The sequence below is a fragment of the Hahella sp. NBU794 genome (assembly GCF_050749805.1).
GTDB lineage: Bacteria > Pseudomonadota > Gammaproteobacteria > Pseudomonadales > Oleiphilaceae > Hahella.
In genome coordinates, this window is record NZ_CP192738.1 from 2,878,954 (window position 1) to 2,936,624 (window position 57,671).

Genomic DNA, 57,671 nt, shown 5'->3' on the forward strand with positions numbered 1-57,671 from the left:
GCAGCGCCCGGTCAAACCAAAGAGGAATCACCGGGTTGAACTGCATGGCGGAGCGATAGCGCAGACGATCATAATCAAAACGGGAGCGACATTCGTTGATGGGGTCGCCGTAGGGCAGTTCGCCCGTGAACATTTCGTAGGCGATGGTCGCCAGGGCGTAGAGATCGCCTCGTGCGCCGGTGTTTTGCCCCAGCAGATACAGCGGGTCTGAATAGGAGGCGGTGCCCAGCGCGGCGACATGCTCCAGGGGACGGAAAACCTCGGCGACTCCCGCCACATAAACGGAGCCGAAGTCGATGATCGTCGCCCGGTTATCGGCGCTGACGATGATATTGGCGGGTTTCAGGTCCTGATGAATCGTGTCCTGGTTATGCAGCGCGGACAATCCGTTGGCGATCTGCTCGATCAGCGCAAAGGCGACTTTGGGTTTGGGGAAGGGATGTTCCTTGATCCATTGTTGCAGCGTGATTCCCTCCACGTGCTCCATCAAATAGTAGAGACAGGTCCGCGGCTGCGGCTGCTCAATAATGCGCACCACATGCGGATTGTCGATGCGCTTGCCGATCCACTCTTCCTGAATGAAACGGTCGATATAGCTGACGTCCCCCAAATAGTTCCGCGAAGGCGTCTTCATTACCCAGCGCTCGCCACTGTCCTGATCTTTCACCAGGTACAGCTGACTGCGCGAAGAAGCAAAGATCTCTTTTTCGACGACAAGCCCGTCCAGCGTCATGCCGGGCTCCAGCTCTGGGGGAAAGGGCAGGCGGGTTAACTGGTTGCTGTAATCTTCCAGCGTGGTGTCCGGCAAATCATCCACCGCCAACACGATAGCGCTGAGGTTGTCATTGCTCCCGGCATGTAGCGACTGTTGCAGCAACTCATCCACCGCTTCCTGTGCGGTAGGCGCATGATCGACGATGTCCTTGATCCGATCGTCATCGAGAAAATCATGCACGCCGTCGGAAGTAAGGATCAGAATATCGCCAATTTCCAGCGGGGTTTTGCCGTAATCAATGGGCAGGTTGTTGTCCATGCCCACTGCGCGTGCGAGCATCTTTCTACCGCCGCCCAGGCTGACGATATGGTCCCGGGTCAGACGGGTCAGTTCGCCATGACGCAGCAGATAGATGCGGCTGTCGCCCACGTGAAAAATATGCGCGGTGCGGGACTTGATAATCAAGGCGGAAAAGGTGCACAGATAACCCTTGGCCTCATGCACGAATTCCTGGCTTTTGCGATACAGCCTGAGGTTGAGGGAGGAGAGTATCTTCTGGCCTGCGTGACTGACAGCCCAGGTGTCCGGCGTCTTCAGATAGTCGGCGATAAACAGGTCCACTGCGGTGGCGCTGGCTTCCTTGCCGGCTTCCGCGGAGCTGACGCCGTCCGCCAGCGTGGCGACGACGCCTTTACTGTGCAGGCGTCGTTCTTCAGAGGGGACGCACACCGCCACTGCGTCTTCATTGAGGGCTTTGACGCCGGCGGTGGTGATAGAGCCGTGGTGGACGCTCAGAGGCATGTTTGACTCATGTCGTTTTAGCTCACATCGATCATATGCACGCTGCCGTCAGGCATGACTTCCGCAATCTGTCCGCTGGGCTCGTCCAGGAACCAGCAGGCGACGAACACCACGGCCGCAGAGGCGGCTATCACCTGGAAGAAAGTGCTGTAATCGACGAATGAGAGCACAGTGAGGTAGGCGACCCCGCCCACGTTGCCGTAAGCGCCGGCCATGCCTGCAATCTGTCCGGTCATGCGACGTTTCACCAGGGGTACGATGGCGAACACTGCGCCTTCGCCCGCCTGTACGAAGAAAGAACAGCACATGGTGGCGGCGACCGCGAGAGGCAACCACCAGCCGCCGTCGATCATGCTGAGCACGAAGTAGCCGCCGGCCAGTCCGCCGATCAGCAGCATCAGGCTTTTGCGGCGACCGATCTTATCGCTGAAGTGTCCTCCAGTGGGACGGGCCACCAGGTTCATGAATGCGAAACCGGAGGCCAGCAGACCTGCTTTGACCGGGTCCAGGCCATCGAAGGTCTCAAGGAAGAACAGCGGCAGCATGGACACCACCGCCAGTTCTGAACCAAAGGTCACAAAGTAAGCCAGATCCAGCAGCGCCACCTGTTTGAACTTGTAGCGCTCATACTCCGGCGCGCCGTGAGTCAGGTTTTCCTTGTTGACCTTCCAGATCTGGCTGGTCTGGAACAGGAACAGTATCCCCAGTGCAATCCAAAGAATGTACATGGTGTTGTCGGTGAGCAGGGCGACGCCGGCGGGAGACAGTTTCCAGGCCAGCACCGCCAGAGCCAGATACATGGGCACGTTCATCACCAGGTAGAAGATAAAGTCGCCTTTGCTGGTGACCTCCAGGCCGCCGGATTTTTTCGGTTTGAAGTAGGTTGAACCTTTAGGCGTGTTGCGGGCTACTTTGTAGTAAATGATGCCGTAGAGAAAAGTGAAGACGCCGGTCAGGCCCAGAGCATAGCGCCAGCCGTCATCGCCGCCGAACAGCAGGGCGAGAGTGGGTAGCGTCATTGCCCCGGCGGCGGAGCCGAAGTTTCCCCAGCCGCCGTAAATGCCTTCAGCGATGCCGACCTGTTTGGCCGGAAACCATTCGCCCACCATGCGAATGCCGATCACGAAGCCCGCGCCGACGAAGCCGAGCAGGAAGCGGAACAAGGCCAGGGATTCATAGGTGTCCGCCATGGCGAATCCGGCGCAGATAAAAGAAGAGGAGATCAGCAAGCCGCTATAAACCAGTCGGGGTCCGTATTTGTCGACCAGAATGCCGATCAGAATCCGTGCTGGAATCGTCAGCGCGACATTGAGAATCAGCAGGGCTTTAACCTGCTGGCTGCTCAGGTTCAGCGCTTCCTTAATGAACACCATCAACGGCGCGTGGCTGAACCACACCACAAAGGTCAGAAAGAACGCAAACCAAGTGACATGGAGCGTCTTTATCTTGCCGTCGCTGAAGTTGAATAAATTGAGTTTGCTGTCGGTACTCATACATCTCCCCTTCGCATAGGGTTGGAAAAGACATGGGAAAGCATTGGCTTTCGTTAGGGACCATGGATGACTGCAATATTTCACCTGTGCGGTCCAACTGAATTGACCAGTATCAAATTGCTTCAGCGGCCGATTCGGTCGTGGCTAAGGGCGCTACCTCCAAAGAGATAGCGCCCGTGAGAACTTGGATTGCGGTGTCCATGGGGTATGCAGAGAAGACCTACCTATAAGTAGGTAGCCAAACGCTGGCGTAGGAGAAGCCGTGGCTTATTTGGGTAAGAAGGGTCTTCTTGGCGTTTTTAACCAGTATTCTTGCAACAAAGGCCGATACAACTCGGCGCAAACCGCTGCATGGGGAAGAACGCCAATGCTCTACACCGAAAAACTGGGACAACGCGCGCTCGTCGCGGCGACGCTGGCGTTCGCCGCCAACTTCTCGGTATGGACGCTATATGCGGTGCTGGGGCTGCGTATTCGAGAGCAACTGGATCTCAGCATTCTCCAGTTCGGGTTGTTGCTGGCGGCGCCGATGTTCAGCGGCGCGCTGCTGCGCTTTCCTGCAGGCGTGCTAAGCGAGGTGATGTCCTGTCGCAAGTTGTTTATCTGGCAGATGGCGTTGCTGCCGCCAGCGCTGTTTTTATTGCCGCTGATATCCAGCTATCAAGGATATCTGCTGGCGGGACTATGGCTGGGCGTCTCCGGTGTATCTTTTACGATTGGCATTCGTTACGTCACCGCCTGGTTTGAAAGTCGCCGTCAGGGCTTCGCCATGGGTGTATTCGGCGCAGGCAACGCCGGCGCGGCGGTGACCCTGGCGCTGGCGCCGGTCATCGAACGGGTGTGGAGCGCGGAGATTATCGGGCCCGCTTATGGCGTGGGGATGCTGGTTATTCTGGTGCTGTTCTGGGCGCTGGCGCCGGAGGATACCCGCTATATGCAAATCCGGCGGCGGGCGGATCTGGCGTATCATCTACAGCCGCTGAAAGAGCCCCAGGTGTGGCGTTTCAGCCTGTATTACTACTTCGTATTCGGCAGCTTCCTAGCGTTGCTGATGTGGTTGCCGCACTACTATGTCAATGCATATGGATTGTCATTACAGAACGCCATGCTGCTGACGCTGCTGTTTGTCACCACCTCCAGCATGGTGCGGGCGCTGGGAGGCTGGTTCGCGGACCGATATGGAGGCAGGGCGGTGAACTGGAGCGTGTTCTGGATATGCCTGGTTTGTCTATTCTTTCTGAGTTATCCGCCCACCAGCATGACCATTCATGGGGTCGATCGTGACGTACAACTGGAAATTCGCGTCAACGTGTGGGTGTTTACTCTACTTATGCTGATTATCGGCGTGGCGCAAGGCTTCGGCCGCGCTTCCGTCTACAAAATCATCCATGACTACTTCCCAGACCATATGGGCAGCGTCGGCGGAACCGTGGCCACACTCGGCGCCGCCGGCGGTTTCACCCTGCCCATCGCCTTCGCCCTGGCGGTGCAAGCGCTAGGCGTCCACTCCGCCAGCTTCATGGTCCTCTACGGCGTACTGGCAGCCTGCATGGTGGCCATGTACGCAGCCATCCGCAATGAACGCAGCCGACGCCGGGTGCGGGAAGCGAGGGAGCATAACTTTTTATTGGATGATTGAGATTGGAGGGAATTGAACTGCAAATTTGCGGTATTCTTGGAGGGGGAGTGAACGCGTGGATCGCTAGCCCTGCTTGGGATGTCTGGTTGCAGGGAGGTCGGAACTGGGCTTAACAGAATTTGGGACGCCAAACCCAGGCGAGTTTGAATAGCCTTTTGTAGACAGTCGAGATGAAGAAAAAAATCTCAATTACAATCATACTTATATTTGCTTTAAGCTTGCTTCCATGTGTCAGCAGAACCTGGAAGTTGGCGTCGGACGCATATGGTTTGGTTATACTTGCCACTCTCAATCCGAATGAAATGACATATAATCCGTATAGCAAAGACGGACTGTTTATTAATCCAGAAATCGCCTTGCACTTACTGGAAAAATTCGAGTATCCCTACAGACGGTGCTCGAGCAGTTCTGAAATAATAGAAATTTGTAATACCTCTCTAATTACCTGGGTTGGTCGTGCACTGGATATGCATGGACCTGTGCAAACAGAGCGTGGTTATCGCCTGTTGAGCTATTTTATCTCGCGTGGTGAAGACGTTAATAAGCTAACCGATGGTATGGCTCCGGTGCATGAGGCGATTCTCTTTCGTAATGCAAAGTATTTAAAAGTATTACTGGACGCCGGCGCGAGCCTTGATATAAAGATTGAGCGCTCTGGAAGAGAATACGATGGATTTAATGCACTACAGTATCTTGAATTACTCGAATCAAAGAAAGACACGAAATTTAATGAAATTCGCAAAATTATTCAGCAAGTTAAGGCTTAGCAAGGCATCGTTAGGAAGCTGCGCTGCAATTCGACATTGGGCGCGCTGTGTATGAATCTAAAGCAGGTATGTGAAACACTCTTAGACAACGCTGATATGCGTATTGACTTGAGCGCCTTCCCAAAAGTTACCCTGGACATACTGGTCTATGGAACCATGGAGGATAAGTATTGGAAGGCTGTTTTTGAATGTGGCCAGGTCGTTTACATGGATGCAGAGCTTGACGATGACTCATCAAGCAATGACTTATTTGTGGTCTTGGAAACCCGTGTGAAAGAAACAACCAAAAGTAAAGTAACGCCTTCAGTTCAACATAGAATGAATGATCTACAAGATGACGATCCTGTTTGGGAAGTGCATCTGTATGGCGGTATGTCGCTCACACTGATTACGACAAAGTTTGACTGGAAGCTCGTAGAGCTCGCTGAAAGTGAGTACAACTTGGCTTGCGCCTGACAGGTCAAAGCATGAGAGTTTTGTAAATGAAAATAAAAGAGTTATATCTCAAAAATATGCACAATATGAATTGTATTAGAGGCCGTATTTATTCGTACTAATAGAGAAAATCGGAACGAGGCGAGCAATTCGCTTAATTTTGTGAGTTTCTCTCTAGGCTGATGGTTTAAGGTCAGGCATGGCGCTTTATCTCCGGCTCCCATAATATATTGAAATATAATCTCTTTGAAAAATAAGGTGTAAATGAAAAAACTTATTTTTGTGTTAGTTTGTATTGCTATTTTTGGCTGTACTTCAGATACGGCGAGTTTTGCTTCAGAGTATGAACAGTGTAATGATCCTGGTTTTACAAGTTGCTTGGGGGTTGACACTGTCATGTGTGATGCTGAATTTTCAGAAGCAGAGGCATCGTGTAGGATTAAGTTGGAGAAAAGCCCTTTGGTATCGAATATGAACGAATATATGAAAAGAGGAAGTTTGGTTGGATGCATGTTGCAAAGTGTATCGCTATCTATTAATAAGCAAATGTACGAAATTGCGCAATGTGCGAAGTGATTTACAGCGCTACGCTATAGACTTTGTACTGGTTTTTGTGGCGTGGATTTCATATTTAAAAAATATATGGGTGAATTCTGGATGGTCCTGATATCTGTATTGACTATGAAACACGTGTGCACGGAAAAGGTATAATAACGCCTTCCGTTCGGCCTGGGGTTGTCAGAGAAAGAGCATGAGACGGTCTACCCATGACGAAAAAAGGCGCACGGAGCTTGGTGGATTTATCTTCCATTATTTTAATGAGTCACTAAACGTCTGTTTGATGGCTTTAGTATCGTATACATTGAAACTTAATGAAAGGTGCTAAAAGATTAATGCCTAAAAGATGGGTATGGGACCCAAAAGAAAATCCTAAGATTGTTGAATTGATAGATAGCAATGATGAGTCTGTAAATTGGTGTGATGCTCTAGATCGCGCAAAAAATTGCTCGATAGGTATTACTCTTGCTGTCTGTGCTTCTCTCTCAATTGTTAAAAGGGTAATTGCGTGTTCGGATGGGTTAGATAGCTTTCCGGGCGACGAATACGCGATTAAAGTACTTGAAGCTTGGATTGATGAACCAACAGAGAAGAATTTTTCCTTAGTTTTTAGCCTATTATATGGAGACGAAGATATTGACCAAGGGGCTCAGAATATTAGTCCATACACTAAAGGGGCGTTAAGGTGCGCAATTTCTCACCCTGATGGTTGTGGTGAGATTACATGGGCTTTGGAATCTTTCTGCGAGGATCTGGTAGGTATTGGGTATGACCCAGCTTGGATACGAGAAGTCGGGCTAAGGGGAGTAAAAGCACGCATGAGGCCAATAATTTATCTTGTCCAAAGTCGCAATGAAAGTTGAGTTTGAGTCAAAACCACTAGCTTGGTGGATGAAAAACTTTCATGAGATGTCTCGTGAAATTTGGCTATGGATACCAAGCGAAACTAAAACACTTACACCAGAAACCATTTGCTATATCGTAGATGAGGATATTGATTTACTAATCCGAAACAAAGTAGGCGAACACAGAAATAGTCTATATTCAAGCATGTCATGGACCCGACTTTAGATAAACAGAGTGGATGCTATGCCCTCAAATGATGGAAGAAAGCTTGATCATAAAACACTAGAAGTCATTCGCATTCGCGCAGTACAGCAAGTCCAGGCAGGAGAAAGCCCGGAGGCAGTTATACGGGCGCTAGGCTTCAGCCGGCCGCGTATTTATGAATGGCTGGCGGCTTATCGGGAAGGCGGCTATGACGCACTTAAAGCGAAACGCCTATATGGCCGTCCCCGCAAATTAAATGGTCGACAGCTACGCCAGATCTATACCTGGGTGGTGGGATATCAGCCACAGCAGTTTAAGTTTGAATATGCATTGTGGACTCGCGGACTGGTGCGGGACCTGATCAAGCGGAAATTTCGGGTTAGCCTGTCTGATGTATCGGTGGGACGACTCCTGAGGGCAATGGGGCTGACGCCGCAGAAGCCGCTTTTTCGCGCTTACCAGCAAGATCCAGATAGGGTTGCTCGCTGGAAACAAGAAGAATACCCACGCATTCGCCAGTTGGCGAAAGCAGCGAACGCGGAGATTCTCTTCGCGGACGAGGCGAGCATTCGTTCGGACTATCACAGCGGAACGACGTGGTCGATCAAAGGGTTGACTCCGGAAGTGAAGACGACAGGGGCGCGCTTTGGGCTTAACCTAATTTCCGCAGTGTCGGCCAGAGGCGAGTTTCATTTCAAGGTGATAGAAGGCAAGCTCAACGCGGAGAGCTTTATCGGATTTTTAGAGGACTTGACGTATAAGTCTGAACGACCAGTCTTTCTAATCGTCGATGGACACCCAGCCCATCAAACCAGGAAGGTAAAGGAATATCTCGCCACCCAGGAAGGCAGGTTGCAGCTATTCTTCCTGCCGCCTTACTCCCCTGAACTCAATCCAGATGAGTCCGTGTGGAGCTACTTGAAACATCAGCGACTGGGAAAGATGAAGATTGCAGGTCCAGACCAATTAAGAAAGATGGCTTTAAAAATCCTTCGGAGCATGAAAAGAACGCCATCATTGATTCAAAGTTTATTTAGGCATCCAGAACTTAAATATATTATGGCTTAGTGATCGGATACTTATTTACGGGTTAGTAAGTGTTGAAGAGCAGGATCAACGAGATGTGCTTCTAGAGGAAAGTGGCTTGTCTTGTCTCTTTTGTAAAGATCAGTTGGAAGACATCTTGTTAAATCTAGAGACGCAGAAAACGGATTACGCTGATAATGAGTTATATTTTGCGCTGAATTTCTATTGGAATCGGGATGCTTTTATTAATCTTGATAACGTATAAAAGATCAGCAGAATTGGCGTGATTTTGTGCTGGTCCTAACTTTAATAAAACGATATATGTTGTATAAAAGTAAGTGATTTGAAGTATGGTGGGAGAGTTTGAGTACCGGTTATTTTTCTTCTATTTTGACCTTTTCATACTTGATGAAAACGGCATATGGAGTAAAGGGAAATATTATTGCTGGGAAGAGATTAAAGACTTGCGAGAGAAAGAGGGAACTGCTGTCTTAACTTTTAGTGATGGCAGGAGCCGCATGTTCCAGTCTCAGCGTTTTAAGCAAAAAAATAAAAAATTAACTCTGACTCTATTTGGAAGAAATGAGACTTACGAGCAATTTCAAAGATTTATTTTTAAAAAAATTAGGGAGAATAACGAGCACCCCGATCTCAAGAGGCTTAGAAAGCTAGTTGCGAGCATCAGTGAGAGAATTGAATTCTCCAATTCTGAACGAGAGCTTTTAGCTTTACGAAGGGACTTAAAGGTGACTGTATCTCAGTTGGCTTCGCTAGAAAGAAGAGAATTTTTGAAGGATATGGAAAAGTGCCGGACGTCTATTCGTAATGATATTATATTTCTTCTTTTTTTGGCTTCATTGATGATCTTTAGTCTTGTGTGAATTTATATTATGTTTAAATTGTTAGGAATACTCTGGAAAATTAGAAATGTTCGAATATCACGGTTGGGTTACTGTTTGGGAAGGCGCTTGCGAGGTTGAAGACGATTTAGCTCTTCGCGAGAAAAACTGCCGTGAAATTCAGCTATTGGCTGAAAAATATAGAGATAATATGTCAAGGGTTGAATTCTATCACCAAAATGGTTCGCCCTATGTAAGGTTTGACGGTGATAGAAACCATTATCAAGCATGGGTGCTCGAATTGTTTATACGCATTGGCGAAATTGCCAAAGGCTCGCATGGGCTTTTGTATGTCAGAGATCAAGAAAATCCAGATTACGGCAACGAGTTTCAAGTGTGGCGAATGGCGAAAGGCAAGATTACTAAAATGAAGGATACCCTCTTGTCTCCATGTGATCCTACTATTGAAACGTATGGTTTAATAGGATGCTGTGCCAGGCAAATCGCACCATGTGGTGAATAATTGACCATATTTTTCCCGTGAGAGGTGAAAATGGCACTCAATATCTCAAATTCGTCACTTTACTCGCTATGTCATGGTTTCCGGGGATTCTCTGCTGCAGAGTATTTCCTTAAAATCGTACTTTTAGCAATTTCCTGCCACTTTAGTAAAAATTCAAGCAAGAAACGAAGTGCGATTCCCCTGGATGCTGTGCGGATAGTTGAGGTGTATACAATGGAGGGTGTATGAGTTTCCTTGAGGAGTCATGGGAAGAAAGGGAGGAAATTTTGTATAAGGAGATATTTGGGAATATTGGACCAGGGATATACCCGTTGTCTGTAGAGATATTTAATGGGCTGAACGCTAATAGTGTTGATCCACGATGGCTCTCTCATGGAGTTTTTAAGTGTCCGCCAGCACGAGATAGAGATACGTGGGCTTATGTTACCTCGGGAATGTCTAACCCTTGGGAGACAGATAAACGAGAAGAATACTCAGGGCTTGGCGTAGAGTTTCTAATGGAAACGGAAAATGAAGAGCAATGGGCAGTTGAAGTTCTCCAAACACTAATGGGCTATAACCTACTGCTTGCCGCTGGTCGAATGGGGGATTTTCCACCGCTGTACTACGGAGACCGAGTGCCGTTGGTTTTGTCTGAATCAGTTAAAACGATGATGTTTATCCAACCTGTGCACTTTCCCTGCCGCTTTTCCATAAAATCGGGCAATGTCGATTTGATACAGGTTGTCGGTATCACTCCGTCAGAATTGCAGGCCGCTAAGCAGTTATCATCCGAAGAAATCAAAGAAAAGTTAATTAGCAATACAGGCCGTCTGGTTACCTGCAAGGAACGAGAGAGTGTGGCGTAAATCACCTAGCAAACGCAATGTTAGATTGCCTCACTGTAGCGCCTCAACTTTGCAGCAGAGCTTGGCGTGTTAGCTTACTCCATTGACCCCGAAACTCAGCACAACAACCACTCACAAACATACATTTTTCAAAGTTTCACACTTCAGTCTGTCTTCTAAAGCCCGATAAACAGGGTGTTCCCCGAGTTTTTTAGCGATTAAACGGCGACATTGGTCGTAGTTTTCGCCAAAAAATGGAGGATTTTATCGAGTTGATGCCTGTGTAGCATCAACTAGCTTCATTTTGCGCCTGTCAGCGAAATTGCAATAAACACGTATATACAGCAAAATTCCCACCCTGCCTAAAGCCTGTTTTCGTCACTCGATCAGCGACTTGAATTCGGTGTCATTTTCATGGGGAACCCGGACTCGGCGCGCAGGTTGGCTCTGTGTATAAATCTAATGCAGAAATTATAAAACTCAGGTGTTTAACTGGACTATTCATTCAATCTTTCGAGACTCCAATATAAAAATAAAAGAGGGTTGAGATGTTGGATTTCCTGACTCAATTGATATGGGGTAAGGTGCTTGTCGCCGTCCTCATCGCGCTGGGATTATTGCTCACCATTACCTCGCGCTTCGTACAGTTCCGCTATTTCGGTCGGATGTTTCGTCTCGTCCGCCGTTCGATGAAAGAATCTCCCGATCAGATCAACTCATTTCAGGCGTTATCCCTGACGCTCGCCGGTCGAGTGGGGGCGGGCAACATCGCTGGCGTCGCCATTGCTATCGCCCTGGGTGGCCCGGGCGCGGTGTTCTGGATGTGGCTGATTGGTTTGATCGGCATGGGGCTGAGCTTTTTTGAATGCTCTCTGGCGCAGCTGTTCAAGCGCAAAGATTCTGATGGCAGCTTCCGCGGCGGTCCCGCCTATTACATTCATCGTGGTCTGGGTCTTAAATGGCTCGCCGTTCTTTTTTCCGTACTGTTGCTGGTGACGTTCGGTTTTGCCTTTAACGCTTTGCAGGCGCATACCGTCGCGTCCACGCTTAAACATACTTTCGGCATCGCCACGCCGATTACCGGCTCTGTGCTGGTGGTGTTTATCGGGCTGATTATTTTTGGCGGCGTGCGTCGTATCGCCGAGGTGGCGGAAGTGATTGTGCCTATTATGGTGCTGGCGTATTTCGGCATTGGCCTGTATGTCATCGGCATAAACTATCATGCAGCGCCAGCGACTTTCCTGCTGATATTCAAGAGCGCCTTTGCGTTGGAGCCTGCGTTTTCCGGCTTGATTGGCACCGCCATCATGATGGGAGTGAAGCAGGGTATGTTCTCTAACGAGGCGGGTTTGGGCAGCGCGCCTAACGTATCTGCGGCGGCTAAAGTAGGGCACCCGGCGGACCAGGGTATTGTGCAGGCGTTCAGCGTGTTCATGGATACCATGGTGCTGTGCACCTGCACCGCGATGATCATTCTGATGTCCAACTCTCTGGATCTGGGCGGCGTTTTGAACGGCGTTGAGTTGACCCAGTTGGCGCTGGCCAAGCAGATGGGAGAGCTGGGACGTGGACTGATCAGTCTGGCGCTGATGTTGTTCGCTTTCACCTCCATCATTTACAACTACTATCTGGGGGAAAACAGCCTCAGATATCTGAACTCCTCTAATGAGAAAGCTGTCGCCATATACCGTATGTTCACGCTCGGATTGGTGATGTGGGGCGCCTTGCAGAACCTGGCGGCGGTGTTTGCGTTCGCCGACATCACTATGGGCCTGCTGGCGCTGGTGAATCTGGTGGCGCTGTTTATGCTGCTGAAAGTCGGGTTGCGCCTGCTGCGTGACTATGACGAGCAGATTCAATCCGGGGTGAAGAGTCCGGTATTCGATCCAGACAAGTTCGCTGACCTGGATATTGATCATTCCGCCTGGACGCCCTCCACGCGAGACGAGAGCGAAGAGCAGAATGAAGAGCTTTCTGTGTCGCCAAGAGTAGGCGCTCCGGTTATTCCCAGCTAAAATTAGCGGTTATATCAATATATTAAGAACCGTTTTGATCGTTTCGCCGGCGTCATGTTGAGATTCATGACGCGGGTGGGCGACGAACGGGAACCGCTAGGAATAACATGACCGAGGACTTCTGCAGCAACTTGAAGTTGCTGTGCAGCCACTATAAATCCACCGCCGAAGTCTGTCGGCGCATGGAAATCCACCGCGCCCAATTCAATAAATACCTGAACGGGACCAGCCAGCCTTCTCGCTTTGTTTTACGTAAAATCTGTGACTTCTTTGGCGTAGAGCCCCATGAGCTGGCTCTGCCGCATGATCGCTTCATGCAATTGGCTCAATCCCGCGTTACCAATGAAAGGCGCGTGAGTCCGTCGGAAAAGCCTTATGCGGAGAAACTGGAGCGTTTACAGAAGCAGTCGGAAGGGCGGCTGGATAAGTATCTGGGCTACTACTACGAATACCACTTTTCCATGACCTTTCCGGATCAGATTATTCGCAGCCTGCTGCAGATTGATATGAGCGGGAGCGATTATTACTTCCGTCGCCTGGAGCGCATGCGTCCGCCCAACAAGGAGGAGAAATACAAGTCCCGCTATGAAGGGACGGCCATGTTTCTCTCCGAGCGCATCTTTCTGGTGGGATACGAAACCCTGACCCACAATGAGATTGCACAGACGATTCTATACCCAACCTATAAGAGCAGGGTGAGTTACTTGTCTGGCCTGAAGCTGGGAGTTTCCGCCAGCGACAGGCGCGAGCCGGTGTGCGTGAAGGTCGTGTTGGAATACCTGGGGCGCTCCATTGGCAAACGGGAGGCCTTGCAGAAATGCGGTTTATTCAATCCGGCGACAGACGCTGTGGCGCGACATATCAAAGAGAAAATCGCTGACGCCACCGGGTATCGCGGCGCCAGTTTGTTGGCGACGCCGTTGTAAACAGGTTTAATCATTCGAATTGGGGGAGTTATGACGCAATCCGATCAATTACTGGATGCCTTGCTAGAGGCGTATAAAGAAGCGTTCGCTGAGAACTTCAGTGAGAATGTTATTTTGCGCTGGGGTAAAACGGATCGGGAATTGGGGCTGATTCTGCCTGAATTTGACGGCGCTGAGGCGGATGAAGCGATGCAGACGCCAGCCATATTTTCCGCCCGCGGCTTACAGATCATCATTGAAAATGCAGGAACCCTCTACGCCGGCAATCTGACGCCAGTGGATGCTGTAGCGGAATCAGCGGATGACGCCGAGCGCGCCTTCGCGGCTTTGGGACGAAAACTGGGGTTTCCCTGCTTCAGAAAACTGGCGGAAGTCGACGACGAGACCTATTTCTGGATCGGTTACGATGAAGAAAAGTCTTTCCCCGATTCGGACGCGCCCTGGGTGAGTGCGGAGCGCGCGGAGGCCAAGGCGGTTGAATACTGTATTCGTTATCTGGAGGTCTACTTCAATCAGCAGAAGGAAATCTTAAATTCGCACAGCGATAGCAGGCTGACGCACTTCAACTTTTGGATGGGCAGCTTTCCGGGAATCATTCTTAACGAACACTATGACGACGGCTTCACTACCAGCCTGGGGCAACTGCACTCTTCATTTTTGGGCGAATATGAGGAGGTGGAACAGACGGCTATCCTGAACCGCGTATTGCTGACCCTGGAAAATCATCCAGACGCACTGAAGCATGCTGTTGGCGGCTGTCAGTTTGAAATGGCCAATGTCGTCGAAGAATGCCGTCAGTTCGATGAACTCGCCAGACAATATGTCGGACGCCCTATGAATGAATATATGGATGCGGTAGTGAAAATGGCGCAGCAGAACATGGACGATGACGACGAGGACTATTAATCAGGCAGACAAATAGATTCCTTCTATTTGTCGCAACGACAGGGCCTACCAATAAATAGGTACCACCAATGCCCTTGCGGTGCGGCGAGGGCATTTGACGAGGGTCAAGGGATCGCGGGCGGCAAGCCTCCTACAATGAGGCTGTCTGATCACTGACCGAGGTAAGCCGTTTTGAACCGCCGCACCGATCTCCCCCTGATTTACGCCTGCTCCGGCTGCTCTAACGTTGCGCAGTTGGCCAACAATGCCGCTGTGGCGATGGACCGTCGGGGCTTAGCGGAAATGTCCTGTATCTCCGGCGTTGGCGGCGGCGTGAAATCTCTGGTTAAAGTTGCCTGTAGCGGACGTCCGATCATCGCTGTAGACGGCTGTCTGCTCGGCTGCGTCAAGCAATGTCTGAACAACGTGAATGTGACGCCAAAGGTCTATGTGCGCCTGGATGAGCAGGGTTATCGGAAACGCTACGGCGAGGATTGCTCTGAGGGTGATCTGGAGGACGTCGTCGAACAGATTCAGGTCGCCATCGCGCAAGCCGGGCTGGACGCACAATGAACGCCTCCGCCTCTTTCAAAGACCGTCTTCACGTCACGCCTGTGAAGGACCCGCTGCAAGTCTCCAAGCAGGACGACTCTGTATTGCAGGACAGGTTTGGGCGGCGATTGCGCTATTTGCGTCTGTCCATCACCGACATCTGTAACTTTCGCTGTAATTACTGTTTGCCGGATGGATACCAATGCAAGACGGAAACGTTGCCGTTGTCTCTTGGCGAGATTCAGACTCTCACTACCGCCTTCGCCGCCTTGGGAACCCGCAAGGTGCGCATCACGGGTGGTGAGCCAGCCATTCGCCGCGACTTGCCGCAGATCATCCACGCCTGTGCGCAGACGGATGGGGTTCGCAAAGTCGCCCTGACCACCAATGGCTATAACCTGCGTAAGCAAGTCGATACATGGGCGCACGCCGGATTGAGCGCATTGAACGTCAGCGTGGACAGTTTGGACCCGCAACGGTTTCACGCCATCACCGGCCATGACCGTTTGCATGCGGTGCTCAACGGCGTGGATCGTGCGCTGGAATTGGGGACGATGCAGGTTAAGCTCAACTCCGTGCTGCTGCGGGACTACAATGGCGACCAATTGACGCCGTTTCTTGATTGGGTGAAGGACAAGCCTGTGGCGGTGCGTTTCATTGAACTAATGCAAACGGGCGACAACGCTGTATTCTTTCGCGCCAACCATATATCGGGCGCGGAAATCGCTGAGCGACTGGAGCAACAGGGCTGGTCATTGGTCCCCAAAGACATTGACGCCGGTCCCGCTCAGGAATATCAACACCCGGACTATCGCGGCCGCATTGGCCTGATCATGCCCTACAGCAAAGACTTCTGCGCCACCTGCAATCGGCTGCGCATCTCCTCTCAAGGCAAACTCCACCTCTGCCTGTTCGCGGAAGCTGGCGTCAATCTCCGCGATCACCTCCGCAACGGCGACGTAGTAGGAACCGTCGCCGCCATTCGCCGCGCGGTAGAAGGCAAACTGCCGGGCCACTCTCTGCATGAAGGCTTTACCGGCGCGATGTCTCATCTGGCGATGTTGGGTGGGTGAGGGGACGGACTCATTACGAATATATCTGTCCCAGTATTCGGGTTGCCAAATCGGGAGCGCGGGCGGCTCGCCCGCAGCACGGAGGCTATCTTTTTAGCGGTATAGGATTTCCACCCATGAACAATGCTCGATAGCGTCATACCGTCAAATATGCGTATCAAGACATGGGTGTGGTTAGGCATGACAACATAAGCGATTAACTCATATCGCTGACTATCGAAGTGACGAAAATTATCGACGATAAGTCTGGCGATTTCCGGGCGCTCCAGCCAACAGCGTCCGTATCCCGCATCTAGAGCGTTTTCAAATTCCAATCGCTGCTTTTTCTCTGGTATTTCTCGCAGGCTGGTTATTACCTCTCTGGGCAGTGCATCATTGAGGCGATAGGTGATCATCTGATACTCCGCACCTTCGAAGTGAGGTAAGTAACCTCGGCTGTGTGGATGTATAGATAGAGATGTAGGCCTCTTCATCTTCATATATTCGCGCACGATTGACCCCGGGGCGCCTACGCTTCTGGAGAATATAGGCGGCTGAATGCAAGAAATATCTATTCCGTATATTTCAAAACCAAAACCGGATTGCCAACAATAAAACCACGAAGCATTTCCTTCATATCTTCATCAAACTCATCGCGATAGATTTGATCCAGAGTGTCGATCAGTTTTTGTATGGCGTTGTCGTCGAGCGGTTTGGTTTTCAGGAATGCAAGGTAGGAGGCGCCGAGTCCGATCAGTTGGTATCCGAAATGGTCTTCCAGGTGTTTGGCGAGGATGGCGTTTTCGAATGGATTCAGGTCGCTGGTGAAGTAGCCGTTGGGAAAGGCGAAGTGCGTTTCGTGGCTGGCGGTGATTGGGACTTTCAGCAAGTAAGTTTCTGCGTCGAGGATGGATAACGGGTCTGCATTAACGTCTGCAATGTCTTCGGGGGCGTCTTCATTCAGGCTCACGCCTTTGGCGATGACGTCGGCAAGGGTGTGTTCTTTGAGCTTGGCTTCCATGTTGCGTCGGCGAATCGGAAACTCGTCTTTGTGGCTCAGATAGCCCTTGTGCTCACCCTCCTCGAAACATTCCGGCGGGAGTTTGGATAAATCAAAGCCATCCATATTGTCCAGATTATGAGACAGCTTTGAATGCATGGAGGTGTAGCAGGCTTGTCCGAGGTCATCCAGCGTTAGCAGGAAGCGGTGATCTGGGTGGCTGGCCGACAACTCACGATACGCAGTGAGCAGTTCTTCGAAGCTGTTGATGTCAGTGACGCGGTAGCGTTCGCACAGGAAGTCTTCGCTAGGGCTATCGATGTATTCCAGATTCATGACGGTCGCCTTTATATGCTGTGCACCCACACCAAGGGTGTGAGCGTGGAAAGTCTCAATTGGAATTGGGGCCAAGGCTACTGCTTACAGTCCCTGATAAATTTCAGGCTTCCAAACCTGCATCAGGATGTCCGGATTCGGTACTTGGGTGAAACCAAACTGGGAGTAGAGACCATGGGCGTCTCGCGTCGCCAGCATCATGCGCCTCAATCCCTGCAGATCGGGGTGGTCCATGATCTGGGTCATCAGGAGTTTGCTCAAGCCTTTGCCGCGGTGGGCGTCCAGTATGAAAACGTCCGCAAGATAAGCAAAAGTGGCTTTGTCGGTGATCAGGCGGGCGAAGCCAACCTGTTTGCCTTCCGGATCAAAAACGCCGAAGCAGAGAGAATTGGCGATGGCTTTGCCCAATAGCTCTTTGGGAATGCCGCTGGCCCAATAACTGGTGGAGATAAAGCTGTGGATGACATCCAAATCCATCTCATCCAGATTCGTACTGATTCTGTAGCCCTGCATGTGCGCTCCTTGAGCCGTATTTTGACTGACATTGATCGTTAAAAAATGGGCCAGTGAAATGTATCAGTAGTCAGTGGCGTCCGGGAAGTGCCTGCAGGGTAGGAGAGTTAACAAAGTTTGCAGCCAGGCGTTAGTAGCCTATCCAATGTGCACGCCTCCCTGATTACTGCGGGCGAAGGCGGCTGCTTTTCTAAAGTTGTTTAGTCGATGCAGAATGCTATCTGTATTTTCGTCCGACTTTTCGTAATGCGAGATAAGCATCTCTATCTCGGAGAGAAATAAGTCCAGCTCATGAAATTCAATATAGACATCGTGCGTCGCCAACTGCGGTAGAAATGTCGCTCCAAGCGCTCTTACCGTCGCACTGGACCAGACCGTTCGTCTCCATGACTCTGGGCCAGCCAAATCCTCTCCTAGATTTGGATATGGATCAAATATGGCTTCGTCGGTGTTCGGGTCGCGTTTGTAGGTCGATACGGACAGGGTCATGCTGAGGGTGCACTCTGTGTGGAATAGATCAAAGTATACTTATGACCCAAGAGTGGGAAAACCTGTTAAAAAGGATGGTAATACGCTCAGCGGCATTGGCTTTTCCGATATGCCGCCGAGCGTAAGAGCTAAGGTTAGTACCTGGAGCCCGTCGTCGAGCCCATTGGCAGTTTTGCGTTGATCAGGTCTACGTCTTCCGCATCCAGTTGCAGGGATGCGGCGGCGAGGTTTTCCTGTAAGCGGCTCAGGCGGCTGCTGCCGGGAATGGGGATGATGTCTTCGCCCTGGCGCAGCAGCCAGGCCAATGCGATTTGCGCGGCGGTGGCGTTATGGCGCTGGGCGATGGCGGCCAGTACATCCACAAACTTCTTGTTGGCCTCAATGGCTTCGTCGCTGAAACGGGGGTTGTTGATGCGCCAGTCTTCTTCGCTCAGCGCGTTGCCTGTCGCGATTTTTCCAGTCAGGAAGCCTCGGCCGAGAGGGCTGTAGGGCACGAGGGCCACACCTAGTTCCCGACAGGCGGGCAGGGCGTCCGCTTCCGGTTCGCGGCTCCACAACGAATACTCGTTTTGTACGGCGGCGATCGGGTGCACGGCGTGAGCGCGGCGGATTTGCTCTCCGGTCGCTTCACTGATGCCCAGATGACGCACTTTGCCTTCTTTGACGAGTTCCGCCATAGCGCCAAGGGTGTCTTCCAGAGGCGTTTCCGGGTCGATGCGGTGGTAGTAGTAGAGATCGATAACATCTACGCCCAATCTGCGCAGACTGTCTTCACAGCATTGGCGCACATACTCTGGGCGTCCGTTAATGCCGCGAGTCTGAGTGGCTTCATCCCAGGTGATGCCGAACTTGGTGGCGATGACGGCCTGTTCGCGCACGGGCTTTAATGCGCGACCTACGAGTGATTCGTTGCGGCCCGCGGCATAGAAGTCTGAGGTGTCGAAGAAGTTCATGCCCATTTCCAGCGCCTGACGCAGAAAGTGTTCGGATTCCTTTTCATCGTGCGCGCCAGAGCCGTCAAACGGCCGGTAGAAGGCGTTCAGTCCCATACATCCTAATCCCAGGCGGGAAACAAACAGGTTGCTGGAACCTAACTGGACCTTGCCTAATCGTGATGAATCGTTCATATCTGTCTCCCTGTGCGGTTGTTCACTCATGGATGGGGCGTCGTCGCTAAAGAGCCCGTTTAGCCGACGGCGTATATTCATGCTAGGAGATGGGAGGAGTAAACTGAATGCACGATTCTACGGCGTCCTTGCCTGATTCTGGCGTATGTTGTGATCAACAGGAGCGCAGACCCTTCGGGCCTGATAGAATTTTCATACCGAATTCAACGATGGCGCATCCCGGAGGATGGCATGGGAGAGATGGCGATGAGCGATAAAATCATTTTCAACCGTGAGTCGAAACCCAGCATCGAAGCGTGTCTGGACGCCCATAACAAGAGCCTGTTCGTCGAGCTGCTGGATCAGCACGCCACGCAGGTCGGCGTGAATCAGACCCCGCTGCCGGAAGTCTCCAGCTTCAGAGTCGTTAAGCCGTCGCCACGGCAGCCTGTAGTGTACGAGCCGGCGATCGTCATCGTGGGGCAGGGCGGTAAGCGCGGTTATGTGGGCGAGCAGACATACACTTATGACGCCTATAACTATCTGGTGCTGTCCGTACCGCTGCCGTTTGAGTGCGAAATCTATGATGCTTCGCCGGAGTCGCCATTGCTGGGACTGCGCATCTTGGTGGACGCTCTGGCGCTGAATGATCTGTTAATCGATATGGGCGAGCCGCCCTCCCGAACCTCCGGCGACATCCCCAAAAGTATTTACTCGACGCCCCTCAACGATACCTTGATTGAAGCCTGTATCCGTCTGGTGAAAGTGCTCTCGGACCCGGCGGAAGCCAAGATCCTGGGGCCGCAGATTCTGCGTGAGATCTATTACCGGGTATTATGCGGCGATCGCGGTGAGACGCTGCGCGCGGCGGCCAATCACAACAGCCGCGTGGCCCAGATCGCCAAAGTGCTGAACATGATCCATCAGCAATACGACCAGCCTTTGGACATCGATACGATGGCGCGTGCGGCCAATATGAGTCCCTCCACTTTGCACCATAACTTCAAGGCGGTGACGGACTGTTCGCCGTTGCAGTATCTGAAGAGCATTCGCCTGCATCAGGCCCGTAACCTGTTGGCGAGAGGCGGCATTAACGCCAGTACGGCGGCGATGAAGGTGGGCTATGTGAGCCCGTCGCAGTTCAGCAGGGAGTTTAAGCGTCTGTTTGGCGCGCCGCCCCGGGATAGAAATCTGGGGGCGGTGATGGAAGTCTAGCGCGGAAGCCGTCTAGATGGTGGTGCGCACCAGCGCCGCGTCAGGCAGCGATTCTGGCGCATTCTGATCTGGCGCCGGCAGCGCTTCTGTCTGAGATGATTCCGTGCTCGTCTCTTCATTGGCCTCTACCGGCGGCGCAAACAGAACCATATTGATCATCTGCTCCTGCTGCAACCGGGCGTCGGCGCGGCACGGTAGCGTCACCACGAATTTGTGCTTGGCCACGTCCGTCGTGGTGAAGCGGAATTTCGGAATCACGTCCTGCAATATCAAGCGTCGACTGCGAATCAAAGGAATGAAATCCTTGTTTTCTTTTTGAAACTCGCTCCAGTATTTGTCCAGCGCTTCCTTCATTCGCAATGAGTATTCATAGGAGCGCTGGAAATCCGGCTCTGTGGTGATGCAGAAACTATGGATCACATAGGGACGCAGCACCGAGTGGTTCTTGATGGCCGAACTCAGATACAGGCTGTTCGGGATGACTACGGTCTTCCCTGTGCTGGAGTAAAAGTCCCGGTTCAGCTCTTTCAGCGTGGTGGTGATCAGGTTCTGATCCACCACGTAGCCCAGATAATCGCCGGCTTCGATAATATCCCCCACGGCGAACTGACGGTTGCCCGCTCGCAGCAGCGTGCCGCTGACGCACAGAATCAACTCCTTGGTGGCGATGACAATGGCCACGGCGAAGGCGGTCAGCGACAGGGCGAAGGTCTGAATCTGCGGCGCCCAGATCAGAATCAGGCCGATGATCAGAATCAGGTAAGTAGAGTTTTTGAGGATGTTGGACCAGCGCAGCTTGAAGTCTTCGGACAGCGAGTTATTGCGCTTGATCTGACGGTGAATCACCCATCGCAACAACGCTAACGCAATCAGCAGCGTTACCGTGGCGGGGACTCCTCGTGTGGACGCAATATCGATCAGACTTTTGAAACTTTCCAGCATTTTGCGGCTCTTTATCCTCTCTATTTTTAACGCTGATGTTGATCTGGGTGAAAGCTCACAGCCTGCAACATTTTCTCGCGAATTAATATTAGGGTATTCATCAATAATTCATTTTAAATACAGGGGCATAAGCGCCAACGGCGTTAATCGCCTGGGTCTTCTTTGCGACTAGACAACGCTGGAGGTCGCCGGGCGCCGCTTCAGAAACCGCTACGATACTTATAGTTTGGCCCGTTAACGTAATTTCGCCAGACGCCAATCAGACTAGGCCCGTGGCGGAACTGGAAAAAGACGGCGGAATAAGCGGATTATTAGGAAAGTTTAATGCGCGTTAACACACTGATTGGCGCTGAAAAAGGCGGCGCTGAGCTAGGAGGCGAGGAGTGAGCCCGGCGCTGAACAGCCGGGCTGGGTTAAAAGAAAGGGCGACGTAAAAACCTCTCTGGGTTAGTAGTCCAGATCTATGGACACCAACTTGGATGGCTCCTGCAAGGTGAACTTGCTCTTGTCGAAACTGGGCGGGCCCATAAAGCCTTTCGCGTTGTTGGAAACGCCGACGCCTTCTTTGGGGATACCCAGAAAGTTAGCGTCGCAGTCGTCATTGCTGTTGGCGTCGTGACACACCGCCACTGCATAGACGCCATAAGGCACATCGGCGAAAGTGGCGTGAGCGCCGGCGTCCGTGGGTTTCACATATAGCTTGATGGAGGCCTTGGCCGGCGTGTCGGGAAAGCCGTCGGCGTTGTTATATAAATGCACCATCAAGCCGCCCTCGTTATTCTGCAAATGTTGCAGCTGCACTTCGATCGAGCCGGTGGGCGTATCCGCCGCCTGGGCTGTTGTGATGCTTAGCGTCGCCAGACAGCCTGCTACGACGAGTTGCGCAAAGAGTCTGGCTTGCTTCCATGTTGGGATGCGCATGATTTGTCCCTCCTTATTTCCTGCAGATCAATAGCGATCTTCTAGTGTGTTCGCAGCAGCGTTAGCGTCATCGCCGCATCAATGAGCGGTTGCATTCTTGGGCGCAGGGGACGCTGCCGGCTCCGACTGCGCTGATGCGCCGGCATAGAAACGGCGGGCCATCTCCAAGACATCGTCTACGGACCACTGATCGTATGCATGGACGCCGTATTTGCTGGCGACCACGGAGCCATCCGGCGCGATCAGGAAATCCGCCGGCAATCCCAGCGGACTTTCACCTTTATCCGGGTTGGCGGTTTTCATCTTGCGCGCGCCGCCTTTGATCGCGGCGGCGATGGCGCGTGGGTCCATCAGGGCGCGTAAGGACTTCTCCACGCCAAACTCCTGATAAAGCTTCTTCTCAGGATCGGAAATGACGTCAAATGGCGCGTCTCCCTGGAATGGCTGCATGGAGGCTTCGCTGGAGTGAAAGATGACGATTTCCCGGATCCCTGCGGCGACCAGCTCCGCATGCCTTAACGTCATGGCGCGCATATGCATGTTGCAAAAGGGGCAGCCGGCGAAGCGGCGGAACTGTAAATGAACCAGTTGGTCCGGGTCCGGCCATTGCGTGGGCTGGCCTTTGATGGTGGTTAAGGTTTTGGGGGCGACGAGATCGCCCGCCTGGATTTTGTTTTTTAATCCTGGTTTCACGGCGGTGTGTTCCTTATTGTCCGACATGCTGTGGAATCAGGCGGCCTGGGACAGATGCGGCCAGGGGTAGCCTTGTTCCTTGAGTTCCGCGAGCGCTTCGCTCACTGCGACGCGCCAGTCTTTTTGTGGCGTATAGCCAATTTTTTTATGGGCGTAGTCGGTGGGGCACAGCCAGTCTTCCGCCACGTGCACCAGAGAACGGGTGAGGAACGGGGAAGAGCCTGGCAGAATGGGCAGCAGCGTCTCCATCAACCAGCCAAAGGCGTAGCCTGCAAAATACGGCACGCTATAAATCGGCTTGGGCGAGTTGGTTTCTTTGCAGATAAATTCAAACACTTCCCGGGTGGTAGGGAAGTCCTTGCCGCAGATATTGAAAGACTCATAGTTGTCCAACCCCTGCGCTACGGAAGCCAGGGCGAAGGATTCGCCGAGATCCGTATCCGCCACCAGCGCCATACGGCTGCGTCCGCCGGATAACCAGGGCACCATGTAGGTACGCAGACGCGGCACCAGGGCTGGAACCATGCCGAGGTGGTTGCCCTTGCCGACAAAGTGGCCCAGACGCATATTGACCATCTGCGTGCCGCGCTGGCTGTTTTCGCGCATGTAATTATCCACGTCGATCAGTTTGTCGACATGCGGCCAGTAGCCGGTGTAGCGGGGTTCGGAAAAATCGTCCTGGGGTTTGCCGTCCTTGCGAATGCCTGCGATGGCGACAGTGCTGGCGAGCAGAAAGCGCTTCACGCCGGCGTTGATGCATTGGTCAACGATGTCCACTGCAGGTTCGAAAAAGTGGGTGCGCTCCAGGGCTGCGTGTCCCCAGAAGGCTCCCCAGGTGCCGGTGTGGCAGACCACATCGACGTCCTGCACCATGGCTTTGCGGTAGGACGCATCCAGCAGGTCGCCGCTGCGTATCTCGCCTTTGAATTGGGGAACCAGTTTTGACGGGGTGCGACAGGCCGCGATGGGCTCAACATCCGGGCGAGCCATCAGCGCCTTGATAACGTTGCTTCCCAAAAAGCCAGTCGCGCCGGTAACCAGCACCCGCGTTTTTGGTCCTGTGTCCATGACAGTCTCCTTGTTTGCTATGACGCCCCGCCGAATCGCCACGCGCCTCTTGTCGTCGAGGAGAGTGACTATCCGGCGGGGCTGCGTTGTTGTCCTGACCGCTCATTTCCCGAACTACAGTTCGATCATACGCCTCTGTCGGGACTTGGACTATGTCGTTTTTTGAGCAGGAAATGAATTACCGGCTCATTTCTATTCGTTAATCCACTGCTACTTAATTTTTTCTAAAGCAAAGCGTTGCAGGCACATACGCTGGAACTCGATGGAGGTTCCCGGCAAGTCGACGGTCAGCGTCTGCACGTTTTGCTTGAGGTTAAGCGACATGCTGCGGCCGCCGCGGGCGATAAATCCGTCTGCGAACACCGGTCCGGCATGAATGGTCGCCCCCTGGGCGGGTACGTCGATGACGCAGTTGAACGCCACCGAGATACGGTTCTGCGCTTTCAGCTCGTAAGTGCCCTCGCAGTAGGGCGAAAAGCCGTCCTGAATCGGCATGGCGCCGACGCTGAGATTGCCCTTGTTCATCTCGGAAGCGAAGCCCTGTTCGAGAGTCATGGTGCCGTCCTTACTGAACGTCATGACGCCGGTTCCGCTCATGTCGACCACCTGGGCGTCCACCAGCAACTGACGGGTATCCGGATCAATGGATACGGTGCCCGGCGCCTGCGGCAAACTGCGCACGCAGGTCTGGTCGGTGGTGAAGCCGAACTCCGCTTCAAAGTAACGATGACGATGACGTTCACCGTAGGAGTCGGAGTCTGCGTAAACATTAGCTGCGCCCGCGCTCAACCCGGCCAACAGCATGAAACTCATGCCTGCCTGGCGTTTCACTTTATCGAACATAAATACTCCTCGTATTTTAATTTCAGGTTAAGGAAACACTGGTTAACCGGGTGTTTATGCCGTCCATGCCCGGGCGACGAAGGCGTCGTTTCCGGTAGTGGCTCAACATTCTGTTTGACGTCAGATTGGTTTAAAAAATTACCGGCTCGATATGTCGAAAGCAATGTGAAAACAGGGGTTTATTGTCCCGTATATGGGAAACAGAATCGCTCAAACAAAGCTTGGCGCGCGGGAGGCGCTAACGCTTGGGCTCGGCGCCGTGTAACGGCAAAATTAAATACCAGTAACGGTCGTTTTATGATCTAAATGCATACCAAAAGCATGCCAATAGCATAATGCGATTTTATTAGTCCTTTAGTTTTAGAGGCTTACAAATATGAGGTAAATAGCCGATATTGCGCAAAATATACGCGTAATAAAATCCCCGCTCTTCCTTGAAGAAAGGACTATACCAATTGATAATAAGGGGAGCTCTAATATGAACCGAGCACATACCAAGAAACTCGTTCTTGGGTGTCTGGTAACTTTGCCTTTCATCGCCCAAAACGTTCTCGCGCACGGCTACATCTCCAAGCCGGCGTCCCGTTCCTACCAATGTAAACTGGGGGAAAACCTTAACTGCGGCGCTATTCAGTGGGAGCCGCAGAGTGTCGAAGGTCCCGACCGCTATCCGGAAGGCGGCCCTGCCGACGGCAAGATCGCCAGCGCAGGGGTGTCCCATTTTTCCGAGTTGGATGAGCAGTCCGTCAACCGCTGGAAGAAAACGCCGATCCAGGCCGGCTCCAATACCTTTATGTGGCGCTTCACCGCCAATCACGCCACCCGCGATTGGCGTTACTACATCACCAAAGAGGGCTGGAATCCCAATGCGCCGCTGACCCGCAACTCGTTCGAAGCGCAGCCGTTCTGTAGCTACGACGGCAATAACCAGCGTCCGCCCACGGAATTGTCCCATGAATGTAACGTACCCAGCCGCAGCGGTTATCAGGTCATCCTGGGCGTATGGGATGTGGGGGATACCGTCAACAGTTTCTATCAAGTCATCGACGTTGATTTCGGCGGTGGCGGCGGTGATCCGTCAGAACCGCAAGAATGGCGCGACATTGGCGACATCAACCCGTCTATCGATCTGCAGACTGGCGATCAAGTGAAAACCCGCGTTTTCGATCGCAACGGCGAGAATCCCGGACTGCAAACCGTGCTGAATATCAACTCTGCGGATGACGGCAAGAAAGACAAATGGCCGTTCCTGCTGGCCACCGCCATCAACAAAGAGTCCGACGCGCTGCGCGCTGGTAAGATGAACGCCAAAGGCGACATCGTTCCGGCCTATGGACGCAATGACGTATTCGGCAAGGCGGACAGCGACGTTGACCGCGTTGAGATTGAAATCGTCAAAGGCGATGATGGCCCCGTTGATCCGGCTGTCGAGCTGAGCGGATTGCAGGGCGAGTACATGATCGAAAATGGTATGGCTACCATCGACTTCACCGTGTCCACCAACGCGGCGATGAACGTAAGCAGCTATGTGTATGCGCCTGACGGTTCCGCCGCCGGCTTCGGTGAAGCCAAGGTGGATAACACGTCTCATAACTTCCGTATCGATATCGACAAAGCCGAAGCCGGCGCTTATTCCCTGGTGGTCAAAGGGGAAAGCGAAGACGGTAAAGTGGTGCAGAAAACCCAGGGCTTCCTGTTGAAGGAAGATGGCGGCGATACGCCTCCGAGCGGTGATTACGATTACGTCTTCCCGGAAAGCCTGAGCGCGTACAAGGCGGGAACCACCGTTCTGGCCAAAGACGGCAAGATCTATCGTTGTAAACCATTCCCGTACAGCGGCTGGTGCACCGTATACAGCGACAACGCCAATCACTATGAGCCTGGCGTGGGCGCTTACTGGAGCGACGCCTGGGAGTTGGTGAAGTAATCGACTAAGGAAATTCCGATTCCTGATTTCAAGCCCCGGTTGCTGCGTGCGCCGGGGCTTTTTTTATCAGCGAATTGACGGCTATTTTAGAAGGAAGGGGCTCGCCTGCGCCCCATGGAAAGCGGGAGCTTAAGGCTGACCCGTGTAGTTAGACGTGACGTAATTACCATTGTCGTCAAGGAAGATAAAAAACGTCTGCTTGACCGCGTCGGCGGCGCTGGAGTTTTTATAACTCACCCGCCACAGATGCTCTTCTCCTTTGTCCATATACAGAGTCTCGACTCTTTCCGCATGGGTCCAGCTTGCGTCCAGACGTTTGGCGCCGACCATCTTCTTCATGACGAAATCTCCGCGATCCTGAGCGGTTTCCTCAGGGATTGCCTGCAGCCTGTCGTGGTTGGGGTGAGCATGCGCCTGAAGGGCGGAGAAGGCCAGAGGGAGGCTTAGCAGAAGCGCTTTGGTTTTGGTCATAGTGATTGCCGTGTCTATATGAATCCGGTTGTGAGTTCCATTTACCGCAAAGCCTGCGCCAGGAGTCGGGGAGATCAATGCGAAGACAATATTCTAGTCGGGCGGGATAGTCTGCGCTTCGGCCAAATGGTCGGTTTTAGGGGGCGTGAAAATGGACGATTTGACAGGAATCAGAACTGCGTCAATTATTGTTGCAAATGATAATAATTATCATTTAGGATTTTGCAAAAAGACGGAGGCTTTCACACCCATGCGTTTTCTATGTCCCACACATGAAGAATGGTATTCGCTGCAACCTGAAGAGGAGCTGGTGAATAACTGGATGCACTGGATGCATTTGTCCGGCTGCTATTATCAAAACTCACAATGGAACCGGGCCTTACCCTATATCGGCAGCTCTTTCGATCTGGCCCGGCTGCTGCTGTCGCGACAAGGCGAAGAGCGCAAGACGGCGATTACGTTGCTGACCTTATCCGGTATTTATCTGTCCAATGTGTTTCACCACATGGGCGATGAAGTGGAGTCCAACAAAGTGCTGAACATCGCCTGCGAATATTTGGCGCGCTTCAGTGAGCCCGCCACCAACTCCAGCGTGATGCAGTGCATGAGCTGTCTCTCTGACACCCGCGCCCATGACATGTTCGTGGCGCATCATCTGAACATGCCGCTGGCGCGCCGCAGCAGCTCCCAGGCGACCCATTAGTCGCCTGGCGCTCGCCCAGGGCGTAATGACGAGTAACGTTTAAGACGCTGTAACGCTGCAAGCGTTTGTAATATTACAAATAGTCCGGCAGATGTCCCCGGATGTCCTTGACCGGGTGCACGGTGAGATTTTTATCGACCTCCGCCGCCACGCAATGACGCACGTTGGCGTTCATCTGACGTCTTAACACGCCCAGAAAGGTGGGTTCGGAGAGAATGTACAACTTGTCGTACTGCTTTTTGTTGAGCCCTTCATTCAGGCGCTCGTTGACGCGCTTGGCGAATCTCTCCACTTCTTCATGCTTTTTACGATCCGCTTCGCCGTAGGAGTGATTGCCTGAGCCGTTCATCATCCCGCCGTTGCGGTCTGAGACGATTTCCTGTTCCATCAGTCGGTTGATCGGGTGGGTGAGGGTTTCCAGTTCCTGTAATGCGCCTTTCGGGGTGTCGCAGGAAAACAGTCTGGCGTGGGTGGTGTCCGCCGCTAGTACCCATGTAGTCATAAAAACTCCTCTGGTTAACGGTTTTAGTAAGCAATCGCTGGTGCGGCATTCCGCCGCAAGTACCGCCACACACTGCTTGAGTGTAACCCATACTTTGGAGAATCGCCTGAAACGGCGATAAGCAGTACGAAAGACATCCTGGGTTCACCTGTCACAATATTTCGCTATCCTGTCACAATATTCCGCTATAATGTCGCGTCGGCGCTCAACGCCGAATGATGGCGGATAACAACTCAGTGCGGTTCGCTCCGCTAAAAATCAAGTATCGGACAGCCGGTTCAACCGGAAAAATATTGGGAAACACCAAAGACGATTTCGATTTTTCGACCTCTTTCTTTTCTTCCACCTCCTCAACGACTTCATCCGAAGTCACCTTGCAACAAGCCGCCGAGATCGCGGCGAATCCTGCGACTCAGGAATACCTGTCAGGCCTGTTATGGGATCTGGACGGCGTGCGGCAACCATTGCGTTATCACCCTGAAGAAGATGCCCTCTATCACTCGCTGCAAGTGTTCGAACTGGCGTACGCTGAAACCCGGGACCCGGAGCTTTGGGCGGCGGCGCTCTTTCACGACCTGGGCAAAAGCGTGGACCAGAAAGATCACTGCGCAGTCGGCGCCGCCATGGTGCGGGGCGTGCTGCCCAGCCGGGTGGAGTGGCTGATCGCTCATCATCTGGACCTGCTGCTGGCCCCGCAACGCACGCGCCGACGCTTGGGCGAATCTACGCGTCTGCAGGACTTAATCTCTCTGCGGCGCTGGGACCTGGGCGGACGCTCGCTCACCGCAAAAGTGCGCAACCCGGAGCAGGCGCTGCAGTTGACGCTGGATGCTTTGATCGCCGCTGGCGCACAGCAACCCTGATCCTGTGGCGTATCGCCGCGCAGGCGCTTTGATGCGCCGATTTATTTAGATATCAATCTGACTTTCACGGCGCAGATCCGCGCCGGTCCATTTATGAAAAGTAAACGTAATAACCGCATTCGCCGCCTATTGGTGATTGAGGCGGCGCGCCTGATGTATGAAGAAGGCGTGGACCAATACCTGGACGCCAAACGTAAGGCGGCGAAACGACTGGTGGGCGGCGACACGCTGCATTTGCCCTCCAATGGTGAAATATCCGAGGAAATATATCGCATGGCGCGTTTTGAGGAACCGGATGCGGTGACACAGCGCTTATTTGATATGCGGGTCCTGGCGATGGATGTGATGGAGCAACTGACGCCGTTTAATCCGCGACTGATCGGCTCAGTCAGCAGCGGTCGCATTCGCGCCAGCAGTGATATTGATCTGCATGTTTTCGTCGATATGCCGGAGACGTTGTTTGTCTACCTTGATGACATGGGGTGGCCCTATGAAACCAAGAGCATCTGCATACGCAAAGAGGGCCGTTTTATGGAGTTCACCCATGTCTATCTGGATATGGAGTTTCCCGTGGAGTTATCGGTGTATCCCACGCAGGACTTGCGGATAAGGGGGCGCAGCAGCACCGACGGCAAGCCTATTGATCGGCTTTCTGTGGGACGTTTGCGGACGCTGATCATGCATGAACATCCTGAGCAATGGGAGGCGTTGATATATGGCGGCGGGGGCGATGAGGCCTGCGTTGAGGCGCTTGCGGACTGAACTTACGGCGAGATGACCAAAGGTTAATTCAGGGCGTGGCGAGGACTTCCGCCCTTGTGACTGATGGTTAAAGTAAGTATGGTCAATAAATGATCGGCGCCAGGCGCCGGTTAAACATACAAAGGGTGTCGCGTGTTCGGGAGGAGCCGGTTTGGCTCTTCGTCTTTATCGACAATGAGGTTTTCAGGCGATAAATAACCGACGCGACGCCTTATGGAAAAGGGAGGATTGCAATGGCGCGGTATCAGACGATAACCGTACAAAGCAACCAAACTGCAGGATGTCGGGCGTGTGAGCGTCTGCTGTGGAACGGCGCGTCAAACCCAATCTGATGTGACTGGGACCGCAATGACGCGCGGATTGTCTTTAAAAACTTCGATGATTCTGGGAATTGTCGGGGTTACCGTGATCGTCGCGTTGCTGTACGCCTTCGACGTACACCGCGATATCGTGAGCTTATTGGAGTGGATGAGCCGGCAGGGTCCGGCGGCGGGAGCGATCTTCGTCGCGCTGATGGCCGCTGCGGTAGTTTTGTTGGCTCCTGGCGTGTTTTTCACTACTGGAGCGGGTTTCGTCTTCGGAGTCGTCACCGGCTCCATCTACGTGATCGTCGGCACGGCGTTGGGCTCCATCGCCGCATTTGTCATCGCTCGGCGCGGCTTTGGTGAAAAGGCGACGGCTTATGTGCGCTCCCATGCCAAAATCAGACTGGTCGACGCGGAAGTCAGCCACCAGGGCTGGAAACTGGTGATGTTGACCCGGCTTGTGCCTCTCTTTCCTTTCAAAGTGTCCAATTATCTGTTCGGTCTCAGCCGGTTCTCCCTCAAGGACTTCGCCATCGGCAACACCATCGGAATCATCCCGTACTCCGTGCATAACGTGTATGTCGGCTCGCTGGCGGCGGACGCGCTCAGTGTCTCCGTGGGCGCCGCGCAGCGCAGTCCCTGGCAATGGGCGATATATCTAGGCGGTTTCGCGGCGTTGGCGGTGTTTCTTGTCTATCTGAATCGCATGGCCAAACGGATTCTGGCGACTTATGAGCTGGAGCAGCGGGATGCGCCGCATATCCCGCGCGCAGCGCAGGAGTCGCCTGTGAATGAAGGAGAAGAACGATGCCGTGGATGAAATGGTTGCCCTGGCGTTACATCATTAGCCGCTTCGCCCGCGCACACGGGTTCCTGGACCCGGTGGCGGTGCTGTCGCATTTACACCGGTTTTCCCAGCCCTCGGAGGTGACGGAGCCAATTGAACTGCTGCGGGCGGGAGCGGTTTTTCACGCCCGGGGATTCATTAACAGCCGGGTTATTCAGCACAACCTGGACTGGGTGTGGCCGTATTGGATCACCCGTCAGTTTGACCCGGCGGACCCGTCTTTCGTGCCCCGTGCGTTCAGTCTCACTCACGTTAACCTGACCCACCGCAACTGGACTGCCGTGGGGTTGCCGGATTTGCAGGAAACGCCGCTGGTCGATCCCCGCGGGTTGTTGACGCCGCTGTGGGACGGCTGGTCACTGGACGCCTGGATTGTCACCGCCGATGGCGACATTCTGGCGCCCTCACGCTCGACAGAGACCCGTCAGGCGCTGCACACCGAAGGCTTAAGCGTGGTGACCGAAACGAAAGAACTGGACATGCGCTTGCGCGTCGAGGCGCAAGTGGTCATGCGCGACGGCGCCCCGGTGTGCCTGTTGGACATGACCGGGAATGCCGGTCGCGACGCCTGGCTGGTGTTGGCGTTGCGTCCGTACAACCCGGAAGGCGTGCGCTTTATTCATGAAGTGACGTTGAACCCGCAGCGCAATGGCTGGACGGTGGATAATGAGCGCCAGGTGGCGTTCAGCGAACCCGTCGATCGCCATCACGTCTCCGACTATCGGCAAGGAGATGTCTATATTCATCTGCGCGACGCCAAAGACCAGGAGTCCGGGGAATGCGATATTGGCATGGTCACCGCCGCCGCCATGTTCGCGATTCCCGCAGGCGGCGCCCGCAATATGCAGGCGCGGATTCCGCTGCCGGAATCGGGAGATGAGAAACCGGGCGACTGGCGGGAAAGTCTGAGCGAATGCTGCCAGCTGCAAACCTCGGATGAACAGGTGCAGTTTCTCTACGACGCCGCTGTGCGGACCCTGACTCTGTTGTCTCCCGGGGAAGTGTACGCCGGCCCCTATACCTACAAGCGTTTCTGGTTCCGGGATGCGGCGTTCATCATTCACGGCCTGCTGAGCCTGGGGCTGACCCAGCGAGCGGAGCGGGCAATAGATCGTTTCCCCAAACTGCAGGATCTCAACGGCTATTTTCATTCCCAGGCGGGAGAGTGGGATTCCAATGGCGAAGCGATCTGGATCATGCAGCGCTTCTGCGAGCTGACCGGAACCCAACCAAAAAACACCTGGCGCGACGCCGCCCGCTCTGGCGCGCGCTGGATTCTGCGCAAACGCGAACCCAACGACGGCGCGCCTCACGCTGGACTATTGCCAGCCGGATTCAGCGCGGAACATCTGGGACCCAATGACTATTATTATTGGGATGACTTTTGGGGCGTGGCTGGTTTACGCGCCGCAGCGCGCATGATGGATGGCTATGACAAATTGGCGGCGGAAGAATTCGAACGTGAGGCGGAAGTCTTTCGGCAGGCCATCGACATCAGTCTGCATCGCGCCTCGGAGCGACTGGGTCGACCGGGCATGCCGGCGTCGCCGTATCGACGTTTGGACGCGGGGGCTATTGGATCGGTAGCCGCTGGGTATCCATTACAGCTTTGCGCGGCGGACGATCCCCGCCTGCTGGATACGGTGGAGTTCCTGCTGGCCAACTGTTTTTACAAGGGCGGGTTCTTTCAGGACGTGATTCACTCCGGCGTGAATATTTACCTGACCCTGCATGTGGCGCAGGTGTTGCTGCGCGCTGGAGATTCCCGCTACGAGGCGCTGATGCAGGCGGCGGCGGACCTGACCTCGCCCACCGGACAATGGCCGGAGGCCGTGCACCCGTCCACCGGCGGAGGTTGCATGGGGGACGGACAACACGCCTGGGCGGCGGTGGAATGGATTTTGTTGCTGCGCAACTGTTTCGTGCGGGAAGAAGAGGACAGGCTGATTTTGGTGTCCGGCGTGCCTCTGCGCTGGCTGGAGGACGATCAACCCGTCACCTTCGGGCCTACGCCGACCCGGTTTGGCCCGATCAGTCTCAATCTGATCGGCGAGGGCGTCAGCGGCGGCGCGGGCATGGTGCGGGTCAGTTGGGAGGCGGAGTGGTTTGACGCAGCGCCGCTGATGGAAGTGAGACTTCCGGGCGTTTCAACTATTGAAGCGCCTCAGGAACGTAATTTCGTTGATATCAATTTGGAGGATTCTCGATGAATATCGTCATGGTCACCAACACGTATCTGCCTCATGTGGGCGGCGTGGCCCGGTCGGTGGAGAGCTTTACGCGGGAATATCGGCGACGCGGTCATAAGGTGTTGGTGATCGCGCCGGAGTTTCCCAATCAGCCTCAGGAAGAAGAGGGCGTTATCAGAGTGCCCGCCATTCAGAACTTCAATGGCAGTGACTTTTCCATGGTGCTGCCCATTCCCGGCCTGCTGGGGGAAGCTCTGGACGCCTTTCAGCCGGATATCGTGCATTCGCACCATCCCTATCTGCTGGGGATGACCGCGCTACGAGTCGCCCGGTATCGGGAGACGCCGCTGGTGTTCACTCATCACACGCTGTATGAGGAGTACACCCATTACGTGCCCGCGGACAGGCCGCTGTTCAAACGTTTCGTGGTCGAGCTGGCCACCATCTACGCCAACATGACCGACCGTGTGTTCGCCCCCAGCGACAGTGTCGCCAGCCTGATTCGGGAGCGCGGCGTGCGCATGCCCATCAGTATCGTTCCCACGGGCGTGAAATTAATGGACTTTCAACGTGGCGAGGGCGGTCTGTTTCGTCATTCCGTGGGCGTCTCCCAGGAGGCCTATGTGATTGGTCACGTGGGGCGGCTGGCGCCGGAGAAGAATTTGAAGTTCCTGGCGGAAGCGGTAGCGGCCTTTATGTTGCTCAACCGCTATGCGCACTTTCTGGTGGTGGGAGAAGGGCCCTCGGAAGCCGAAATGCGCGATGTCTTTCAACGCTACGGTCTCGCCGATCGACTGCATTTCGCCGGGCAGCTACAACTGCCTGACCTGGCTGACGCCTATCACGCCATGGATGTGTTTGCGTTCAGCTCGCAAAGTGAAACCCAGGGCATGGTGCTTACTGAGGCGATGGCGGCGGGAGTTCCGGTGGTCGCCCTCGACGGCGCAGGGGTGCGGGAGGTGGTGATAGATCAGGAAAACGGCTATCTGATTAAAGATCCGTCTATCGTGGACTTTATTGGCGCGTTGCAACATTTCGGCGCGCAGAGTCGGGTAGAGCGTCGGCGTATGCAGGAATGCGCGCGGCTGACGGCGGAGAGCTTTTGTCTGAGCGCCACCGCCGAAGCCGCCTTGCGGCATTACGAGAGTTTGCAGCGGCTGTCCCATATCTCCGAGCCGGAGACCGAAGAACAATGGGAGCGTGTTCTTAATCTCATCAAAGCGGAATGGAATATTGTCAAAGGCATGGCGGGCGCCGCCGGCGCGGCCATTGCCGGCGGCGGCGTGAGTTCCCAGGAGTGCGAGCAGGACAGAGGCTGAGCCTGTCTTGAAGCTCTGCCAGCGACCTCATTCGCCCTGTTAATAACAGGGCGCAACCCTCTGTCGCCAAAGGATAAAAAACGTCTAAACTTTTCGTTTCGCTATGTTATTCTTAGTCCCTTTCATTCTCCGCTCCTAAGCGCCTGCGGCTGAAATTTCCGTTCATCGCGTGTGAATCATGGCGATGTCCGGGTGACTCTCGAAAGCGAGATGGGACGCTCGTTTTGATCAGCGCAAGGCTTCGCCAGTGAGGGCCGCAATACTAATTCGGAGCGACGCATCCCGTTATCCCGTAAGGATAAAGCCGATATGAAGCTGATTAAAAAGGCCAGCCTGCATTTTCAGGAAGGAAACTCCAACAAAGTTTACGAGGTTGAGCTGAGTGAAGTCGCCAGCCGCAAGGACGACCGCTTCCTCGTCAATTTCCGTTATGGCCGCCAGGGCGGCGCGCTGCGAGAAGGCACAAAAACGCCTGCGCCGGTGACGCTGGAAGAGGCGGAACGGCTGTTCGACAGTGTCGTTGTCTCCAAAACCAACAAAGGCTATTACGACGTCAATCGCGGTGCGCCAGCGGCCTCAACGAACGACGCCCAGGTCAAACCCGCCATGCCGGAAGGACCGACCAGTCTGTTGGTGAAGTTACTGGAAAAGCTGCGTCAGGAGTGGGATAACGGCAAGCGCGCCCGTCTGATATGGCGTTTGGGAGAATTGGGGCGCTCTGAAGCCGGGCAAGAATTGGCGGCGTGCGTCGGCAAAGGGGACTGGCTGCAGGATTTTGCGGTGGCCTGGGCGCTGGGCCGCATTCGCGCGACAGATTACATGGAAGATCTGCATCGTTTGCAGAACTCGAAAAACAGCACCGTCAGCGCCATGGCGTTTGAGTCGATCCTGGCCCTGACTGACCCCTCGCAAAGAATGACTCTGCTGCAAACGCAATGGAATCAGATGCCGTCGCCCTTGCAACAGGCGCTGACTTCCGGCGACGACGTGGGCGTGCGTCTGCAATTGGAAAACGGCTTGAACGCCGCGCCCGCCGGCGCCAATGATCTATTGAAAAACGCTTATCTGCTGGCGTTGCATTATCCTGCGCTCTATCAGGCGCTGTACGGCTGGCTCAGTCAGTGCAAACTGGCGCCTGGCGTATTCAGTGGCGTACGTTATATCTACAAAGCCGCCGAGTTCCGTCTGGACGCTCCGATGTTCGCCCTGTTGGCGCGTCGTTTTGAAACCAGTCGTGAATTCTTCCAATACCAATGGGACTGGGCCTGGTTGCCGGGCGTGGGCAGTTTCAAACCAAAAAGCGAGCTGAAAAAGCCCGACCCCAAAGTCGCCTACTCGAATAAGACCCGCAATTACCTGCGTCGTCGTAGCTGGCGCAGCATCAAGCGCATCGGGCAGGTGGGCGATTTACGCTATGTCGACATGGCCACGGAAATGCTGCTTACCGTTTCGGATGCGGACGCGGGAGAAACCCGCAAAGCGGATATCTATCGCTGGGAGCGTAATGGCCGGCGTTATGAGCACAAGCTGGTCGCGCGTAATTTCTATGATCATTACGCGGGCCTGATTGCGTTTAATCACATTCTACGAGGCGATAGCGCGCAGTATAAATTGGCCCCCAGCGGACGAGCCTGGTTGAAAGTTTCCGATGAGCGCGCGGCGGACGCCCGTGAGGAAGCCTTCTCTCATTTGTGGGATCAGCGTCCTGACTGCGCTTTGCGCTTAATGTTGGAGAGCCAGTGTGAGCCGGTGCATGAGTTCGCCAGCAAGGTATTGGCTGCGAACACGTCTTTTTGCGCGGAGATCGCTGTCTCTGATATTGAGCGCCTGCTGCGCAGCCGCTATGAAGCGACTCAGCGATTTGCCTTGCAGTTGGCGCGGACTCGCCTGGACGGCCATATCGAACACGGTTTATTGCTGGCGCTGCTGAACAGCGGTCTGGATGAAGCGCGGGCGTTAGGGATGGAAATGCTTGCGCAAATGCCGCCGGCGACCCTGGTCGAAGCGCCGTTGCTGGCGGCGTTATTGCTGTCGCAATACGAAGAAGTGCGCCGGTATGCGGCGGACAAGACCGCGCAATATTCCTGGACGGCATCGGATCAGGCGCAGTGCCTGCACACCCTGATTGAGCAGGCGTTGCAAACGCCCCCTGAATTGCCGCCAGCACTGTCCCAGGAATCCCATGCCGTCTGGTTGGCGGACTTCTGTATCGCCCGCTTCGCCGACGCCTGCCGGGAATTGTCCCTGCACTTGATCGACCGTCTGCTGGCGGAGCGCAACACGGCATTGCAATTATTCGGCGCGCGTTTGCTGGTGGCTCATGGCGTCGGTTTTGGCGATATTCCCGAGCGTCTGCTGCAACACATCATGCAGTCGGACTCGTCGGCGGTGCGCGCATGCCAGACCTTGTTGCTGGGCAAGCAGCCGGATGCCGAACTGGTCAAACAGGCGGGCGTGCTCGCCCTGCAATTCTTTGAAGGCGAAGCGGATGATCGCAATGCCGCCGCCGCTATTCTGAAACGTCTGGCGCTGGCGCAACGGGAATGGGCGGAGGCGATTCTGCATCACTTGTTGCCGTATACATTTCGCAGCGAAAAGCAGGACGGTCAGCGGGAAGAATGGCTGGTGTTCTTCAAAGACGCGCTCAGCGCCGCGTTCGACGCTGTGGACGATAGTACTTGCTGGCGCCTGCTGCAGGCGCAATCCACCGGCGCGCAGCAGATAGGCGCGCTGTTGTTGCAGGCGCGCAGTCCATTGCAGTTTAGCGTCCGTCAGTGGGCGCAGTTGGCCAAGCATCCAGACGTGGCGGTGCGTCAGTACGCCTATGACGCCTATGAAGCCAACCCGGATCGTATTCTGGCGGAGATTCGCGACGCATTGCGCATTCTGGACTCAGACTGGGATGACTGCCGCGAGTTCGGCTTCGCCTTCTTCCGCAGCCATTATGAGGAAGCGGGCGAAACCCTGTGGACGCCTGAGCTGGTGGTCTACCTGTGCGACAGCGTGCGGCCGGACGTGCAGCGCTATGGCATGGAGCTGCTGCAGCGCTTCTTCCAGGAACAGAATGGCGTCGAGTATCTGTTGAAGCTCAGTCAGCACCCTTCGGCTAATGTGCAGTTTTTCGTGAGCAACTTCCTCAATGAATACGCCGCCGGATACCCAGAGCGCATTCTCAGTCTGCAAGGCTACTTCACCACGGTGCTGTCGCAGGTGAATCGCAGTCGCGTCTGTAAGGATCGCATTCTGGCGTTTTTATCTGAACAGTCGCTGCTCAATGAGCAGGTGGCTAATATGGCGGCGGATTTGTTCGCCCGCATTTCCCTGACCGTCGTGCACAAAGACAAAGCCGCGTTGATCAAGGCCCTGTTGGACCTGCGTCGCCACTATCCGCAACTGGGAACGCCGCTCAGCGTCAAGCCCGCCGAAGTAAGAGAATATTAAGGAGCCGTTGATGGAGTTTCGTTACCGTTATCACGGACACAGCCGCGTGGACAGCAATGCGGGCAAGACGGATCTGTCCTTCGCCCCGGACAGCCTGCGGCCGCCGACCCATTTCGTCGGCAAACTGAGAAAACATATCGCCTTTCGCGAAGCGATTTCCGCGCTGCATAACGTGGTCATTTCCGACATGCGTTTTCAGCCCAAAGACAAAGAAGAATACAAGCGCTGGCTGGCTCAGGAAGAGCAGAACATGCTTGCGGAATTCATGTCCCGCAAAGAATCGCTGCAGACGGAGATTCGCTCTCTGCGCAGCGAGCTGGACGACCTGAACAAGCAGAGCGACAAAGTACTCAAGCCGTATTACGACGCACAGCGCAATTACTTTAACTATCTATACAAGCATGACCTGGACGCCTGGTATGTGCTGGACCCGGTGATCACGGTGCATCCGGACCAGGTATTCTTCGAATGCTTTTCCGAAGATGAATCCAGTTACGGCAAATTGAGCTGCGGTTACGAGGTGTTTGAAACCATCAGCGACACCGCCTGCGGCACCACGAACATTGATTACTCTCAAGGGCTGTATAACGAGTTCCAGAAAATCCGCGATTATCGGGAAACACTGTTGCAGGTAGACCCCGGCGGCTTTAGCGTGCAGACCGGTGATGACGATCAGTTCGATGAGAAGAAAATCGACCTGCCGGAAAGCTGGGTGCGCGGTTTTCTGCAGGTCAGTTCGGCGATGACGTTGCCGATGGTGAAGGTCGAATTGCAGCCCATGGATGTACATAACCTGTGTTATGTGCTGCGTCGCAAGAAAGAGCGAGTCGGACCGCGGGCGATGCGTTACGAGCTGGAGCCCGGCAAGCCGGTGCGGGTGATATTCGAGCCCTGGGGCGAAGAGGTGGTGTGCAGCCGTTCTATCTATCAGGGCCATGAAGCGCGCAGTATTCGTGTGTGGGGGCGTCGTCGCCTGCATATTCTGGAGCGCTTGATTCCGGTAGCGGACAAATTCGTCGTGCACCTCATGGGAGATGGCCTGCCCAGTTTCTATGTGGCGGAAATGGGAGATCTGACCTTTACCTTGGGGTTGTCCGGCTGGAGCGCCAACGACTGGTCGCGTATGGGTAACTTTGACCTGATGGCGCCGCGAGCGGAGGTGGATGAGATCACGCTGCGTCGCGTTTATCACGGACTGCAGGAAAACTGGCTGGAAAGCGCCGGTAGTCTGGCCGCCCGCTTGGGGCTGGACGACACCGTGGTGCAATCCGCGCTGTCCATTTATAGCCAGCAGGGACAGGTCCTGTTCGATCTGGCGGAAGGGGTTTACCGCATCCGCGAATTGAGTCGCGAGCCGTTGCCGATGACGCAGTTGCGTTACGCCAATGAGCGCGAGGAGATGGCGGAGAATTTCAACAAAGCCAATCTGGTGAAACTGAGCGCGGTGGACGTCAACGACGGCGTGCTGTCATTGCAGGGAGAAGTGACCGACAACGCCGTCGCTTACCGACCCAAAGTGGCGATCGACGCCGATCAACGACTGCGTCAGGGTGAATGCCAGTGTCACTTCTATGTGCACAATCGTCTGCGCAAAGGCCCCTGTGAACACATGCTGGCGCTGCGTAAGCAACATCAGATACAGCATCCTTATGTGCTTGCCGGCGCAGAGGAGGCAGGGCGATGAACGCAATTTTTCCTGTTAAATCAACGGTGGGGTTTGCTTGCTCCGCCCAGGTTGTTATACTGCCCGACGGCGGTAGCGCGACAAAACTACCTTGCAATCCGAGCGGTGGATCGCCGTTCTTGCTATTAGACTTATCACGCTTCACTGGCCAGATCTTTACTGGGCCGTACTGCACCACCTATCGCTATTGCGGTTTGGTTTCTACGAAACCAATGAGCGATAGGTGGTGCGTACGGCGTCGAGTTGATCAGTCCAGTTCTGAGAATTCTACGAAGGGAAACCATGTCGCGCTACCGCCTTCTTTTTGCGCCGCCTCAGTGCGCTCCTTTGCGTCCTCATTATCATTCCCCGCACTCAAATCGTTATCCGTCACTGTTGCAAGTCGGTCCGCCGCCGTGCGCGTTGGTCGTTGCAGTACGCGGTTGTCATCGGCATTGAGAGGAGGGCGTTGAGATGAGCGAAGAGAAAAAACTGACACGTCAGGAAATCTACCAACGCATCCGTGAAACCAGCAAGGACGAGTACATTCTCTCCGAAATGGTGCGCCTGGGCTTTTGGCCGGACAACTCGGAAAAGCCTTCTTTGTCGGAAGCGTTTATCAAAAAACGCACTGAACTGCAGGCGGCGTTGCGGGAGCTGGGGCAACAGCAGATGCTGTACTCCGATCCAGAGAAAGCGCTGAAGGAAATGCACAAGCAGCGCAAGAAGGCGGCGCTGGCCAAGCGGGAAGAGACGCGTCGCAAGCGCAACGAAGAGCGATTCCAGCGGGCGCAACACTGGCGCGAAGTGCAGGCGCAACAGATCACCTACCTTGGTGAAAACGTGTCAGGGGGATTGGGTGATGCAGCCTCAGATGACGCGCGTCTGCGCAGTCAGAATCTGCCAGTCATAAACGCCGCCGAAGAGTTGGCGACGGCGATGGGCGTGACGTTGAACGAATTGCGTTTCCTTGCCTACAACAAAGAGGTATCCAAGCTCAGCCACTATCAGCAATTCGCTATCGCCAAGAAAACCGGCGGCGTACGCGAAATTTCCGCTCCCATGCCGCGTATGAAGAGAGCGCAGTATTGGATTCTGGACAACATATTGGCGCCGCTTTCTCTGCATGACGCCGCGCATGGCTTTGTCGTCGAGCGCTCCATTGTGTCTAATGCGCAGCCTCACGTGGGCAAAGACGTGGTCATTAACCTGGACTTGAAGGACTTCTTCCCAACGGTTTCCTATGCGCGCATCAAGGGCGCGTTTCGCCATCTTGGCTACAGCGAGCAAGTCGCCACTATTCTGGGGCTGCTGTGTTCGCAGCAGAAAGTGCAGGAAGTGGAAATGGACGGCCAGAAATGGTTTGTCAGCGAAGGTGAACGCTTTCTACCTCAAGGCGCGCCCACCAGTCCGGCGATCAGTAATGTCATTTGCCGAAAGCTCGATCGCCGTCTGCAAAGCATGGCAGCCAAACTTGGATTCACCTATACCCGTTACGCGGATGATGTGACCTTCTCCGCTGACGGCAAATCCGACGATGACGTCAAGCGTCTGTTGTGGCGCTGCCGTAGCATCATCAAGGATGAAGGTTTTGTGGTGCACCCGGATAAAACCCGGATTATGCGCAAACATCGCAGACAGGAAGTCACCGGCGTCGTCGTAAATGACAAGGCTTCGGTGGAAAGAAAACAACTGAAGCGGTTTCGCGCACTGTTGTTTCAAATCGATAGAGACGGTCCCGCTGGAAAATCCTGGGGTCGGGGAGAGCTGTTCGCCGCCATTGACGGATTCGCTAACTATGTGGCGATGGTGAACCCTGAAAAAGGCGTGCCGCTGCAACAGAAAGTGGCGCAGCTGAAGCTTAAGTACGGTGTGAAAGTGAAGCCGTCCCGGGTGTTGGCGTTGAATAAAAAACGCATGCGTCTGAAGGCGGCGAAAGGCGAAGCGCCCCGCGAAGACTGGTGGCAGGCGCAAGCGGCCGCCGCGCCGGAACGGGAGAAGACCGCGGAGCAGGTGAAGGAAGAGCGCAAGGCGGAGAAAGCGGCGCAGAAGGCGCAGGCGACTCCTGTCCCATCGTCTGTAGACGCTGAGCCAGCGCAAGCGCCTGCGCCGACACGCCCGCAACAGCAAGCGCAACCTCCCGCGCCAGGTCCTGAGGGCGAATCTCACGCAAAAACAGGGTGGATCATGCTGGCTATCGGCATACTCATCTATCTTGTGATGAAGATGCTGGCGTAAGGAAAGAGCAAAGCACTTTTGGGCGCGGTTCATGTCCCGAAGTACTAACCGCAAGCAACGGAGTAAGGAAAATGTCCAGACACATCGGCATTGTTGCATGTAGCGCTGAGGGCGCTGCGCTCTGTTATCGCACTATCTGCGCGGAAGCGCCCGCGTTGATGGGAGAGCATCGGCATCCGGAAGTATCGCTGCATACGCATCCCGTGGCGGATTACATGCCTTATCTGAATGAGGGCGATTGGCGCGGAGTGGCGGATTTGATGCTGTCGTCCGCCCGAAAATTGGCGATGATGGGCGCGGACTTCGCCATCTGTCCGGATAACACTATTCATCAGGCGTTTCAGATGGTGCAGGCCGAATCGCCCATTCCCTGGCTGCATATCGCGGAAGCCGTGGCGCAGGCGGCGCAAACGCAAGGCTATCGCAAGTTGGGAATCACCGGTACGCGCTTTCTGATGACCGGGCCGGTCTATCCTCAAGCCTTGAGCAGGTTTAATATCGACAGTCTGATTCCGGATGAGGCGGATCGCGAAATCATTGATCAGGTGATTTTCAATGAGCTGGTGAATGGGGTGTTTAAGGAAGAATCCAGATTACGGTTCAATGCGGCGATCCAGCGACTGCAAGACCGCGGTTGCGATGCGGTGGTGCTGGGCTGTACTGAGATTCCGCTGCTCGTCGATCCTGATGACTGTCCGCTGCCGACGTTGGACTCTACTCGCTTGCTGGCTCGGGCCGCCCTGATGGAAGCGCTGCGAGCGTGACGCTCCGGCGTTAATCATCCTCCAAGATGTGATCTCTCCACATTTCTAATTTAATCGCTCCCTGATAGCATGCGATGACGTCCACCTCATTTTCAGGAAGTCGTCCACCCTTATGAAAAATAAGAAAATAGTCGCAGCCTTTCCGTTACTGTTCCGTTGCTTGACGCTGGCGGGCGTCACGCTCCTGAGCGCCTGCTCTGACTCTTCTCCCGACGCGGGATCTCCGAGTGATGGTGGTGTAGATGCGCCGCCGGACTATAGCGTAGAGAGTGGTGAGGATATCCAGGATGACGCCCTCGACTGGAATCCCGCCGATGATGGCTGGCGCAAAGGGCGATTGTTCGTGGAGCTGAAGATCGAGCAGGAGGCTTCCAAAGTCGAGCACAAGGTTCATCAAGGCTTGAGCGGCCCGGAAACCACACAAATTGATTGGACATACAGCTTGGTCGCCAATGGCGATCAGGCGGTCTGGATTCGGCCGGATCTGGATAAACTGATCCCGGACATGGACCCTGAATACGGTCGCAGCAGCTGGGAATCAGAACCCTATATGCCGTTGAATGACGACAGTGAACTGGTTGTGCAGGGCGACGTGAAAGTCAGTCTGTACTTCGACTCGCAAACGCCGGATGCGTCGGATTATGTGCGCACCAGGCGGGAAGTATCGGCGTCGGGGAAGGTCACCGGTTTGACCATCAAAACCCTGCAGCCCTCGCTGTACGGGCAGGGCTATGAACTCTATGCGGAATGGGAGCCGTCCTTGAATGTCAGGGATATCGCCACGCTGACTGATCGTAAAGGCGCTGATCAGGTGCTGGACGAAAGCGGCTCCAGCAATGAGCCTATCAAACTGCGCTTATATCCCACACTTAATGCGGACGGCATCAATGACTATCCCCTGGCGAGCAGAGATGATCCGGCAGAAATCAAAGAAGGGATGAAGAAGTTTGAGCAGGAAGTCTGGCAATCCCTGCAACAACTGCCTGACGCTCCGGTGTTAGGTGAAATCCGGACTGGCCTGATCACTGAGCAAAACAAGGACAGTCTGACCCTGACCTACGAATACAGCGGCGACAAGCAAATGCCCTATTGGCCCAGCCTTGAAGCCCTGGCCGCCAGACCTGATAGGAAAAACACCATGAAGGTCAGAGTGCGGTTGCAGGTGGATTGATCGAGAAATAATGTCGCTTATCTACTGATAAACAGCAGAAATAAAAAAGCCGGCGTAAGCCGGCTTTTTTGCAGTCGGGTAGCCAGGGCGCATTACTGCGCCCCAGCCCCCTAAGAACCGTACGTGCGAGTTTCTCCGCATACGGCTCAAGCCTCTACGAAACTCTCGAAAGAGCCGGCTTCGTTACTGAAATGTGCTGATGATGAACCTGCATGTGACAGGCAGGATGCAAGAGCACCAAGTTAGCAAGGCTGTCGTCGCCACCATTGACCCTATGGATCAAATGATGCTCGTGCCAGCCTGTTTCGCGGGTGATGGCTTGTTCGCATAATGCGCACTTGCCAAATTGCTGCACATAAAGGCTATTAACGCGGCGGCGATATTGCAGGGAATCCCGCATACGCTTGCCTCGCAACTCCTCAAAGTACAACTCCCACTCAGGATCAAACGGATTAGCCTCCGATTTCACCTTGGTATGCCGCTTGATTTTGGTGTCTGTGGCGTAAACCAGTTTCACCGTTTTCTCTGTGCCTAAATCATCAACCGCTGTGTCGGCAAACGTCCAGAGTCGGTTGTCGATGTGTTGCCAGTAGCGACTAGCAATCCACCGCTTCCCCTTCTTGGAGTGTCGCCTCCGCGCCCAGCGCCATAAGGCGTGCCAGAGCTGAGCATCCACGCGAGCGAATGCGTCACTGGCGACCTGATGTTTATGGTAATTTACCCAACCTCGAATGATCGGGTTTAACCTATGGATCAGATTTACCTGTTTAGCACTTTTATTGGCATTGATTACATCGCGGCATTTCGTGAGAAATGCTTTGGTGTTCTTTCTGGATGGTTTGATGAGCAACTTGCTCTGGTACTTACGCACCGTCCAACCCAGAAAATCAGAGCCGTGATTGATATGTGTCACCTGCGTTTTTTCAACCGATAGTCTCAGACCGCGAACGGCCAGAAATTTCTCGATCAGCGGTTTAACTTCATTTTCTAGCAGCTCTTTCGAACTGCCAGTAATCACAAAGTCATCCGCATAGCGCACAAGGCCAACTTTATATTGACGCAATTTTTTACTGCCTTTGGCACCAAAGTGCTTAGCTAGTAATGCTTCAATGCCATCGAGCGCCATATTGGCGAGCGTAGGGGAGATAATCCCACCTTGCGGTGTTCCTTCCTCCGTTTTCCATACTCGACCCATATCGACGACTCCGGCTTTCAGCCATTTACGCAACATCAGTTTGTCCATCGGGACATTATCAATCAGCCATTGGTGGTCGATATGATCAAAGCAGCCTTTAATATCAGCTTCCAGAACCCACTGAGCTGAGCCTTTTTTGCGCAGTAGCATATAGCACTGCATAATGGCATCTGCTGTGGAACGATCAGGCCGGAATCCATAAGAATCCCGATCTGCTCGCGTTTCTGAGACAGGTTGCAGGGCTAATAAATACAGCGCCTGCATCGCTCTGTCTTTCATGGTGGGAATGCCTAAAAGGCGTTCCTTCCCATTAGCCTTTGGAATACGCACACGCCGCAAGGGCAGAGCGCGATAACCTCTGCGCTTTAATTGACCAATCGCCGCCCATTTGGCTTCGGGCGTTGACCACAAAACACCGTCTACTCCCGATGTCCTGCGACCTTGGTTTTCAGTCACTCGTCTTATGGCCAACGCTCGACCACAAAATGAGCGGGTTAAGAATCGTTGCAAGGCTTTCACCTTACGCCAGTTCTCGTCCTTCGTTGCCTTGGCGATACGAATCTGTATCCCTCGGACAGTCTGGTTCACATGCTTCCAGCCAATCTGGTGCCAGTGTTCCGGTCTGCCGGAGAGTGCAGATTCCGCTGTGAGCGAAACGCTTGTCATGCTAGTCTCCTTCTTGTGTATTAGAAGGAAACAGAACTCGGCTCCGAAAGGAGCAAAATTCTGCTCCCTTCGTTGGAAAAGCCCGATTTGCCAAAAGGTAAGTCGGGTTTTCTTTTTCAAGGGTTATCCAAATCTCTCGCCATGAGAGACCAGATGGAAGTGGGCACGGCTTTCGCCGCTGAGTATGTTTCACCTCAGTATCCCGATCATTACAATCGAGCATTCGCTTTTTCCATCCTCCTCTACCCGCAGTCGCAACAGATTGCCTTGCGGCGCTCCTGCCTTTTCCCCATAGGGCAAGGCACAACTACGGGCTTACCGAGTTCCGCGCTGATGACACGAAAGGGTTAGGCGCTGTCTCTTCGCCGGTGGTTCACTGGTGACGTATTCCCAATGTAAAAAGGAATAACCAACCACACACCTTTTGGTTGAAGCCTATCAGTAGCTTTGGCTTCTTCCCGATAACGACGTTTATCAACAGTTCACTTGCGTTCACCTTACCTTCCAGCCTAGCCCCTCAACCACCTTAACTACTGGCAGTATCTACACATTCGCCTCACGGCGAATGGCACCGCTTGGCGGGGGTACATTGTCAGGGCGCTTCACACAAATCCGTTACCAGAAATGCGCTGCCCCTAGGCTACGGTTGGTCACACAACCGGTCGTTTACTGAAATGAGATAGTTTGCCTGAAAGGCAAGCCGTCAACAGGTCAGGCCGACAATCATCAACGCAGCTTTTACACGCTTGCATCGACTCGTTTGAAGCTCAAACCGTTACCCGTTTGACTCTCCATACGGCCCCTTTTTGAAGAGCGCTACTTAACAACTTTGTGTCTTGCAGCGAGTGATGGGATTTCCGCGACGTTACTTGGAATTTAATACGCGTATCAGCATCCGCCTTTCGGCAGGCGACATTTGTTCCGGCGGAGCTTTTTCAAACTCACCGGGCGCATAAACCTTTAAATTCTTTACCGAAGGTAAAGTCTTAACAAAGGCTACCAAATCACTGTCTTTGCGAGATCGATCCGTCATGGTTCGCTTCTCCAAGGGTTAGAAAGTTATTCATCAACACTAAATAGTGTTACTGAATTTCTTCCAGTCGTCCAACCCCGAACCTGACTTCGAAAAGTATACTGAGGTGCGTATGCAACCCCAATCGAATGTCAGGGTTGCAGGATTTTCAATAACACCTTTCAGGCTTTCACCTAAAAGTCCTGTTATTGAACCTGTTAAACGAGTATCAGAAACTGCTTAAATTAAACGGTTTCCACCTCGTTTGACAGGGGTTGAAAGTGCAGGGTAGACTGCACCTTCATGCTGTAAAATGCTAATAAAATCAGCAGCTTACAGCGCGCAAGCGCGACTCTCGTCGCACCTACATGTTCGGATAGTTGGGACCGCCGCCGCCTTCCGGGGTGACCCAGATGATGTTCTGGGTGGGGTCTTTGATATCGCAGGTTTTGCAGTGTACGCAGTTTTGCGCGTTGATCTGGAAGCGCTTGCCGCCGTCGTCATTCTCCACCACTTCGTAAACGCCGGCAGGGCAGTAGCGCTGCGCGGGCTCGTCGTACTTGGGCAGGTTGTAGTTGATCGGCACGTCTTTGTCCTTGAGGGTCAAATGACAGGGCTGATCTTCTTCATGGTTGGTGTTCGACAGGAACACCGATGTCAGACGGTCGAACGTCAGCTTGTTGTCCGGCTTCGGATAGCTGATTTTCGGACACTCGCTGGCGGGCTTGAGAGCCTCGTGGTCTTTCTTCAGATCACGCAGAGTGATCGGCAGGCTTCCACGCAGAATGTTCTGCTCGAAGAACGCCAGCGCGCCGCCCAGGATGTTGCCGAACTTGTGCATGCCCGGTCCGAAGTTTCTCTCTTCGTACAGCTCTTTGTAGAGCCAGGACGTTTTGAACTTATCCGCAAAAGCGGTGAGGTCTTCTTTGCCTTCAGAGCCTTTCTGGAGCGCTTCAAACACCGCTTCCGCGCCCAGCATGCCGGACTTCATGGCGGTATGAGAGCCCTTGATCTTGGAGAAGTTCAAGGTGCCAGCGTCGCAACCCAGCAGTAGACCGCCAGGGAAGGACTGCTTGGGCAGAGAATTGAAGCCGCCTTTGGTGATGGCGCGCGCGCCGTAGGATACGCGCTTGCCGCCTTCCAGATATTTGCTGATTTCTGGATGCAGCTTCAGGCGCTGAAATTCTTCGAATGGAGAAACGTGTGGGTTGCTGTAACCCAGGTCGGTGATCAGACCGACGTAAACCTGATTGTTCTCCAGGTGGTAAAGGAAAGAACCGCCGGTAGAACTGCTTTCGGCTAATGGCCAACCCGTCGTGTGAACGACCAGACCAGGCTCGTGCTTGGCGGGATCGATATCCCATAGCTCTTTAATGCCTATGCCGTAATGTTGCGGGTCTTTGCCTTCGTCCAGCTTGAATTTTTCGATCAGCTGTTTGCCCAGGTGACCGCGGCAGCCTTCGCAGAACAGGGTGTACTTGGCGTGCAATTCCATACCGGGAGTGTAGGAATCTTTATGCTCACCATTGTGGCCGACGCCCATGTCGCCGGTAACGATGCCTTTTACGCTGCCGTCTTCATGATACAGAATTTCGGCGGCGGGGAAGCCGGGATAGATTTCTGCGCCAAGGCCTTCCGCCTGCTCCGCCAGCCAGCGGCACAAATTGCCCAGGCTGATGATGAAGTTGCCTTCGTTGTGCATATTGCGGGGCACGAACGCATTGGGCACCTTGATGGCGTTTTCCTGGCTGCGTAATACGAAGATGTCGTCTCGGGTGACGGGAGTATTGAGGGGAGCGCCTTCTTCTTTCCAATTAGGGAAGAGCTCGTTCAGAGCTGTAGGCTCGAAAACGGTGCCGGCCAGAATATGCGCGCCGACTTCCGATCCTTTCTCCACGACGCATACGGTCAGTTCCTGCCCTTTATCCTTGGCCAACTGGAGAATTTTGCAGGCGGCTGACAAGCCCGCCGGTCCTGCGCCCACGATTAGTACGTCAAACTCCATCGATTCGCGTTCCACCATTGATCTCCTTTTAGCTTCACAACTCTCAGTCTAAAAAGTTTATAGGCAACACGGCTTTTGGGGGTCGCGAAAAGCTGCGACGATGCTGTCCCGCGGAAGCGGTCGAGCTGCGTCCCTGACTGATTTTATCCTGTCTTATTTTTCCGACTACGCTGTGCTGCAGTTATTAAAAATCGTCAGAAGTATAATGGATTAAGTCCAGGTAGCATATATCATTCGCCCACTCAAACAAACGTTTGTTTGAATTTTTGCGGAAAATCGCCTTTAATAAGCGGCACGCAGTTAAGAAGAGCGTTTCCGGCGTTGAGCGTCGGGGTCTCAGGCGTCGCCTGCGAGGCCGCTTCCTGAATTCCGGGACGGAGTAAACCCGAATCTTTTTCGGCGTTAACAATAAATCGATCGTCCTTTGATCGCAGGTCCTTTTCGGACGCGTCAGGCGCGTCCCTGAATATTGACCTGAGTGGGATAAGCGTTCAGTATTAGCCTGCTTTGTTTGGACCATATCCTGGCGTTTCGGCTGAAGTTTTTGGCCGAGAACCCGGTTTTCGACAGGGTGGTTATCGGGATAAAAATCCAGAGCCGCGAGGATATGCTTCGTTAATTACACATCACAACACAAACGAGGAATCTATGAAGGTTCTGGTCGCTGTAAAACGAGTAATTGATTACAACGTTAAAGTACGAGTAAAGCCGGATAATACCGGTGTAGACCTGACAAACGTAAAAATGGCCATGAATCCATTCTGCGAAATCGCAGTGGAAGAAGCCGTACGCCTGAAAGAGAAAGGCGTCGCTACCGAAGTCGTCGTTGTATCCATCGGCCCTAAAGCCGCTCAGGAACAAATCCGCACCGCATTGGCGCTGGGCGCTGACCGCGGCATTCACGTGGAGACCGACGAAGAGATTCAATCTCTGGCGGCCGCCAAGCTGCTGAAAGCGGTTGTAGAAAAAGAGCAACCCAAGCTGGTGATTCTGGGCAAACAGTCCATCGACACCGACAACAACCAGACTGGCCAGATGCTGGCGGCGCTGTGCGGTTACGCGCAGGGCACCTTCGCATCCGAAGTGGTTGTTGAGGGCGATAAAGTCAACGTGACTCGCGAAATCGACGGCGGTCTGCTGACCGTGGCGTTGAATCTGCCTGCTATCGTGACCACCGACCTGCGTCTGAACGAACCCCGTTACGCTTCTCTTCCCAACATCATGAAAGCCAAGAAGAAGCCGCTGGACACTGTTTCCCCTGCGGATCTTGGCGCGGAAATCGCTCCCAGACTGACCACCTTGAAAGTGGAAGCCCCTGCGCAACGTCAGGCGGGCATTAAAGTGGGCAGCGTAGCTGAGCTGGTGGACAAGCTGAAGAACGAAGCGAAGGTGATTTAAGATGAGCATTCTGGTAATTGCAGATCACGATAACAAGGTTCTGAAACCCGCTACGTTGAACGTTGTCGCAGCCGCTCAGAAAATCGGCGGAGACGTTCACGTTCTGGTTGCCGGCGCTGATTGCGGCGCGGTTGCTGAAGCGGCTTCCAAAGTGTCTGGCGTAGCGAAAGTGCTGCACGCCGACAACGCCGCTTACGGCCACTTCCTGGCTGAAAATCTGGGCTTGCTGGTCGCTGAACTGGGTAAAGGCTACAGCCATGTGCTGACTTCCGCCGGCACCACCGGTAAGGACTTCATGCCCCGCGTTGCCGCGCTGCTGGACGTGGCTCAGATTTCCGACATCATCCGCGTTGATTCCGCTGACACCTTCGTGCGTCCTATCTACGCGGGCAACGCGATCGCCACTGTGCAATCCTCTGATGCAATCAAAGTCATCACCGTACGTCCTACCGGTTTCGACCCGGTTGCGGCGGAAGGCGGCTCTGCTGCAGTGGAATCCGTTGGTGCGGCTCACGACGCAGGCATTTCTTCTTTCGTGAAAGAAGAGCTGGCCAAGTCCGACCGTCCTGAACTGACCAGTGCGAACATCGTTGTTTCCGGTGGTCGCGGCATGCAGAACGGCGACAACTTCGAAATGCTGTACAAAGTGGCTGACAAGTTGGGCGCAGCGGTTGGCGCATCTCGCGCGGCGGTTGACGCAGGCTTCGTTCCCAACGATATGCAGGTCGGTCAAACTGGTAAAATCGTGGCTCCGCAACTGTATATCGCCGTTGGTATTTCCGGCGCGATCCAGCATTTGGCGGGTATGTCCGACAGTAAAGTAATCGTTGCGATCAACAAAGACGAAGAAGCGCCAATCTTCCAGGTAGCCGATTACGGTCTGGTGGCGGACTTGTTCGAAGCGGTTCCGCAACTGGAAGCTGAACTGGATAAAGTTCTCTAAGCCAGTTTACGAATACTCCCTCCCCAATCCGGGGAGGGATCTCTTCTTCAGGCTGTTCTAGCCGCGCAATTCTTCAAGATCTTCAAACAACTGCAACGCTTCCGGATTGGCGAGCGCGTCCTTGTTTTTAACTTCCTTGCCGTGAATGACGTTCTTCACCGCCAGCTCAACGATTTTGCCGCTGATGGTGCGGGGAATGTCGGCGATCTGAATGATCTTCGCCGGCACATGTCGGGGCGTGGTGTTCTTGCGAATCGTCTGGGTGATGCGGCTGCATAGCTCGTCGTTCAGATCAACGCCGGGGCGGGTTTTGACGAATAGAATGACTCTCTCGTCGTCTCCCCAGGCTTGTCCGACCGCGATACTTTCCAGCACTTCCTCAATCTTCTCCACCTGACGATAGATTTCGGCGGTGCCGATGCGCACGCCGCCAGGATTAAGTACGGCGTCAGAGCGGCCGTGAATGATGACGCCTTTCTGCACCACTTCGCCGTTTTCCGCATGGCTGATGAATTCGCCGTAGTCTCCATGGGCCCAGATGTTGTCGATGGAGGAAAAATAAGCGCTGTGGAAGCGCGCGCCATCCTCGTCATTCCAAAATCCAACCGGCATGGAAGGGAAGGGCGACTTGCAGACCAGCTCGCCTTTGCCTTGCGCCAGAGAACGGCCTGAGTCGTCGACAAACTCGACATCCATGCCCAGGCCGATACACTGTAGTTCGCCCCGGTAAACGGGCAGTGTGGGGCATCCCAGGGCGAAGCAGGACACAATGTCAGTGCCGCCGGAGATGCTACTCAGACAGACGTCCGCCTTCACGTCTCGATAGATATAGTCGAAGCTCTCATGAGCCAGCGGGGAGCCGGTCGAAAGCATGGCCCTGAGACTGTCCAGACGATGGGTCTGCGCCGGTTTGAGGTGATTCTTCTCGCAGGCGGCGTAGAACTTGGCGCTGGAGCCGAATACGTTGATGTTCTCTTCCTGGGCGATGTCGAACAGATGAGAGGGTGACGGATGAAATGGGGAGCCGTCATACAGCACTAGTGTCGCGCCGATCGCCAGACTGCTCACCAGCCAGTTCCACATCATCCAGCCGCAGGTGGTGTAATAGAATATGCGGTCGCCGGGTTTGAGGTCGGTATGCAATCCCAGCTCTTTCAGGTGCTGCAACAGCGTGCCGCCCTGGCCGTGCACGATGCACTTGGGCTGACCGGTGGTGCCGGAGGAGTACATGATGTAGAGCGGTTCGGCGAACCCGCTCCGGACAAACTCAATGGCGCTTTCGCCAGGCGTGTTCACTATGTCTTCCCAGGAAGTCGCCGTGACGCCTGACAAGTCCGTCGGCGCCGCCTGCGGGTTCTTCAGATAGTTAACCCAAACCACCCCATGCAAAGCGGGAAGCTTGCCGACGATATCCTGGACTCGATCCATGGTGTTGATCACTTTGCCATTGTAGTTGTAACCGCGACAGGCGATCAGCAGTTTCGGAGCGATCTGGCCAAAGCGGTCAATCACGCCGTTAAGTCCGAAGTCGGGGGAGCAGGAAGACCAGACGCCACCCAGACTGGCGGTGGCCAGCATACCGATAACCGCTTCGGCGCAGTTTGGAATGAATGCGGCGACGCGATCGCCGGGACCAACGCCATTGGCCTTCAGAAATTGCGCCAGTTTGGCGACTTGGCGATACAGTTCGTTGAAGCTGAGTTCTTCACGACGGCCGTCTTCGCCTCTGACGATAATGGCGGGTTCGTCGCCGTGCTTGCCGTTGCGATGCTTGAGTAGGTTTTCCGCAAAGTTGATTTTGGCTTCGGGGAACCACTGCGCGCCGGGCATCTTGTTGGCATTGCGCAGAAACGGAGCCCCGCCGAGGTCGCCTTTGACCTGAAAGTACTCCCATATCGCCAGCCAGAAAGCCTCTTTATTGTCCACCGACCAGGCATGTAGCGCGTCATAGTGAGATGGCGGCGACAGCTTTCTGGTTTTTAAAAATGCGACGAAGTCGGTGAGTCGTGCTTGTTGTATTCGCTCGTGTCCGGGGCGCCATAAAGGGAGCGCGGTCATAAAGACTCCAATATTATCCTTATTGTGAAGAATGCGCCTGCGACAACGCCAGACCGGCTTTGGAGCCGTTGTTGCGCGCCAGCAGGGTGGAAATCTCATTACCTACCATGGCGAGGCGAGTCAAATCAATGTTTGTTTTCAAGCCGTTGCCGTGCAGCATGTACACCACGTCCTCTGTTGCGACGTTGCCGGAGGCGCCTTTTGCGTAAGGGCAGCCGCCCAATCCGGCGACGGAGGCGTCGACAGTGCGAATTCCAAGGTTGAGGGCTGTGTCGATGTTGGCCAGAGCCTGCCCGTAGGTGTCGTGGAAATGCACCGCCAGCCGGTCGCTCTGTATTTCGGACAGCAGGGCTTTGAGCAGGTTGGCCACTTGATGGGTGGAGCCGACGCCGATAGTGTCTCCCAGAGACACTTCGTAACAGCCTGCTTCCAGCAGCAGTTTAGTGGTTTTCAGAACCTGGGCTATCTCAATGCGTCCCTCGTAGGGACAGCCCAGCACGCAGCTGACATAGCCGCGAACAGGGATGTTGCGCTCCTGCGCCAATGCGAATACTGGTTGAAAGCGCTCAATGCTCTCTTGGATGGAACAGTTGATGTTGCGCTGGTTGAACGCCTCGGAAGCGGCGGTGAACACCGCCACTTCGTTGACCTGAGTCTGTAGCGCCGCTTCCATGCCTTTCAGGTTTGGCGTCAGGGCGGCGTAGACTACATCTTTGCGTTCCGGCAGCTGCTGGATCACTTCGGCGGAGCTGGCCATTTGCGGCACCCATTTCGGGGAAACGAAACTTCCCGCTTCAATATAACTGACGCCCGCGTCGATCAGCCCTTTTATGAGGTGGACTTTCTCTTCAACGCTCAGCAGCTTGCTTTCGTTCTGCAAGCCGTCGCGAGGGCCCACCTCTACGATGCGGACAAAATCCGGATCGCCGGTGATATGCGTGGCGTTCACTTCAGAGGACATATCAGGCTCCTTCGCCGCTGGCTTCAAACGCCACCAGAATCTGGTTGGCGGTGACGACCTCGCCTTCTTTGCACAGCACTTCCGTGACGGTGCCGGCATCGGGCGCGCGGATGCTGTGCTCCATTTTCATGGCTTCCATCACCACCAGAATGTCGCCTTTGATCACTTCCTGGCCCGCTTGCACGGCGGTTTTGACGATAGTGCCGCCCATGGGCGCGTTGAGGGAGCCGCCATCCTGCACATGGTGCTCGGTCAGCGTATTGTCATCCGGAGTCTCGAAGCGCCAGTGTGCGCCGTCTTTGAACAGGTCGATGCAGCTCTCCGAAATTGCGAAACGGAAGCCGCTTTTTACGCCATCCACCCACACATCCACATGGGAGTGATTGCGGTTGAAGCTGACATCCGCCCAGTGCTGGCCGTCGCCGATTTTTAGCTTGTCATGATGCTGTTCAAGCAGCAGGGAGAATGATTCGCCATTGAGCCAGAACTCATACTCGGACGCCTCCACCAGATTCAGGCGCCAGTTGTTGATCTGCGCCCAGGGTGAAAACGGGTCCTGATCGGCGGCGATGGGCGCGCCCTTGAGGTTGGACCAATACAGCGCCGCCAGCGCGCACTTGGCGTTAAAAGGAATTTCCCGATCCGCTTTTTCCAACCCTGGGTTGGCTTCCAGGAAGCCCGTCGTCAAACGCGCCTTTATGAAGTCGTCGCTGTTGATAATACGGCACAGATAGCCGGTGTTGGTGGTGACGCCGGTCACCAGGAAATCCGCCAGCGCGTCTTTCAGGCGTCGCCGCGCCATCTCGCGGGAGGGCCCCCAGCCGATGACCTTGGCGATCATCGGGTCGTAAAAGGGGGAAATCTCGCAGCCCGCTGCGACGCCGCAATCAATGCGAGTATGCTCGCCGCTTGTGGGAGCGGAGAGAAAATGCAACGCGCCGGCGCTGGGCAGAAAACCATTCTCCGGATCTTCCGCGTAGATGCGCGCTTCAATGGCGCAGCCATTGCTGCGAATGCGATCCTGGGTCGCCGGTAAAGGCTCGCCGCCAGCGACTTTGATCTGCCACTCCACCAGGTCGAGACCCGTGATCATTTCCGTCACCGGGTGCTCCACCTGCAGGCGGGTGTTCATTTCCATGAAATAGAAGTTTTCATTTTTATCGACCAGGAATTCCACCGTGCCGGCGCCGACATAGCCAATCGCCTTGCCGCAGGCGACCGCCGTTTCTCCCATTTTGCGACGGGTCGCGTCGGCGAGATGAGGGGCGGGCGCTTCTTCGATGATCTTCTGATGGCGACGCTGGATGGAGCAGTCGCGGTCAAACAGATAGACGCCTTCGCCATGAGCGTCGAAGAAGATTTGCACTTCGACGTGACGAGGCTGTTCGATCAGCTTTTCGATCAGCATGGTTTGATCGCCGAAGGCGTTTTTCGCCTCACGCTGCGCGGACGCCAGCTGTTCATCAAATTCAGAGGGCGCGCGCACGGCGCGCATGCCTTTGCCGCCGCCGCCCGCGCTGGCTTTAAGCAGGACCGGGTAGCCGACAACCTCGGCCTGGGCGCGCAGGACGTCAACGCTTTGGTCTTCTCCGTGATAGCCGGGGATCAGGGGAACATTGGCCTGTTCCATCAGATGCTTGGCGCGGGCTTTATCGCCCATGGCGTCAATAGCTTTGGCGGGAGGGCCAATAAATTTCAAAGATTCCTTGGCGCACAGCGCGGCGAAACTCGCGTTCTCCGACAGGAAGCCATAGCCGGGATGGATAGCGTCGGCGCGGCACTTTTTCGCTACCGCGATGATTTTATCCTGATTCAGGTAAGTCTCCGTGGCGGTCACCCCGCGCAGGGGATAAGCCTCGTCGGCTTCCTGCACGAACGGCATGTTACGGTCCACATCCGCATATACGGCGATCGTACGCACACCCATGCGACTGGCGGTGCGGATAATGCGGCTGGCGATCTCGCCGCGATTGGCGATCAATAGCGTCTCAATCATGCTCGGCGGCTCCATCGGAAAGGGTCCAGGCGGCGGGTCGTTTTTCTAAAAATGCGCTGAGCCCTTCCTGTCCTTCGGAAGAAACGCGCACGTCGGCGATGGCGCGAGTGGTGTGTTCGACCAGCGCATCGTCAATGGGGCTTGCTTCGACCCGGCGCAGCAACTCTTTGGCGCGGGACAGGGCATTGGGGCCGTTCTGTTTGAACAGGCGGGTGAAAAGCTCCACTTCCGCATCCAGACTGGTCTCTTCGACGATTTCGTGGATCAGGCCAAGGCGTAGCGCCTCTTTGGCGTCGAACAGCTCGGCGGTCAGGGTGTAGCGCTGCATGGCGCGAGGCCCGATGGCGCGGAGTACATAGGGGCTGATCACCGCGGGCAGGATGCCCAGCTTTACTTCGCTCAGACAGAACTTGCTGCGCGCGCTGGCGATAGCAATATCGCAGCAGCTGATCAGGCCCAGGGCTCCGCCGAAGGCGCTGCCTTGCACTCGGGCGATAGTCGGCTTGGGCAGTTCAAAGAGGCCGCGCATGAGTCTGGCCAGTTCGGCGGCGTCATCCAAGTTGGCTTGATGGTCTGCATTGGCGTTGGCGCGCATCCATTCCAGGTCGGCGCCGGCGGAGAAGTGCTTGCCTTCGCTACGCAGGACGACGATGCGCACGGCGCTGTCGTTGGCGGTCTCCTCGATCATTTCATTCAGGGACTGAATAACATCGGCGTTAAAGGCGTTATGCTTTTCGGGCCGGTTTAATACTATTTCCGCAACGCCCTGATTTACGCGGTATAAAACGGGTTCTGACACGGCGTAACCTCTCTTGTTGGTCTGGTGGTTGGCTGAGTTGGCGTCATGTGAAGTCCTTGTCGCGCCTACATGCGGAACACGCCGAATTTGCTGTCTTTAATCGGGGCGTTCAACGAGGCGGAAAGCGCCAGACTCAACACCATGCGGGTGTCCGCCGGGTCGATGATGCCGTCGTCCCATAAGCGCGCGGAGGCGTAATAGGGGTGCGACTGCTCGTTGAACTGCTGAATAGTAGGGGCCTTGA

General features: G+C 54.3%; 52 protein-coding genes (2 of these 52 only partly in view). 30 read left to right on the forward strand and 22 right to left on the reverse strand.

What is annotated here, in order from left to right:
- On the reverse strand, positions 1–1,516 hold the 5' portion of the coding sequence (locus tag ACQYWX_RS12850) for a protein kinase domain-containing protein (protein WP_431689039.1). The gene continues 212 nt to the left of window position 1, outside the view; 1,516 of the gene's 1,728 nt are visible here — the first part of the coding sequence; its start codon is at positions 1,514–1,516; its stop codon lies beyond the left edge, outside the window.
- A 17-nt stretch (positions 1,517–1,533) separates the two neighbouring features.
- On the reverse strand, positions 1,534–3,009 hold the full coding sequence (locus ACQYWX_RS12855) for a NarK family nitrate/nitrite MFS transporter (RefSeq protein WP_431689040.1): 1,476 nt from the start codon (positions 3,007–3,009) through the stop codon (positions 1,534–1,536).
- Between the two features lie 367 nt (positions 3,010–3,376).
- Between ACQYWX_RS12855 and ACQYWX_RS12860 the strand changes: the two genes are divergently transcribed.
- The 15 genes from ACQYWX_RS12860 to moaA all read left to right on the forward strand — a co-directional run bounded on the left by ACQYWX_RS12860 (position 3,377) and on the right by moaA (position 16,124).
- Positions 3,377–4,648, forward strand: a complete 1,272-nt coding sequence (locus tag ACQYWX_RS12860; protein WP_431689041.1) for an MFS transporter — start codon at positions 3,377–3,379, stop codon at positions 4,646–4,648.
- 170 nt (positions 4,649–4,818) lie between these two features.
- A complete protein-coding gene (locus ACQYWX_RS12865) occupies positions 4,819–5,415 on the forward strand; it encodes a hypothetical protein (protein ID WP_431689042.1) in 597 nt (198 codons plus the stop codon).
- 51 nt (positions 5,416–5,466) lie between these two features.
- Positions 5,467–5,871: a hypothetical protein gene (locus ACQYWX_RS12870; protein ID WP_431689043.1), complete on the forward strand. Its 405-nt coding sequence runs from the start codon at positions 5,467–5,469 to the stop codon at positions 5,869–5,871.
- Positions 5,872–6,114: 243 nt separating this feature from the next.
- The gene (locus ACQYWX_RS12875) at positions 6,115–6,426 is read left to right on the forward strand and encodes a hypothetical protein (RefSeq protein WP_431689044.1); all 312 of its coding nucleotides are present in this window, start codon (positions 6,115–6,117) and stop codon (positions 6,424–6,426) included.
- Between the two features lie 296 nt (positions 6,427–6,722).
- Entirely contained in the window at positions 6,723–7,271 is a 549-nt protein-coding gene (locus ACQYWX_RS12880) for a hypothetical protein (protein ID WP_431689045.1), read from the forward strand.
- Positions 7,272–7,497: 226 nt separating this feature from the next.
- Complete coding sequence (locus ACQYWX_RS12885) at positions 7,498–8,526, forward strand: IS630 family transposase (RefSeq protein WP_431688964.1); 1,029 nt, start codon at positions 7,498–7,500, stop codon at positions 8,524–8,526.
- 55 nt (positions 8,527–8,581) lie between these two features.
- Complete coding sequence (locus tag ACQYWX_RS12890) at positions 8,582–8,749, forward strand: DUF7716 domain-containing protein (protein ID WP_431689046.1); 168 nt, start codon at positions 8,582–8,584, stop codon at positions 8,747–8,749.
- An 85-nt stretch (positions 8,750–8,834) separates the two neighbouring features.
- On the forward strand, positions 8,835–9,365 hold the full coding sequence (locus ACQYWX_RS12895; protein ID WP_431689047.1) for a hypothetical protein: 531 nt from the start codon (positions 8,835–8,837) through the stop codon (positions 9,363–9,365).
- A 46-nt stretch (positions 9,366–9,411) separates the two neighbouring features.
- Positions 9,412–9,846 (forward strand): Imm7 family immunity protein, encoded by a 435-nt coding sequence (locus ACQYWX_RS12900; protein WP_431689048.1) that lies wholly within the window; start codon positions 9,412–9,414, stop codon positions 9,844–9,846.
- A gap of 224 nt (positions 9,847–10,070) precedes the next feature.
- Complete coding sequence (locus ACQYWX_RS12905) at positions 10,071–10,694, forward strand: suppressor of fused domain protein (RefSeq protein ID WP_431689049.1); 624 nt, start codon at positions 10,071–10,073, stop codon at positions 10,692–10,694.
- 527 nt (positions 10,695–11,221) lie between these two features.
- Positions 11,222–12,688 carry an alanine/glycine:cation symporter family protein gene (locus ACQYWX_RS12910; protein WP_279507103.1) on the forward strand — a complete coding sequence of 489 codons (1,467 nt, stop codon included), beginning with the start codon at positions 11,222–11,224 and terminating at the stop codon, positions 12,686–12,688.
- Positions 12,689–12,795: 107 nt separating this feature from the next.
- Complete coding sequence (locus ACQYWX_RS12915; protein ID WP_216738029.1) at positions 12,796–13,614, forward strand: helix-turn-helix domain-containing protein; 819 nt, start codon at positions 12,796–12,798, stop codon at positions 13,612–13,614.
- Positions 13,615–13,644: 30 nt separating this feature from the next.
- Positions 13,645–14,520: a hypothetical protein gene (locus tag ACQYWX_RS12920; RefSeq protein WP_431689050.1), complete on the forward strand. Its 876-nt coding sequence runs from the start codon at positions 13,645–13,647 to the stop codon at positions 14,518–14,520.
- 171 nt (positions 14,521–14,691) lie between these two features.
- The gene (locus ACQYWX_RS12925; protein ID WP_279507106.1) at positions 14,692–15,072 is read left to right on the forward strand and encodes a putative zinc-binding protein; all 381 of its coding nucleotides are present in this window, start codon (positions 14,692–14,694) and stop codon (positions 15,070–15,072) included.
- Positions 15,069–16,124 carry a GTP 3',8-cyclase MoaA gene (moaA, locus tag ACQYWX_RS12930; protein ID WP_431689051.1) on the forward strand — a complete coding sequence of 352 codons (1,056 nt, stop codon included), beginning with the start codon at positions 15,069–15,071 and terminating at the stop codon, positions 16,122–16,124. The genes ACQYWX_RS12925 and moaA overlap by 4 nt, the downstream gene beginning before the upstream one ends.
- Here moaA and ACQYWX_RS12935 read toward each other — a convergent pair.
- The 5 genes from ACQYWX_RS12935 to ACQYWX_RS12955 all read right to left on the reverse strand — a co-directional run bounded on the left by ACQYWX_RS12935 (position 16,100) and on the right by ACQYWX_RS12955 (position 19,568).
- Positions 16,100–16,519, reverse strand: a complete 420-nt coding sequence (locus tag ACQYWX_RS12935; protein ID WP_431689052.1) for a transposase — start codon at positions 16,517–16,519, stop codon at positions 16,100–16,102. The genes moaA and ACQYWX_RS12935 overlap by 25 nt on opposite strands.
- Before the next feature lie 155 nt (positions 16,520–16,674).
- Positions 16,675–17,439: a hypothetical protein gene (locus tag ACQYWX_RS12940; protein WP_431689053.1), complete on the reverse strand. Its 765-nt coding sequence runs from the start codon at positions 17,437–17,439 to the stop codon at positions 16,675–16,677.
- Positions 17,440–17,523: 84 nt separating this feature from the next.
- On the reverse strand, positions 17,524–17,952 hold the full coding sequence (locus ACQYWX_RS12945) for a GNAT family N-acetyltransferase (protein ID WP_431689054.1): 429 nt from the start codon (positions 17,950–17,952) through the stop codon (positions 17,524–17,526).
- Between the two features lie 138 nt (positions 17,953–18,090).
- Positions 18,091–18,441 carry a hypothetical protein gene (locus ACQYWX_RS12950; protein WP_431689055.1) on the reverse strand — a complete coding sequence of 117 codons (351 nt, stop codon included), beginning with the start codon at positions 18,439–18,441 and terminating at the stop codon, positions 18,091–18,093.
- 134 nt (positions 18,442–18,575) lie between these two features.
- Positions 18,576–19,568 carry an aldo/keto reductase gene (locus ACQYWX_RS12955; protein ID WP_431689056.1) on the reverse strand — a complete coding sequence of 331 codons (993 nt, stop codon included), beginning with the start codon at positions 19,566–19,568 and terminating at the stop codon, positions 18,576–18,578.
- Between the two features lie 246 nt (positions 19,569–19,814).
- Between ACQYWX_RS12955 and ACQYWX_RS12960 the strand changes: the two genes are divergently transcribed.
- Positions 19,815–20,762, forward strand: a complete 948-nt coding sequence (locus ACQYWX_RS12960; RefSeq protein ID WP_279507111.1) for an AraC family transcriptional regulator — start codon at positions 19,815–19,817, stop codon at positions 20,760–20,762.
- Between the two features lie 12 nt (positions 20,763–20,774).
- Here the strand turns inward: ACQYWX_RS12960 and ACQYWX_RS12965 are convergent, their stop codons facing one another.
- The 5 genes from ACQYWX_RS12965 to ACQYWX_RS12985 all read right to left on the reverse strand — a co-directional run bounded on the left by ACQYWX_RS12965 (position 20,775) and on the right by ACQYWX_RS12985 (position 25,229).
- On the reverse strand, positions 20,775–21,704 hold the full coding sequence (locus ACQYWX_RS12965; protein WP_431689057.1) for a mechanosensitive ion channel family protein: 930 nt from the start codon (positions 21,702–21,704) through the stop codon (positions 20,775–20,777).
- A 447-nt stretch (positions 21,705–22,151) separates the two neighbouring features.
- Entirely contained in the window at positions 22,152–22,625 is a 474-nt protein-coding gene (locus ACQYWX_RS12970; protein WP_431689058.1) for a DUF2141 domain-containing protein, read from the reverse strand.
- Positions 22,626–22,703: 78 nt separating this feature from the next.
- On the reverse strand, positions 22,704–23,318 hold the full coding sequence (locus ACQYWX_RS12975; RefSeq protein WP_431689059.1) for a peroxiredoxin-like family protein: 615 nt from the start codon (positions 23,316–23,318) through the stop codon (positions 22,704–22,706).
- Positions 23,319–23,354: 36 nt separating this feature from the next.
- Positions 23,355–24,386 (reverse strand): NAD-dependent epimerase/dehydratase family protein, encoded by a 1,032-nt coding sequence (locus ACQYWX_RS12980; RefSeq protein WP_431689061.1) that lies wholly within the window; start codon positions 24,384–24,386, stop codon positions 23,355–23,357.
- A 210-nt stretch (positions 24,387–24,596) separates the two neighbouring features.
- On the reverse strand, positions 24,597–25,229 hold the full coding sequence (locus ACQYWX_RS12985) for a hypothetical protein (protein WP_216738015.1): 633 nt from the start codon (positions 25,227–25,229) through the stop codon (positions 24,597–24,599).
- Positions 25,230–25,707: 478 nt separating this feature from the next.
- Here ACQYWX_RS12985 and gbpA point away from each other — a divergent pair, with 478 nt between their 5' ends.
- Complete coding sequence (gene gbpA, locus ACQYWX_RS12990) at positions 25,708–27,156, forward strand: N-acetylglucosamine-binding protein GbpA (protein ID WP_431689062.1); 1,449 nt, start codon at positions 25,708–25,710, stop codon at positions 27,154–27,156.
- Positions 27,157–27,285: 129 nt separating this feature from the next.
- Here gbpA and ACQYWX_RS12995 read toward each other — a convergent pair whose 3' ends face one another.
- A complete protein-coding gene (locus tag ACQYWX_RS12995; RefSeq protein WP_279507116.1) occupies positions 27,286–27,627 on the reverse strand; it encodes a DUF6488 family protein in 342 nt (113 codons plus the stop codon).
- A gap of 250 nt (positions 27,628–27,877) precedes the next feature.
- Between ACQYWX_RS12995 and ACQYWX_RS13000 the strand changes: the two genes are divergently transcribed.
- Positions 27,878–28,330, forward strand: coding sequence for a hypothetical protein (locus ACQYWX_RS13000; RefSeq protein ID WP_127970087.1), 453 nt, complete (start codon positions 27,878–27,880; stop codon positions 28,328–28,330).
- A gap of 73 nt (positions 28,331–28,403) precedes the next feature.
- On the opposite strand, the gene ACQYWX_RS13005 is transcribed toward ACQYWX_RS13000, so the two are convergent.
- The gene (locus ACQYWX_RS13005; protein WP_127970088.1) at positions 28,404–28,832 is read right to left on the reverse strand and encodes a host attachment protein; all 429 of its coding nucleotides are present in this window, start codon (positions 28,830–28,832) and stop codon (positions 28,404–28,406) included.
- 293 nt (positions 28,833–29,125) lie between these two features.
- Here ACQYWX_RS13005 and ACQYWX_RS13010 point away from each other — a divergent pair, with 293 nt between their 5' ends.
- The 10 genes from ACQYWX_RS13010 to ACQYWX_RS13055 all read left to right on the forward strand — a co-directional run bounded on the left by ACQYWX_RS13010 (position 29,126) and on the right by ACQYWX_RS13055 (position 44,394).
- Positions 29,126–29,695 (forward strand): HD domain-containing protein, encoded by a 570-nt coding sequence (locus tag ACQYWX_RS13010; RefSeq protein ID WP_431689063.1) that lies wholly within the window; start codon positions 29,126–29,128, stop codon positions 29,693–29,695.
- A 93-nt stretch (positions 29,696–29,788) separates the two neighbouring features.
- Entirely contained in the window at positions 29,789–30,457 is a 669-nt protein-coding gene (locus ACQYWX_RS13015; RefSeq protein ID WP_431689064.1) for a nucleotidyltransferase, read from the forward strand.
- 360 nt (positions 30,458–30,817) lie between these two features.
- The gene (locus ACQYWX_RS13020) at positions 30,818–31,582 is read left to right on the forward strand and encodes a TVP38/TMEM64 family protein (protein ID WP_431689065.1); all 765 of its coding nucleotides are present in this window, start codon (positions 30,818–30,820) and stop codon (positions 31,580–31,582) included.
- Positions 31,570–33,819 (forward strand): hypothetical protein, encoded by a 2,250-nt coding sequence (locus ACQYWX_RS13025; protein ID WP_431689066.1) that lies wholly within the window; start codon positions 31,570–31,572, stop codon positions 33,817–33,819. The genes ACQYWX_RS13020 and ACQYWX_RS13025 overlap by 13 nt, the downstream gene beginning before the upstream one ends.
- Positions 33,816–35,117 carry a glycosyltransferase gene (locus ACQYWX_RS13030; RefSeq protein ID WP_431689067.1) on the forward strand — a complete coding sequence of 434 codons (1,302 nt, stop codon included), beginning with the start codon at positions 33,816–33,818 and terminating at the stop codon, positions 35,115–35,117. The genes ACQYWX_RS13025 and ACQYWX_RS13030 overlap by 4 nt, the downstream gene beginning before the upstream one ends.
- A 309-nt stretch (positions 35,118–35,426) precedes the next feature.
- Positions 35,427–38,558, forward strand: a complete 3,132-nt coding sequence (locus ACQYWX_RS13035) for a WGR domain-containing protein (protein WP_431689068.1) — start codon at positions 35,427–35,429, stop codon at positions 38,556–38,558.
- Between the two features lie 10 nt (positions 38,559–38,568).
- Positions 38,569–40,242, forward strand: coding sequence for an SWIM zinc finger family protein (locus ACQYWX_RS13040; RefSeq protein ID WP_431689069.1), 1,674 nt, complete (start codon positions 38,569–38,571; stop codon positions 40,240–40,242).
- Positions 40,243–40,695: 453 nt separating this feature from the next.
- Positions 40,696–42,459, forward strand: coding sequence for a reverse transcriptase family protein (locus tag ACQYWX_RS13045; protein WP_431689070.1), 1,764 nt, complete (start codon positions 40,696–40,698; stop codon positions 42,457–42,459).
- 71 nt (positions 42,460–42,530) lie between these two features.
- Positions 42,531–43,223, forward strand: a complete 693-nt coding sequence (locus ACQYWX_RS13050; protein WP_431689071.1) for an aspartate/glutamate racemase family protein — start codon at positions 42,531–42,533, stop codon at positions 43,221–43,223.
- A gap of 112 nt (positions 43,224–43,335) precedes the next feature.
- On the forward strand, positions 43,336–44,394 hold the full coding sequence (locus tag ACQYWX_RS13055; protein WP_431689072.1) for a hypothetical protein: 1,059 nt from the start codon (positions 43,336–43,338) through the stop codon (positions 44,392–44,394).
- A gap of 154 nt (positions 44,395–44,548) precedes the next feature.
- On the opposite strand, the gene ltrA is transcribed toward ACQYWX_RS13055, so the two are convergent.
- From ltrA to ACQYWX_RS13070, 3 genes are all read right to left on the reverse strand, one after another.
- Positions 44,549–46,255, reverse strand: a complete 1,707-nt coding sequence (ltrA, locus tag ACQYWX_RS13060) for a group II intron reverse transcriptase/maturase (RefSeq protein WP_431689073.1) — start codon at positions 46,253–46,255, stop codon at positions 44,549–44,551.
- An 865-nt stretch (positions 46,256–47,120) separates the two neighbouring features.
- Complete coding sequence (locus ACQYWX_RS13065) at positions 47,121–47,288, reverse strand: hypothetical protein (RefSeq protein WP_431689074.1); 168 nt, start codon at positions 47,286–47,288, stop codon at positions 47,121–47,123.
- A gap of 343 nt (positions 47,289–47,631) precedes the next feature.
- Positions 47,632–49,290, reverse strand: a complete 1,659-nt coding sequence (locus tag ACQYWX_RS13070) for an electron transfer flavoprotein-ubiquinone oxidoreductase (protein ID WP_431689075.1) — start codon at positions 49,288–49,290, stop codon at positions 47,632–47,634.
- Between the two features lie 630 nt (positions 49,291–49,920).
- Here ACQYWX_RS13070 and ACQYWX_RS13075 point away from each other — a divergent pair.
- On the forward strand, positions 49,921–50,670 hold the full coding sequence (locus ACQYWX_RS13075) for an electron transfer flavoprotein subunit beta/FixA family protein (RefSeq protein WP_216738004.1): 750 nt from the start codon (positions 49,921–49,923) through the stop codon (positions 50,668–50,670).
- 1 nt (position 50,671) lies between these two features.
- Complete coding sequence (locus ACQYWX_RS13080; RefSeq protein ID WP_216738003.1) at positions 50,672–51,613, forward strand: electron transfer flavoprotein subunit alpha/FixB family protein; 942 nt, start codon at positions 50,672–50,674, stop codon at positions 51,611–51,613.
- A gap of 57 nt (positions 51,614–51,670) precedes the next feature.
- On the opposite strand, the gene ACQYWX_RS13085 is transcribed toward ACQYWX_RS13080, so the two are convergent.
- From ACQYWX_RS13085 to ACQYWX_RS13105, 5 genes are all read right to left on the reverse strand, one after another.
- Entirely contained in the window at positions 51,671–53,671 is a 2,001-nt protein-coding gene (locus ACQYWX_RS13085; RefSeq protein WP_431689076.1) for an acetoacetate--CoA ligase, read from the reverse strand.
- Between the two features lie 19 nt (positions 53,672–53,690).
- The gene (locus ACQYWX_RS13090) at positions 53,691–54,632 is read right to left on the reverse strand and encodes a hydroxymethylglutaryl-CoA lyase (RefSeq protein ID WP_431689077.1); all 942 of its coding nucleotides are present in this window, start codon (positions 54,630–54,632) and stop codon (positions 53,691–53,693) included.
- Between the two features lies 1 nt (position 54,633).
- On the reverse strand, positions 54,634–56,628 hold the full coding sequence (locus tag ACQYWX_RS13095; protein ID WP_431689078.1) for a biotin carboxylase N-terminal domain-containing protein: 1,995 nt from the start codon (positions 56,626–56,628) through the stop codon (positions 54,634–54,636).
- Positions 56,621–57,427: an enoyl-CoA hydratase/isomerase family protein gene (locus ACQYWX_RS13100; protein ID WP_431689079.1), complete on the reverse strand. Its 807-nt coding sequence runs from the start codon at positions 57,425–57,427 to the stop codon at positions 56,621–56,623. Before ACQYWX_RS13100 ends, ACQYWX_RS13095 begins: the two co-directional genes overlap by 8 nt.
- 65 nt (positions 57,428–57,492) lie before the next feature.
- A protein-coding gene (locus tag ACQYWX_RS13105) for a carboxyl transferase domain-containing protein (protein ID WP_431689080.1) crosses the window boundary here: on the reverse strand, positions 57,493–57,671 show its final stretch. Its footprint extends 1,429 nt past the window's final position; the window shows 179 of its 1,608 coding nt (coding positions 1,430–1,608); the start codon falls outside the window, past its right edge — the gene reads right to left on this strand; the stop codon is at positions 57,493–57,495.

Bases quoted from the DNA above. Each gene is read 5' to 3' on its own strand.
- ACQYWX_RS12855 (WP_431689040.1), bottom strand. From the start codon at position 3,009: ATGAGTACCGACAGCAAACTCAATTTATTCAACTTCAGCGACGGCAAG.
- ACQYWX_RS12860 (WP_431689041.1), top strand. From the start codon at position 3,377: ATGCTCTACACCGAAAAACTGGGACAACGCGCGCTCGTCGCGGCGACG.
- ACQYWX_RS12865 (WP_431689042.1), top strand. From the start codon at position 4,819: ATGAAGAAAAAAATCTCAATTACAATCATACTTATATTTGCTTTAAGC.
- ACQYWX_RS12870 (WP_431689043.1), top strand. From the start codon at position 5,467: ATGAATCTAAAGCAGGTATGTGAAACACTCTTAGACAACGCTGATATG.
- ACQYWX_RS12875 (WP_431689044.1), top strand. From the start codon at position 6,115: ATGAAAAAACTTATTTTTGTGTTAGTTTGTATTGCTATTTTTGGCTGT.
- ACQYWX_RS12880 (WP_431689045.1), top strand. From the start codon at position 6,723: ATGAAAGGTGCTAAAAGATTAATGCCTAAAAGATGGGTATGGGACCCA.
- ACQYWX_RS12885 (WP_431688964.1), top strand. From the start codon at position 7,498: ATGCCCTCAAATGATGGAAGAAAGCTTGATCATAAAACACTAGAAGTC.
- ACQYWX_RS12895 (WP_431689047.1), top strand. From the start codon at position 8,835: ATGGTGGGAGAGTTTGAGTACCGGTTATTTTTCTTCTATTTTGACCTT.
- ACQYWX_RS12900 (WP_431689048.1), top strand. From the start codon at position 9,412: ATGTTCGAATATCACGGTTGGGTTACTGTTTGGGAAGGCGCTTGCGAG.
- ACQYWX_RS12905 (WP_431689049.1), top strand. From the start codon at position 10,071: ATGAGTTTCCTTGAGGAGTCATGGGAAGAAAGGGAGGAAATTTTGTAT.
- ACQYWX_RS12910 (WP_279507103.1), top strand. From the start codon at position 11,222: ATGTTGGATTTCCTGACTCAATTGATATGGGGTAAGGTGCTTGTCGCC.
- ACQYWX_RS12915 (WP_216738029.1), top strand. From the start codon at position 12,796: ATGACCGAGGACTTCTGCAGCAACTTGAAGTTGCTGTGCAGCCACTAT.
- ACQYWX_RS12920 (WP_431689050.1), top strand. From the start codon at position 13,645: ATGACGCAATCCGATCAATTACTGGATGCCTTGCTAGAGGCGTATAAA.
- moaA (WP_431689051.1), top strand. From the start codon at position 15,069: ATGAACGCCTCCGCCTCTTTCAAAGACCGTCTTCACGTCACGCCTGTG.
- ACQYWX_RS12935 (WP_431689052.1), bottom strand. From the start codon at position 16,519: ATGATCACCTATCGCCTCAATGATGCACTGCCCAGAGAGGTAATAACC.
- ACQYWX_RS12940 (WP_431689053.1), bottom strand. From the start codon at position 17,439: ATGAATCTGGAATACATCGATAGCCCTAGCGAAGACTTCCTGTGCGAA.
- ACQYWX_RS12945 (WP_431689054.1), bottom strand. From the start codon at position 17,952: ATGCAGGGCTACAGAATCAGTACGAATCTGGATGAGATGGATTTGGAT.
- ACQYWX_RS12950 (WP_431689055.1), bottom strand. From the start codon at position 18,441: ATGACCCTGTCCGTATCGACCTACAAACGCGACCCGAACACCGACGAA.
- ACQYWX_RS12955 (WP_431689056.1), bottom strand. From the start codon at position 19,568: ATGAACGATTCATCACGATTAGGCAAGGTCCAGTTAGGTTCCAGCAAC.
- ACQYWX_RS12960 (WP_279507111.1), top strand. From the start codon at position 19,815: ATGAGCGATAAAATCATTTTCAACCGTGAGTCGAAACCCAGCATCGAA.
- ACQYWX_RS12965 (WP_431689057.1), bottom strand. From the start codon at position 21,704: ATGCTGGAAAGTTTCAAAAGTCTGATCGATATTGCGTCCACACGAGGA.
- ACQYWX_RS12970 (WP_431689058.1), bottom strand. From the start codon at position 22,625: ATGCGCATCCCAACATGGAAGCAAGCCAGACTCTTTGCGCAACTCGTC.
- ACQYWX_RS12980 (WP_431689061.1), bottom strand. From the start codon at position 24,386: ATGGACACAGGACCAAAAACGCGGGTGCTGGTTACCGGCGCGACTGGC.
- ACQYWX_RS12985 (WP_216738015.1), bottom strand. From the start codon at position 25,229: ATGTTCGATAAAGTGAAACGCCAGGCAGGCATGAGTTTCATGCTGTTG.
- gbpA (WP_431689062.1), top strand. From the start codon at position 25,708: ATGAACCGAGCACATACCAAGAAACTCGTTCTTGGGTGTCTGGTAACT.
- ACQYWX_RS12995 (WP_279507116.1), bottom strand. From the start codon at position 27,627: ATGACCAAAACCAAAGCGCTTCTGCTAAGCCTCCCTCTGGCCTTCTCC.
- ACQYWX_RS13000 (WP_127970087.1), top strand. From the start codon at position 27,878: ATGCGTTTTCTATGTCCCACACATGAAGAATGGTATTCGCTGCAACCT.
- ACQYWX_RS13005 (WP_127970088.1), bottom strand. From the start codon at position 28,832: ATGACTACATGGGTACTAGCGGCGGACACCACCCACGCCAGACTGTTT.
- ACQYWX_RS13015 (WP_431689064.1), top strand. From the start codon at position 29,789: ATGAAAAGTAAACGTAATAACCGCATTCGCCGCCTATTGGTGATTGAG.
- ACQYWX_RS13025 (WP_431689066.1), top strand. From the start codon at position 31,570: ATGCCGTGGATGAAATGGTTGCCCTGGCGTTACATCATTAGCCGCTTC.
- ACQYWX_RS13030 (WP_431689067.1), top strand. From the start codon at position 33,816: ATGAATATCGTCATGGTCACCAACACGTATCTGCCTCATGTGGGCGGC.
- ACQYWX_RS13035 (WP_431689068.1), top strand. From the start codon at position 35,427: ATGAAGCTGATTAAAAAGGCCAGCCTGCATTTTCAGGAAGGAAACTCC.
- ACQYWX_RS13040 (WP_431689069.1), top strand. From the start codon at position 38,569: ATGGAGTTTCGTTACCGTTATCACGGACACAGCCGCGTGGACAGCAAT.
- ACQYWX_RS13045 (WP_431689070.1), top strand. From the start codon at position 40,696: ATGAGCGAAGAGAAAAAACTGACACGTCAGGAAATCTACCAACGCATC.
- ACQYWX_RS13050 (WP_431689071.1), top strand. From the start codon at position 42,531: ATGTCCAGACACATCGGCATTGTTGCATGTAGCGCTGAGGGCGCTGCG.
- ACQYWX_RS13055 (WP_431689072.1), top strand. From the start codon at position 43,336: ATGAAAAATAAGAAAATAGTCGCAGCCTTTCCGTTACTGTTCCGTTGC.
- ltrA (WP_431689073.1), bottom strand. From the start codon at position 46,255: ATGACAAGCGTTTCGCTCACAGCGGAATCTGCACTCTCCGGCAGACCG.
- ACQYWX_RS13065 (WP_431689074.1), bottom strand. From the start codon at position 47,288: ATGACGGATCGATCTCGCAAAGACAGTGATTTGGTAGCCTTTGTTAAG.
- ACQYWX_RS13070 (WP_431689075.1), bottom strand. From the start codon at position 49,290: ATGGTGGAACGCGAATCGATGGAGTTTGACGTACTAATCGTGGGCGCA.
- ACQYWX_RS13075 (WP_216738004.1), top strand. From the start codon at position 49,921: ATGAAGGTTCTGGTCGCTGTAAAACGAGTAATTGATTACAACGTTAAA.
- ACQYWX_RS13080 (WP_216738003.1), top strand. From the start codon at position 50,672: ATGAGCATTCTGGTAATTGCAGATCACGATAACAAGGTTCTGAAACCC.
- ACQYWX_RS13085 (WP_431689076.1), bottom strand. From the start codon at position 53,671: ATGACCGCGCTCCCTTTATGGCGCCCCGGACACGAGCGAATACAACAA.
- ACQYWX_RS13090 (WP_431689077.1), bottom strand. From the start codon at position 54,632: ATGTCCTCTGAAGTGAACGCCACGCATATCACCGGCGATCCGGATTTT.
- ACQYWX_RS13095 (WP_431689078.1), bottom strand. From the start codon at position 56,628: ATGATTGAGACGCTATTGATCGCCAATCGCGGCGAGATCGCCAGCCGC.